The organism is Bradyrhizobium sp. SZCCHNS30572 (assembly GCF_032484415.1).
Taxonomy (GTDB): Bacteria; Pseudomonadota; Alphaproteobacteria; order Rhizobiales; family Xanthobacteraceae; genus Bradyrhizobium.
Genome location: NZ_JAUESY010000001.1, coordinates 798,601 through 850,248 on the forward strand (window position 1 = coordinate 798,601; position 51,648 = coordinate 850,248).

At 61.6% G+C, this 51,648-nt stretch carries 77 protein-coding genes, 1 tRNA gene and 1 pseudogene (2 of these 79 cut by a window edge); 9 read left to right on the plus strand and 70 right to left on the minus strand.

The window, feature by feature from the left end:
• From QX048_RS03600 to QX048_RS03625, 6 genes are all read right to left on the minus strand, one after another.
• Positions 1-54: the start of a protein tyrosine phosphatase gene (locus QX048_RS03600; RefSeq protein WP_315754022.1), read on the minus strand. Its footprint begins 453 nt before the window's first position; the window shows 54 of its 507 coding nt (coding positions 1-54); it begins with the start codon at positions 52-54; the stop codon falls past the left edge of the window.
• 101 nt (positions 55-155) lie between these two features.
• The gene (locus tag QX048_RS03605) at positions 156-380 is read right to left on the minus strand and encodes a hypothetical protein (RefSeq protein ID WP_315717220.1); all 225 of its coding nucleotides are present in this window, start codon (positions 378-380) and stop codon (positions 156-158) included.
• Positions 377-616, minus strand: a complete 240-nt coding sequence (locus QX048_RS03610) for a hypothetical protein (protein WP_315717219.1) — start codon at positions 614-616, stop codon at positions 377-379. Before QX048_RS03610 ends, QX048_RS03605 begins: the two co-directional genes overlap by 4 nt.
• A gap of 1 nt (position 617) precedes the next feature.
• Positions 618-1,235, minus strand: a complete 618-nt coding sequence (locus QX048_RS03615; protein ID WP_315717218.1) for an HD family hydrolase — start codon at positions 1,233-1,235, stop codon at positions 618-620.
• Positions 1,232-1,861: a DNA-3-methyladenine glycosylase I gene (locus QX048_RS03620; RefSeq protein WP_316183776.1), complete on the minus strand. Its 630-nt coding sequence runs from the start codon at positions 1,859-1,861 to the stop codon at positions 1,232-1,234. The genes QX048_RS03615 and QX048_RS03620 overlap by 4 nt, the downstream gene beginning before the upstream one ends.
• A gap of 9 nt (positions 1,862-1,870) precedes the next feature.
• Positions 1,871-2,755, minus strand: coding sequence for a folate-binding protein (locus tag QX048_RS03625; protein ID WP_315826951.1), 885 nt, complete (start codon positions 2,753-2,755; stop codon positions 1,871-1,873).
• A gap of 198 nt (positions 2,756-2,953) precedes the next feature.
• On the opposite strand from QX048_RS03625, the gene QX048_RS03630 reads away from it, so the two are divergent.
• Positions 2,954-4,288 carry a dihydroorotase gene (locus QX048_RS03630; protein WP_316200721.1) on the plus strand — a complete coding sequence of 445 codons (1,335 nt, stop codon included), beginning with the start codon at positions 2,954-2,956 and terminating at the stop codon, positions 4,286-4,288.
• Positions 4,289-4,421: 133 nt separating this feature from the next.
• Here QX048_RS03630 and QX048_RS03635 read toward each other — a convergent pair whose 3' ends face one another.
• Positions 4,422-4,943: a protein phosphatase CheZ gene (locus QX048_RS03635; protein WP_316171375.1), complete on the minus strand. Its 522-nt coding sequence runs from the start codon at positions 4,941-4,943 to the stop codon at positions 4,422-4,424.
• A gap of 737 nt (positions 4,944-5,680) precedes the next feature.
• Here QX048_RS03635 and QX048_RS03640 point away from each other — a divergent pair.
• Positions 5,681-6,124, plus strand: a complete 444-nt coding sequence (locus QX048_RS03640; protein WP_315754033.1) for a CBS domain-containing protein — start codon at positions 5,681-5,683, stop codon at positions 6,122-6,124.
• A 215-nt stretch (positions 6,125-6,339) separates the two neighbouring features.
• A pseudogene (locus tag QX048_RS03645) lies at positions 6,340-6,501 on the plus strand (transporter); the annotation flags it as partial.
• Positions 6,502-6,563: 62 nt separating this feature from the next.
• Here the strand turns inward: QX048_RS03645 and QX048_RS03650 are convergent.
• Positions 6,564-6,749: an Ig-like domain-containing protein gene (locus QX048_RS03650; RefSeq protein WP_315754035.1), complete on the minus strand. Its 186-nt coding sequence runs from the start codon at positions 6,747-6,749 to the stop codon at positions 6,564-6,566.
• Between the two features lie 436 nt (positions 6,750-7,185).
• Positions 7,186-8,445, minus strand: a complete 1,260-nt coding sequence (locus QX048_RS03655; RefSeq protein ID WP_315754037.1) for an HlyD family secretion protein — start codon at positions 8,443-8,445, stop codon at positions 7,186-7,188.
• A gap of 357 nt (positions 8,446-8,802) precedes the next feature.
• Here QX048_RS03655 and QX048_RS03665 point away from each other — a divergent pair, with 357 nt between their 5' ends.
• Complete coding sequence (locus QX048_RS03665; protein WP_315826948.1) at positions 8,803-10,332, plus strand: DUF1254 domain-containing protein; 1,530 nt, start codon at positions 8,803-8,805, stop codon at positions 10,330-10,332.
• Between the two features lie 222 nt (positions 10,333-10,554).
• Positions 10,555-11,883 (plus strand): IS1182 family transposase, encoded by a 1,329-nt coding sequence (locus tag QX048_RS03670; RefSeq protein ID WP_316241290.1) that lies wholly within the window; start codon positions 10,555-10,557, stop codon positions 11,881-11,883.
• Positions 11,884-12,018: 135 nt separating this feature from the next.
• Here the strand turns inward: QX048_RS03670 and QX048_RS03675 are convergent, their stop codons facing one another.
• From QX048_RS03675 to QX048_RS03695, 5 genes are all read right to left on the minus strand, one after another.
• The gene (locus QX048_RS03675; protein ID WP_316171378.1) at positions 12,019-12,282 is read right to left on the minus strand and encodes a hypothetical protein; all 264 of its coding nucleotides are present in this window, start codon (positions 12,280-12,282) and stop codon (positions 12,019-12,021) included.
• 1,402 nt (positions 12,283-13,684) lie between these two features.
• The gene (locus QX048_RS03680; protein WP_315717207.1) at positions 13,685-13,951 is read right to left on the minus strand and encodes a hypothetical protein; all 267 of its coding nucleotides are present in this window, start codon (positions 13,949-13,951) and stop codon (positions 13,685-13,687) included.
• Between the two features lie 168 nt (positions 13,952-14,119).
• On the minus strand, positions 14,120-14,518 hold the full coding sequence (locus QX048_RS03685) for a TIGR02301 family protein (protein WP_315782189.1): 399 nt from the start codon (positions 14,516-14,518) through the stop codon (positions 14,120-14,122).
• 31 nt (positions 14,519-14,549) lie between these two features.
• Positions 14,550-14,969, minus strand: coding sequence for an NUDIX hydrolase (locus QX048_RS03690; protein WP_316171381.1), 420 nt, complete (start codon positions 14,967-14,969; stop codon positions 14,550-14,552).
• Between the two features lie 65 nt (positions 14,970-15,034).
• Entirely contained in the window at positions 15,035-15,556 is a 522-nt protein-coding gene (locus tag QX048_RS03695; RefSeq protein ID WP_315828341.1) for a hypothetical protein, read from the minus strand.
• Positions 15,557-15,642: 86 nt separating this feature from the next.
• Here QX048_RS03695 and QX048_RS03700 point away from each other — a divergent pair, with 86 nt between their 5' ends.
• Positions 15,643-16,413 carry an SOS response-associated peptidase gene (locus QX048_RS03700; RefSeq protein WP_316171382.1) on the plus strand — a complete coding sequence of 257 codons (771 nt, stop codon included), beginning with the start codon at positions 15,643-15,645 and terminating at the stop codon, positions 16,411-16,413.
• Positions 16,414-16,573: 160 nt separating this feature from the next.
• Here the strand turns inward: QX048_RS03700 and QX048_RS03705 are convergent, their stop codons facing one another.
• Genes QX048_RS03705 through QX048_RS03720 form a run of 4 tightly spaced genes read right to left on the minus strand, consistent with a single transcriptional unit; the run spans position 16,574 to position 20,080 of the window.
• Positions 16,574-17,155, minus strand: coding sequence for an NUDIX domain-containing protein (locus QX048_RS03705; RefSeq protein WP_316171383.1), 582 nt, complete (start codon positions 17,153-17,155; stop codon positions 16,574-16,576).
• A gap of 9 nt (positions 17,156-17,164) precedes the next feature.
• Positions 17,165-17,620, minus strand: a complete 456-nt coding sequence (locus QX048_RS03710; protein ID WP_316171384.1) for a GNAT family acetyltransferase — start codon at positions 17,618-17,620, stop codon at positions 17,165-17,167.
• A 15-nt stretch (positions 17,621-17,635) separates the two neighbouring features.
• Positions 17,636-19,063: an FAD-binding oxidoreductase gene (locus tag QX048_RS03715; RefSeq protein WP_316201036.1), complete on the minus strand. Its 1,428-nt coding sequence runs from the start codon at positions 19,061-19,063 to the stop codon at positions 17,636-17,638.
• Between the two features lie 18 nt (positions 19,064-19,081).
• Positions 19,082-20,080, minus strand: a complete 999-nt coding sequence (locus QX048_RS03720; protein ID WP_316201035.1) for an L-threonylcarbamoyladenylate synthase — start codon at positions 20,078-20,080, stop codon at positions 19,082-19,084.
• A 229-nt stretch (positions 20,081-20,309) separates the two neighbouring features.
• Here QX048_RS03720 and QX048_RS03725 point away from each other — a divergent pair.
• A tRNA-Pro gene (locus QX048_RS03725) sits at positions 20,310-20,386 on the plus strand.
• A 30-nt stretch (positions 20,387-20,416) separates the two neighbouring features.
• Here QX048_RS03725 and QX048_RS03730 read toward each other — a convergent pair.
• From QX048_RS03730 to QX048_RS03905, 36 genes are all read right to left on the minus strand, one after another.
• Complete coding sequence (locus QX048_RS03730) at positions 20,417-21,628, minus strand: site-specific integrase (protein WP_316201034.1); 1,212 nt, start codon at positions 21,626-21,628, stop codon at positions 20,417-20,419.
• 214 nt (positions 21,629-21,842) lie between these two features.
• Entirely contained in the window at positions 21,843-22,154 is a 312-nt protein-coding gene (locus tag QX048_RS03735; protein WP_316201033.1) for a hypothetical protein, read from the minus strand.
• Positions 22,151-22,993, minus strand: coding sequence for a thymidylate synthase (locus tag QX048_RS03740; protein ID WP_316201032.1), 843 nt, complete (start codon positions 22,991-22,993; stop codon positions 22,151-22,153). The genes QX048_RS03735 and QX048_RS03740 overlap by 4 nt, the downstream gene beginning before the upstream one ends.
• 22 nt (positions 22,994-23,015) lie before the next feature.
• Complete coding sequence (locus QX048_RS03745; protein ID WP_316201031.1) at positions 23,016-23,228, minus strand: hypothetical protein; 213 nt, start codon at positions 23,226-23,228, stop codon at positions 23,016-23,018.
• Positions 23,225-23,503 (minus strand): hypothetical protein, encoded by a 279-nt coding sequence (locus QX048_RS03750; RefSeq protein WP_316201030.1) that lies wholly within the window; start codon positions 23,501-23,503, stop codon positions 23,225-23,227. The genes QX048_RS03745 and QX048_RS03750 overlap by 4 nt, the downstream gene beginning before the upstream one ends.
• Positions 23,500-23,988 (minus strand): hypothetical protein, encoded by a 489-nt coding sequence (locus tag QX048_RS03755; protein WP_316201029.1) that lies wholly within the window; start codon positions 23,986-23,988, stop codon positions 23,500-23,502. Before QX048_RS03755 ends, QX048_RS03750 begins: the two co-directional genes overlap by 4 nt.
• A 20-nt stretch (positions 23,989-24,008) precedes the next feature.
• Entirely contained in the window at positions 24,009-24,542 is a 534-nt protein-coding gene (locus tag QX048_RS03760; protein ID WP_316201028.1) for a hypothetical protein, read from the minus strand.
• A gap of 136 nt (positions 24,543-24,678) precedes the next feature.
• Positions 24,679-25,068 carry a hypothetical protein gene (locus QX048_RS03765; protein ID WP_316201027.1) on the minus strand — a complete coding sequence of 130 codons (390 nt, stop codon included), beginning with the start codon at positions 25,066-25,068 and terminating at the stop codon, positions 24,679-24,681.
• 63 nt (positions 25,069-25,131) lie between these two features.
• Positions 25,132-25,638 carry a hypothetical protein gene (locus QX048_RS03770; protein WP_316201026.1) on the minus strand — a complete coding sequence of 169 codons (507 nt, stop codon included), beginning with the start codon at positions 25,636-25,638 and terminating at the stop codon, positions 25,132-25,134.
• Complete coding sequence (locus tag QX048_RS03775; RefSeq protein ID WP_316201025.1) at positions 25,635-25,964, minus strand: hypothetical protein; 330 nt, start codon at positions 25,962-25,964, stop codon at positions 25,635-25,637. Before QX048_RS03775 ends, QX048_RS03770 begins: the two co-directional genes overlap by 4 nt.
• Positions 25,964-26,629 (minus strand): TerC family protein, encoded by a 666-nt coding sequence (locus QX048_RS03780; RefSeq protein WP_316201024.1) that lies wholly within the window; start codon positions 26,627-26,629, stop codon positions 25,964-25,966. Before QX048_RS03780 ends, QX048_RS03775 begins: the two co-directional genes overlap by 1 nt.
• 65 nt (positions 26,630-26,694) lie before the next feature.
• A complete protein-coding gene (locus tag QX048_RS03785; RefSeq protein ID WP_315768578.1) occupies positions 26,695-27,132 on the minus strand; it encodes a Tellurite resistance protein TerB in 438 nt (145 codons plus the stop codon).
• 127 nt (positions 27,133-27,259) lie between these two features.
• Positions 27,260-27,394, minus strand: coding sequence for a hypothetical protein (locus QX048_RS03790; RefSeq protein WP_315768576.1), 135 nt, complete (start codon positions 27,392-27,394; stop codon positions 27,260-27,262).
• Complete coding sequence (locus QX048_RS03795) at positions 27,391-30,786, minus strand: adenosylcobalamin-dependent ribonucleoside-diphosphate reductase (protein ID WP_316201023.1); 3,396 nt, start codon at positions 30,784-30,786, stop codon at positions 27,391-27,393. The genes QX048_RS03790 and QX048_RS03795 overlap by 4 nt, the downstream gene beginning before the upstream one ends.
• Positions 30,783-31,061, minus strand: a complete 279-nt coding sequence (locus QX048_RS03800; protein ID WP_316201022.1) for a hypothetical protein — start codon at positions 31,059-31,061, stop codon at positions 30,783-30,785. The genes QX048_RS03795 and QX048_RS03800 overlap by 4 nt, the downstream gene beginning before the upstream one ends.
• Positions 31,058-31,399, minus strand: a complete 342-nt coding sequence (locus QX048_RS03805) for a hypothetical protein (protein ID WP_316201021.1) — start codon at positions 31,397-31,399, stop codon at positions 31,058-31,060. Before QX048_RS03805 ends, QX048_RS03800 begins: the two co-directional genes overlap by 4 nt.
• A gap of 196 nt (positions 31,400-31,595) precedes the next feature.
• Positions 31,596-32,105, minus strand: a complete 510-nt coding sequence (locus QX048_RS03810) for a hypothetical protein (protein WP_316201020.1) — start codon at positions 32,103-32,105, stop codon at positions 31,596-31,598.
• Positions 32,106-32,148: 43 nt separating this feature from the next.
• Positions 32,149-32,436 (minus strand): hypothetical protein, encoded by a 288-nt coding sequence (locus QX048_RS03815; protein ID WP_316201019.1) that lies wholly within the window; start codon positions 32,434-32,436, stop codon positions 32,149-32,151.
• A 194-nt stretch (positions 32,437-32,630) separates the two neighbouring features.
• Positions 32,631-33,005 carry a hypothetical protein gene (locus tag QX048_RS03820; protein ID WP_316201018.1) on the minus strand — a complete coding sequence of 125 codons (375 nt, stop codon included), beginning with the start codon at positions 33,003-33,005 and terminating at the stop codon, positions 32,631-32,633.
• Positions 33,006-33,070: 65 nt separating this feature from the next.
• Positions 33,071-33,313 (minus strand): hypothetical protein, encoded by a 243-nt coding sequence (locus tag QX048_RS03825; RefSeq protein ID WP_316201017.1) that lies wholly within the window; start codon positions 33,311-33,313, stop codon positions 33,071-33,073.
• The gene (locus QX048_RS03830) at positions 33,310-33,849 is read right to left on the minus strand and encodes a hypothetical protein (protein WP_316201016.1); all 540 of its coding nucleotides are present in this window, start codon (positions 33,847-33,849) and stop codon (positions 33,310-33,312) included. The genes QX048_RS03825 and QX048_RS03830 overlap by 4 nt, the downstream gene beginning before the upstream one ends.
• Positions 33,846-34,112 carry a hypothetical protein gene (locus QX048_RS03835; RefSeq protein WP_316201015.1) on the minus strand — a complete coding sequence of 89 codons (267 nt, stop codon included), beginning with the start codon at positions 34,110-34,112 and terminating at the stop codon, positions 33,846-33,848. The genes QX048_RS03830 and QX048_RS03835 overlap by 4 nt, the downstream gene beginning before the upstream one ends.
• Positions 34,099-34,251 (minus strand): hypothetical protein, encoded by a 153-nt coding sequence (locus QX048_RS03840; protein WP_316201014.1) that lies wholly within the window; start codon positions 34,249-34,251, stop codon positions 34,099-34,101. Before QX048_RS03840 ends, QX048_RS03835 begins: the two co-directional genes overlap by 14 nt.
• A complete protein-coding gene (locus QX048_RS03845; RefSeq protein ID WP_316201013.1) occupies positions 34,248-34,658 on the minus strand; it encodes a hypothetical protein in 411 nt (136 codons plus the stop codon). The genes QX048_RS03840 and QX048_RS03845 overlap by 4 nt, the downstream gene beginning before the upstream one ends.
• On the minus strand, positions 34,658-35,164 hold the full coding sequence (locus QX048_RS03850) for a hypothetical protein (RefSeq protein WP_316201012.1): 507 nt from the start codon (positions 35,162-35,164) through the stop codon (positions 34,658-34,660). The genes QX048_RS03845 and QX048_RS03850 overlap by 1 nt, the downstream gene beginning before the upstream one ends.
• 4 nt (positions 35,165-35,168) lie before the next feature.
• Entirely contained in the window at positions 35,169-35,369 is a 201-nt protein-coding gene (locus tag QX048_RS03855; RefSeq protein WP_316201011.1) for a hypothetical protein, read from the minus strand.
• The gene (locus tag QX048_RS03860) at positions 35,359-36,144 is read right to left on the minus strand and encodes a hypothetical protein (RefSeq protein ID WP_316201010.1); all 786 of its coding nucleotides are present in this window, start codon (positions 36,142-36,144) and stop codon (positions 35,359-35,361) included. Before QX048_RS03860 ends, QX048_RS03855 begins: the two co-directional genes overlap by 11 nt.
• A 37-nt stretch (positions 36,145-36,181) precedes the next feature.
• Positions 36,182-37,138 (minus strand): YqaJ viral recombinase family protein, encoded by a 957-nt coding sequence (locus QX048_RS03865; RefSeq protein WP_316201009.1) that lies wholly within the window; start codon positions 37,136-37,138, stop codon positions 36,182-36,184.
• 19 nt (positions 37,139-37,157) lie between these two features.
• Positions 37,158-37,856, minus strand: coding sequence for a DNA polymerase III subunit epsilon (gene dnaQ / locus QX048_RS03870; protein ID WP_316201008.1), 699 nt, complete (start codon positions 37,854-37,856; stop codon positions 37,158-37,160).
• Between the two features lie 15 nt (positions 37,857-37,871).
• A complete protein-coding gene (locus QX048_RS03875) occupies positions 37,872-38,513 on the minus strand; it encodes a hypothetical protein (protein ID WP_316201007.1) in 642 nt (213 codons plus the stop codon).
• Positions 38,503-39,093 carry a hypothetical protein gene (locus QX048_RS03880; RefSeq protein ID WP_316201006.1) on the minus strand — a complete coding sequence of 197 codons (591 nt, stop codon included), beginning with the start codon at positions 39,091-39,093 and terminating at the stop codon, positions 38,503-38,505. The genes QX048_RS03875 and QX048_RS03880 overlap by 11 nt, the downstream gene beginning before the upstream one ends.
• Positions 39,074-39,430: a hypothetical protein gene (locus QX048_RS03885; protein WP_316201005.1), complete on the minus strand. Its 357-nt coding sequence runs from the start codon at positions 39,428-39,430 to the stop codon at positions 39,074-39,076. The genes QX048_RS03880 and QX048_RS03885 overlap by 20 nt, the downstream gene beginning before the upstream one ends.
• Before the next feature lie 3 nt (positions 39,431-39,433).
• Positions 39,434-39,826: a hypothetical protein gene (locus QX048_RS03890; protein ID WP_316201004.1), complete on the minus strand. Its 393-nt coding sequence runs from the start codon at positions 39,824-39,826 to the stop codon at positions 39,434-39,436.
• Between the two features lie 157 nt (positions 39,827-39,983).
• A complete protein-coding gene (locus QX048_RS03895; RefSeq protein ID WP_316241291.1) occupies positions 39,984-40,598 on the minus strand; it encodes a single-stranded DNA-binding protein in 615 nt (204 codons plus the stop codon).
• 61 nt (positions 40,599-40,659) lie between these two features.
• Complete coding sequence (locus QX048_RS03900; protein ID WP_316201003.1) at positions 40,660-42,207, minus strand: DnaB-like helicase C-terminal domain-containing protein; 1,548 nt, start codon at positions 42,205-42,207, stop codon at positions 40,660-40,662.
• A 234-nt stretch (positions 42,208-42,441) separates the two neighbouring features.
• A complete protein-coding gene (locus QX048_RS03905; protein WP_316201002.1) occupies positions 42,442-43,269 on the minus strand; it encodes a helix-turn-helix domain-containing protein in 828 nt (275 codons plus the stop codon).
• Positions 43,270-43,396: 127 nt separating this feature from the next.
• On the opposite strand from QX048_RS03905, the gene QX048_RS03910 reads away from it, so the two are divergent.
• Together QX048_RS03910 and QX048_RS03915 are read left to right on the plus strand one after the other, a co-directional pair.
• Positions 43,397-44,020 (plus strand): hypothetical protein, encoded by a 624-nt coding sequence (locus QX048_RS03910; RefSeq protein WP_316201001.1) that lies wholly within the window; start codon positions 43,397-43,399, stop codon positions 44,018-44,020.
• Between the two features lie 230 nt (positions 44,021-44,250).
• Positions 44,251-44,973 (plus strand): helix-turn-helix transcriptional regulator, encoded by a 723-nt coding sequence (locus QX048_RS03915; RefSeq protein WP_316201000.1) that lies wholly within the window; start codon positions 44,251-44,253, stop codon positions 44,971-44,973.
• A gap of 1 nt (position 44,974) precedes the next feature.
• On the opposite strand, the gene QX048_RS03920 is transcribed toward QX048_RS03915, so the two are convergent.
• The 16 genes from QX048_RS03920 to QX048_RS03995 form a co-directional block, all read right to left on the minus strand.
• Positions 44,975-45,367 (minus strand): hypothetical protein, encoded by a 393-nt coding sequence (locus tag QX048_RS03920; protein WP_316200999.1) that lies wholly within the window; start codon positions 45,365-45,367, stop codon positions 44,975-44,977.
• The gene (locus QX048_RS03925) at positions 45,364-45,621 is read right to left on the minus strand and encodes a hypothetical protein (RefSeq protein ID WP_316200998.1); all 258 of its coding nucleotides are present in this window, start codon (positions 45,619-45,621) and stop codon (positions 45,364-45,366) included. Before QX048_RS03925 ends, QX048_RS03920 begins: the two co-directional genes overlap by 4 nt.
• A gap of 153 nt (positions 45,622-45,774) precedes the next feature.
• Positions 45,775-45,960: a hypothetical protein gene (locus QX048_RS03930; RefSeq protein ID WP_316200997.1), complete on the minus strand. Its 186-nt coding sequence runs from the start codon at positions 45,958-45,960 to the stop codon at positions 45,775-45,777.
• The gene (locus QX048_RS03935; protein WP_316200996.1) at positions 45,957-46,232 is read right to left on the minus strand and encodes a hypothetical protein; all 276 of its coding nucleotides are present in this window, start codon (positions 46,230-46,232) and stop codon (positions 45,957-45,959) included. The genes QX048_RS03930 and QX048_RS03935 overlap by 4 nt, the downstream gene beginning before the upstream one ends.
• Positions 46,225-46,539: a hypothetical protein gene (locus QX048_RS03940; protein ID WP_316200995.1), complete on the minus strand. Its 315-nt coding sequence runs from the start codon at positions 46,537-46,539 to the stop codon at positions 46,225-46,227. Before QX048_RS03940 ends, QX048_RS03935 begins: the two co-directional genes overlap by 8 nt.
• Positions 46,539-46,727, minus strand: a complete 189-nt coding sequence (locus QX048_RS03945; RefSeq protein WP_316200994.1) for a hypothetical protein — start codon at positions 46,725-46,727, stop codon at positions 46,539-46,541. The genes QX048_RS03940 and QX048_RS03945 overlap by 1 nt, the downstream gene beginning before the upstream one ends.
• Positions 46,728-46,735: 8 nt before the next feature.
• Complete coding sequence (locus QX048_RS03950) at positions 46,736-46,921, minus strand: hypothetical protein (protein ID WP_316200993.1); 186 nt, start codon at positions 46,919-46,921, stop codon at positions 46,736-46,738.
• A complete protein-coding gene (locus QX048_RS03955) occupies positions 46,921-47,679 on the minus strand; it encodes a hypothetical protein (protein ID WP_316200992.1) in 759 nt (252 codons plus the stop codon). The genes QX048_RS03950 and QX048_RS03955 overlap by 1 nt, the downstream gene beginning before the upstream one ends.
• A gap of 20 nt (positions 47,680-47,699) precedes the next feature.
• Positions 47,700-48,068, minus strand: a complete 369-nt coding sequence (locus QX048_RS03960; protein WP_316200991.1) for a hypothetical protein — start codon at positions 48,066-48,068, stop codon at positions 47,700-47,702.
• Complete coding sequence (locus QX048_RS03965; RefSeq protein ID WP_316200990.1) at positions 48,068-49,693, minus strand: ATP-dependent helicase; 1,626 nt, start codon at positions 49,691-49,693, stop codon at positions 48,068-48,070. Before QX048_RS03965 ends, QX048_RS03960 begins: the two co-directional genes overlap by 1 nt.
• Before the next feature lie 68 nt (positions 49,694-49,761).
• Positions 49,762-50,133 (minus strand): hypothetical protein, encoded by a 372-nt coding sequence (locus QX048_RS03970; RefSeq protein ID WP_316200989.1) that lies wholly within the window; start codon positions 50,131-50,133, stop codon positions 49,762-49,764.
• Entirely contained in the window at positions 50,133-50,399 is a 267-nt protein-coding gene (locus QX048_RS03975) for a hypothetical protein (protein WP_316200988.1), read from the minus strand. The genes QX048_RS03970 and QX048_RS03975 overlap by 1 nt, the downstream gene beginning before the upstream one ends.
• Positions 50,400-50,424: 25 nt before the next feature.
• On the minus strand, positions 50,425-50,712 hold the full coding sequence (locus QX048_RS03980; protein WP_316200987.1) for a hypothetical protein: 288 nt from the start codon (positions 50,710-50,712) through the stop codon (positions 50,425-50,427).
• A 1-nt stretch (position 50,713) separates the two neighbouring features.
• Positions 50,714-51,085 (minus strand): hypothetical protein, encoded by a 372-nt coding sequence (locus tag QX048_RS03985; protein WP_316200986.1) that lies wholly within the window; start codon positions 51,083-51,085, stop codon positions 50,714-50,716.
• An 11-nt stretch (positions 51,086-51,096) separates the two neighbouring features.
• Complete coding sequence (locus QX048_RS03990; protein WP_316200985.1) at positions 51,097-51,519, minus strand: hypothetical protein; 423 nt, start codon at positions 51,517-51,519, stop codon at positions 51,097-51,099.
• A 66-nt stretch (positions 51,520-51,585) separates the two neighbouring features.
• A protein-coding gene (locus tag QX048_RS03995; RefSeq protein ID WP_315740045.1) for a hypothetical protein crosses the window boundary here: on the minus strand, positions 51,586-51,648 show its 3' end. Its footprint extends 354 nt past the window's final position; 63 of the gene's 417 nt are visible here — the last part of the coding sequence; the start codon falls outside the window, past its right edge; the stop codon is at positions 51,586-51,588.

The window sequence follows — 51,648 nt, forward strand, 5'->3', positions numbered from 1 at the left end:
GCCGGTCAGGCGCACGGTCTCGGGCAGGGCGGCGAGTGAGCAGACGTGGATCATGGCGAGCCTTTGAACGCCCGATTATACGAATGGGGGCACAAGGGCAAAAGCGCGTTTTGGATGTCAGCCGTCGGGCTGGCGCATGTGTGCGCCGACGGCCCTCAGCGCGTGTTCTTGAGCTGCCGCAACTCCTGGCGGACCAGATGGGCCTTGCCCTCGATCTCCGCGTTGAGCCGCTCGAGATGATCGAGCACCCGCTCACGGTTCTGGGGGGCGATCTCGACCGGTTTCTCGGACCAGGGACGGCGCACGAACAGGGCCACGATGGCGACGGCCAAGGCGGTCAGGAGCGGAAAGCTCAGGGCAACGAACTGGTGCGTGGTCATCGAAGACCTCCCAGGATCCACTGACCGAGCAAATGTATGAGCACTCCGGTGATAATGCAAACGACCCCCGACCCGTAGATCAGGCCCGCGGGGGTGCTGGGCGGCAGCACCCCATAGACGAACTGGGCAAGCGGCACGAACGTCCCGGCAGTGACGATGGCCGTCGCCAGCGTGTTGACCCAGTTGGCGGCCAGCTTCAGCCGTTCGTTGCGGCGCTCGTCCGGCGTCAGCGGCATCTCAGCACGCCCCCAGCACCGCGTTGAAGCGGGTCAGGAACTGCTTCTCGGCCTTGGCCGCACTCCAGGGCGTCAGATAATCCGTCACGGTGGCGTCCGGCAGGCCGGGGTCGCGACCGAACAGCTTCTTCGCCTCGCTCTCCGAGAAGCCGGCCAGCCGGGTCGCCTCCAGAAAAGCGGCGCCGCGGTCGGCCGCCTTGATCTGGCGCTCGATCTCCGGAGCAATCTCCGCCGGCAGCCCGAAGCGGATGTGGATCGCCCCGAGCAGCCGCTTCTCGACTGATTTGTAGCCGTCGCCGAGCACTGCCTTGAACGGCGAGATCATGTCGCCGATGACGTATTCCGGTGCATCGTGCAGCAGCGCGGCGAGCCGCAGCTTCGCATCGATGTTCGGCTTGCGCGCGCGCATCACCGTCTCGACCAGCAGCGTGTGCTGCGCGACCGAGAAGATGTGCGCGCCGGTGGTCTGGCCATTCCAGCGCGCGACACGCGCGAGCCCATGGGCGATGTCGGCGATCTCGACATCGAGCGGCGAGGGATCGATGAGGTTGAGCCGCCGGCCGGACAGCATGCGCTGCCAGACGCGGTCGTGCCCGCTCGGGGCCTTGTCAGTCGTCATTTGGGAGGCTTGAGGCGCGGGGCGCGGCGCTTGCCGCTGCAGGTCTCGTGGCAGAAGCAGGTGACGAGATGGTCGTTGACCATGCCGGTCGCCTGCATGAAGGCGTAGACGATCGTGGGACCGACGAACTTGAAGCCGCGGGAGGCCAGCTCTTTCGAGATCTTGATCGACAGCGGCGTCGAGGCCGGCACGCTCGCGGTGGTCTTGAACTGATTGACCTTGGGCGCGCCGTCCATGAAGTCCCACAGCAGCTTGGAGAAGCCGGGACCCTTGTCCTGGATGTCGAGCCAGGATTTCGCGCTGAGAATCGTCCCTTCGATCTTGGCGCGGTTGCGCACGATGCCGGCATCGTTCATCAGCGCGTGGATCTTCTTGTCGGAATAGCGCGCAACCTTCTCCGGCTGGAAATCATCGAAGGCGCGGCGGAAATTGTCACGCTTGCGCAGGATCGTGATCCACGACAGCCCGGCCTGGAAGCCGTCGAGGATCAGCTTCTCGAACAGCGCGCGGTCGTCATATTCCGGCACGCCCCACTCGGTGTCGTGATAGGCGACATAGAGCGGATCGCTGCCCGGCCAGGGGCAGCGCGTCAGGCCATCGGGATGGACGACAGCAGCGCGACCCATGAGACCGGCTCAGGCGACCGTCTGTTTCGGCGCGCCCTGCAGCGCGTCGGGATCAGCGATGCGCAGAACGAGGCCGCCGGCGGTGAGCGGCGTTCCCGCCTCCAACGCCTCGGCGGCGCGGTCGATGCGCAGCAGCGCCATGCCCTTCTGCGCGGCGGCCGAGCCCATGGTGCCGACCGACTTGTCGCCGGCCAGAATCGGCGTGCCCGGCTCGGGACTCGGCCCGTCGAGCAGCACCTTCGCCGCGCGCGTGCGCGTGGTGCCGCGATGATGCATGCGGCTCACGACCTCCTGGCCGACATAGCAGCCCTTGCCGACGTCGACGCCGTGCAGCCGGTCCATGTTGGTCTCGTGCGGGAAGGCGTCGCCATACATGAAGTCGAGCCCGCCGCGCGGCACGCTGCAGTCGATACGATGCGCCTCATAGGCGTCGGAATCGACGATCTCGGCGCCGAGCCGTGCGGCGATCTCCGCGAGCGCCTCCTGCGGCGCAATGACGCGCGCGCCGAGGCGCTCATGACGCGGATCGACGAAGCTCGGCTCCGGCGTGGCGCCGATGGCGCCATCCCAGACCGCGATCACGCCGAGCTCTCCGGAGCGATTGCTGACCGCGACCTTGGCCCTGAGCTTGTAGAGGTTGAGCTTGTCGGTGAGCGCCTGCGCCAGCGCGCGCGGACAGTCGAGCAGCAAGCGCTCGCCGGCGTCCGTCGCCGGCACCTGCGCCACCAGGAAATCAACGATGATCTTGCCTTGCGGCGTCAGCAGCGCGCCGAACCGGGCCTCGCCAGGCGTGAGCTTGGTGACGTCGGTGGTGAAGAGACCGTTGAGGAACTTGCGTGCATCGTCGCCGCTGACCTGGACCACGCCCCGGTCGTCGAGAAACGTCGCCTTCATCCGAAAAACCTCTTGCGACAGGCCGCACTGAAACGTAAGCCGCCCTGGCATAAACCACAAGGCTGAAACGCCGCCGCGCGGTGGCTTCATTCTAAAGATCGAGACTCGCGTGCCACCGGAGGCCAGCAAATGGGCAGGCGCGCGGCATGATCGATCTGTCTTGGGGCGGTCAGGAGAATGAAATCCTATGAGGGCTTCATGAGCGCGCGCTTCGACGTCATTCTGAAATCCGGCACCGTGGTCAATCAGGACGGCGAGGGCGTCCGCGACATCGGCATGTCAGGCGGACGCATTGTCGAGATCGGCGATCTCGGCGCCGCCTCGGCCGCCGAGATCATCGACTGCAAGGGACTGCACGTGCTGCCCGGCGTGATCGACACCCAGGTGCATTTCCGCGAGCCTGGTCTCACTCACAAGGAGGACCTCGAAACCGGCTCGCGCAGCGCCGTGATAGGCGGCGTCACCGCCGTGTTCGAGATGCCCAACACCAATCCGCTGACGGTGACCGAGGAGGCGTTCACCGCCAAGGTCGCTGCCGGCCGCCATCGCATGCATTGCGACTTCGCCTTCTTCATCGGCGGCACCCGCGAGAACGTCGAGCAGCTCCCAGTGCTGGAGCGCGCCGAAGGCTGCGCCGGCGTGAAGGTGTTCGTCGGCTCCTCCACCGGCTCGCTGCTGGTCGAGGACGACGACAGCCTGCGCCGCATCTTCCAGGTGATCCGCCGCCGTGCCGCGTTCCACGCCGAGGACGAGTACCGCCTCAACGAGCGCAAGGACCTGCGCGTCGAGAACGATCCGCGCTCGCACCCGGTGTGGCGCGACGAGGAGGCGGCGCTGCGCGCCACGCAACGTCTCGTCACCCTCGCGCACGAGACCGGCAAGCGCATCCACGTGCTGCACATCTCCACCAAGGAGGAGATCGTGTATCTGCGCGACCACAAGGACGTCGCCACCGTCGAGGCGACGCCGCATCATCTCACCTTGGCGGCGCCGGAGTGCTACGAGCGGCTCGGCACCTACGCGCAGATGAATCCGCCGGTGCGATCAGTCGATCATCGCGACGTCATCTGGTGGGGCGTCCACCAGGGCATCGTCGACATCTTAGGCTCCGACCACGCGCCGCACACCGCGGAGGAAAAGTCCAAGACCTATCCGGCCTCGCCCTCCGGCATGACCGGCGTGCAGACGCTGGTGCCGATCATGCTCGACCACGTCAATGCCGGCCGGCTGTCGCTGCAACGTTTCGTCGACCTCACCAGCGCTGGCCCCGCCCGCATCTACAACATCGCCCGCAAGGGCCGCATCGCCGCCGGCTACGACGCCGACCTCACCATCGTGGACCTCAAGCGCAGCGAGACCATCACCAACGAATGGGTCGCCTCGAAAGCCGGCTGGACGCCCTATGATGGCCTGCGCGTCACCGGCTGGCCGGTCGGCACGTTCGTCCGCGGCCAGCGCGTGATGTGGCAGGGCGAGCTGCTGACGCCAGCGACCGGCGAGCCGGTGCGGTTCATGGAGACGCTGCGGCCGTAACGGCGCTGCGCGTTGGTTTGCTCCGTCATTGCGAGCGCAGCGACGCAATCCAGAGTCCTTAGCGCGGCCCTGGATTGCTTCGTCGCCCTGCTCCTCGCAATGACGCGGAGCGGGCATCACACCTCGCCGTCGTTCACGCGAACAGCTTGTCGATGTCGTCCTGGGAAATCGCCACGCCGGGCCGCTTCGGGCCCTCCAGCAAGTCTGGGACGCTCGAGGGGGCAGCAAGCTCGGTGGCCAGCCGCGCCAGCTCCTCTTTTCCCCAGATGCGGACGAGCTTGTTGATGTGGTCCTCCATGAACTGCAGCGACTTGACCACGCGCGTGATCCGCTGCCCTGTGAGGTCCTGAAACGCGCACGCCTCGAACACCTTGTTCGTGCTGTCGACGATCTCGTCGCAGACCGCTGCGGCCGTCGGGTCCTTGACTTTCTGCAACTTCGCGACGCTGGCGCAGATCGCCTCCATGCTTTCGAGGATCGCGTTCCCGGCCGTCTCCGTATTCTCGACGATCGCGTCGAGGGTGTCGGTCATCGTCGCGAAACTGCCCTTGCCGTCGCCTTGAAGAGCGGCGAGTTCGCGCCGCATGCTGCTGATCTGGCCGAACATCTCGACCAGGTACGTCTTCAGCAATCTCTCTTCTTCCGGCGCAATCATCAGAAATCCCCGAATTTTCCTTAACGTTTCCTTACCAATTCTTCACGCGGCAGTTGCAAACCCCGGCCTGCTCTTCTGTGAAGGCATTTCGGATTTCGCTTCGGCGGTGACCGGCTCGCGACGCGGCTATCGAGATTTCACGTCAGCTCGAAACGGTACTGTGGTCAGGTAGGTGAAGATCAGCGACCTATTTTTGCCCGTTTTCGTTAAGGGCGCATGTTCATTCACGTCAAAGCCTTCAAATTGCTTCGTGAAGAGTTTCCGAGCCGACGTGGCTGCCGGGGGAGGCCATTGGGCAGAGCTCGGTCTGCTGTCGGTTTCCGCGACGCGGGGACAGCGCTTGGAGCCTGGATGAGCGCGCGGGCGTCACGACAGGAGGCAGGCGGCGTCGGCCGGCCAAAATGAATGCGAATGTCCGCTGCCAGGGACGACGCGGACGTGGGGGAGGAATTCCAGTACGCCGCCTCTTGACCCAGAGCTCTCTACCTGACCGCCATCAGTCGACCGACTTGCGTTTTGCCGAGCAACATTCTTGCCGGCACCCGATGGTTCCGCTCTCGGGGACGACCTGATGTCTGCAATCCCAGGATTCGATAGGCCGCCTGTGACCCCGGTCATCGTTCGGTTCACGGCCAGGCGCACGGCATCGGCGCGCCGCTGACGAAGCCGGATATTTCGACTATCCTGCCATGTGGACCATCAAGGCGGGGCAGAACAGGGTCCAGGAGGGGACATCGATGAGCACAGTAAGAAGCGCGCTGGCGCAGAAGAGTGGCGCCGTGATCCATGTTCGTTCCGACGACATGGTCGTCGAAGCCTTGCGCCAGATGCGCGAGAACCGGGTCCGGTCGGTGCTCGTCATCGACGACGGCGCGCTGGTCGGCATCGTGACGCAGGGGGACTGCGCCATCAAAGTGCTGCTGCCCGGGCTCGACGCCAAGCAGACGCCGGTGGGCCAGGTGATGACGGGCAACCCGGTGACGGTCAAGCCGGACCACCGGCTGGACAGTTGCATGGCCATGATGTCTCAGCGTGGTTTTCGCCATCTGCCGGTGCTGGACGCGGGCAAGGTCGTGGGCGTGATCTCGATCGGAGACGTCGTCAAGAACATCATCCGGGATCTGGAGCACAACGTCGACGACCTGATGGGCTACATCATGAAGGACGGCCCCGGGGGCTGACGGACGAACGTGGTGCCGTCGCCCTCCGCCTATGTCTGCTTTTGTGAAGGGTTTCGGATGCCGGCCGCATGATTGACGGCGCGGCATATTCGGGCGGCCGGCGTCCGAAAGCCTCCAAGAGAGGAAACCGCGCATGGTGGGCAGGACTGGTGCGGCAGGCTCTATGGGGATTTGATGGACGGCAGGTGCGGCAGCACGTCTGCGAGGCTACCGCTACGCAGTACCAGAGCGGCATCGACTTCCATTTCGACTGGGGCGTATCGCAATTCCTGTCGAAGCAGGTCTTTGTCGGCTTCGTCGGCTACGCCTACCAGCAGACTACCGATGATTTCAGTCAGCCCGCCGTGCTCGGCGGTTTCCGTTCGCGCGTGCTCGGCTAAACAAAAGCGGCCCACTCCGGTTGGAAGTGGGCCTTTGTCTATCGGCGAAAAAGGAAGTCCTATTGAACCGTCGCGTTCATGGTGATCACCGACGTTCCGGAGGCAGTCGGTCCCTTGCCAGTTGCCGTCACGGCGAAGCTGTCGGGGCCCTTGTAGCCTGCTTTCGCCGTGTACTGGAATGTCGAAATATTTAGCTTCTTCAGGGTGCCGTGAGCCGGCTTCTGTGAAATGCTCGAGCTTTTCATCACGCCCGCTATCCGAATTGGAAACAGGCAGCTTCCACCAGAAGCGACGTTGAAGTAGCCGGTCGAATTGATACCCCAGTCCGATAAGCTTCCGGAAGCTGGACACTCCGAAGCTGCGCGTGCTGGCGAGAGTGACGCCGAGATGGGCGCGGCGGCAACGAGGGCTAAAAGAACTGCTGTCGAACATCGCATGAAAGCCTCCCTTGTTTTTGAGTAACAATAGGATCGCGCTCCCAGCGTTTCCAATATTGACCAGGATCAACATACACCGCCCACTTGGCTGAAATGCGTGCCAAGGTGTGACCCTTGGCGAAAATTCGCAACTCCTGTGGCACCCAAGACTGCTCAGACAGCTAGATGTCTGCTCCAAAGCGGTCATTAGACCGAGACTTGATTCCTCGTCGGAGCCGTCGGTGTATTTGAGCTACGCAGAGTCTCACAAGTATGCGAGGTACGAACTTATCCAGACGAGAATCGACGTGATCATTCCGATTGGGCCGGCGTTTGCGGCGATGGCCCATGCGCTGCCGGGCATCCCGAGGCGCAGCCGCGTCTTGTCAAAATTATCCGGCAACGAGATCGTCGCCGGGTAGCCCTGAGCGCCACCGATCGAACCGACGCGTGCTAATTGGCCGGAAACGGCGATCTGGCCCTGACCGATGCCGCGAGGGATTTCGAGTATTCGCGCCCCGAATATCTCGCCGGGATTATCGTCGAAGACCAGCTTTACGGTTGCTCCGGGCTTCACTGTTTGGAAGGCGTTCGGCTTGAACGTCGCGAGAATGGTGATGTCGTTGGTGAGGATGAATGACATCTCGGAACGCGTCTGCAATGCCCGAGCGCCAACCGCCAGTGCCAGGCTGCTGACGTAGCCGTCGCCCGTTGCCCGAATGGTGGTCTGATCCAGCTCCCACCGGGCGTTTTCGAGCTGAGCCTGGAGTTGTGCAACGTTGGTATTCTCGCCTCCGATCTCGGATTCCATTGCGAGCCGGGCGTTCTCTACTGCGGCTTCCGCTGCGAGCAATTGGTATTGCACGGTGTCGTACTGCACCTGCGTGTCCTGCAGACGAAACTCAGCCTGAGAGCCGGTTGCGACGAGCTTCCGAATGTCGGCCAACCTTTGGGTCTGGTAGACGAGCTGTTGCTTCAAGGCATCGGCGTTCGCCTTGGCTTGATCATAGCTGGCCTTGAGTTGTTTGACTTGCTGCTGCGCCTGAGCGAGCGAGGCCTCCAATTGGCTGACCTTGTATTTGTAAGGTGCCGGATCGATCTGGAACAAGATGGCGCCGGCCTTCACCGGGGCGTTGACTTGGACGGGGATGCTTACGACCTGGCCCGAGACGTTGGGTGTGACCTCGACCACCCTAGAGATCACGACAAAGCGGCCGGCGGGCGTGAGCGAGTTGAACAGGCCAAGGAAGACCATCAAGATGAAAGCGCCGATGACAACGGTGATGGTGCCGGCCCCCCATCCCCACTTCACAAGCTTCAGCTTCGAGAACAGGAGCCAGACCATGACGATGTAGAGTACCATCACGAGGACCATGGCGCTTCGCTCCTTCGTATGCCGCGAGACAGCCGAAAATTGAGCCGGCCGCATTACGGCGGTTTGCCAAGGACGATTCGGCTTCTCGCAAACAGCATCTGCAACATTCTCATCCAAATTATTCTGAGTTGGCCTGTTGATCTGGATCAACGCGAAGATCGTTTCTAATGAAACTATTCGTCTTTGGCGGAGGAGGCGAAAATGAAGCTCTCAATCGCAATAGCGACTACGCTGCTGATAACCGGGTTCGTAGCCGCGAGCACTGAGAAAGCCAGCGCTGTGGTGTACTGCACATACGTTGGCTATCCAGCCAATTGCGTCGTACGGCCGGGCGTAGTTCTGAGGCCGCGACCCGTTGCACGACAGGCGGTGGTGGGTGCTGGGACGGTAAATCGCGGTGGCCCGGTCAATCGCGCTGGCAGACGTTGATTGGTCATTCTGCGAGCTGCGAGATTTGTAGCCCTGCACGAAGTCCCGATAATCATGGGACTTACGAAGAGATGCTTTATGAATTCAACATCTGACAAGAAGGGCCGTATCATGAAATTAGCGGCATCAGTAGTTTCTGCGTTGTCTCTTGTGGCGCTCTCGGCAATTCCGCTCAACGCTCAGCAATACAAAATGCAAACGCCGATACCGCCGGGCGTTGCAATCCCGGACAAGGTGGAGACCCGCCTTGGGACGCTGAACTTCTTCGACGGTTTTCCCGACGATGCGACCGTGGAAAAGCTCTACGACAATCTGGATTTCCAACACGCCGTCCAGGCCTACATGTTGGCGCTGGCTCCAGTGAACCAGTTGGCAAATCGGAAGGGCATCGCGGAACTGGGTCCGTTCAATCTAACGGTGCCGATCTTCGAGGATAGGATGGACTCGAAGTCGCTTTTTCTCACGCCGAACAACAACACGCCGTACACTTGGTTTTGGCTCGACCTGCGTGACGGGCCTCTGGTGCTCGAAGTGCCACCCAATGTGCTCGGCCTCATCAACGACATGTGGTATAATTTTGTCACTGATGTTGGACTCGTCGGTCCGGACAAGGGTCAGGGCGGCAAGTACCTGATCTTGCCGCCCGGCTACAACGGCGAGGTGCCGACCGGCTTCTTTGTCGTGAAGCCGGCGACGTTCAGCGTCTGGGTTCCGTGGCGCTCGTTCTTGGTCAATGGCGATCCGAAGCCCGGCGTCGACGCGGTCGAAGAGCACACGAAAATCTATCACCTGAAAGATGCTGCGAATCCGCCGAAACTCAATTTCGTGCATGTTTCCGGCAAAGCATTTAGCACGCTGGCTCCGGGAGATTATCCCTTCTGGGAGTATCTGAATCAGGTTGTGCAGGAGGAGCCGACCGATACAGTCGACCCGGTCACACTCGGCCTCTACGCATCGGTCGGCATCCGCAAGGGTAAGCCCTTCGCGCCCGATACACGGATGAAAAAAATTCTGACCGAAGCCGCCTTGGTAGGTGACGCCACCGCGCGTGCAATCAATGGCCGGTTGCGGATCAAGGAGAGCTACTATTATCCCAACAGCGCATGGCGCACGGGTTTCTTCGGCGGCTACAAGTTCGAGGAAAACGGCGCGCGCATCCTCGATGCCTACTCCGCATTCTTCTTCTACGCGACCGGCGTGACGCCGGCGATGGATTCCAAGTCGGTTGGCGAGGGATCGCAGTACATGGCCGCGTTCGTCGACAGCCAAAACAAGCCATTCGACGGCGGAAAGAACTACAAGCTGCACTTGCCGCCCAATATTCCAGTCAAGCAGTTCTGGTCGGTCATCCTCTACGACAATCAGACCCGCTCCATGCTGCAGACCGACCAGCGTTGGCCAGCCGCAACCAGCCAGAACCCGAAACTCATGGTCAACGCGGACGGGTCAGTGGACGTCTATTTCGGGCCCAAGGCTCCGGCTGGGAAGGAGAACAACTGGGTGCAGACCATCCCCGGCAAAGGATGGAACACGCTCCTGCGCCTCTACGGCCCGCTTCAGCCGTGGTTCGACAAAACTTGGCGTCCCGGCGAGATTGAGCCGATATAGCAAGAAGGAGGTCCGAGCTTCGACGCGCCTCTTCATTTCCGCTCCTGGCCCCATCTCGGACCTTCCGATCGGCCCTGGCCGACGTCGGCTGCTGGGGCTCAACCGGAAGTAAGCACTCGCGGGAGCGGAGGGCTGCTTTTGATCGATTTCGTTGAAAAAGTCAGCAGTTGCGACGCAGAGATATCGGTGATTCAGTCTGTCTAGTGGGCAGGACTGAAGGTCATGATGGGGCATCGGCAAGTCGAACAGGCTGCGTTGTTCTATGAGTTCTCGCTGGAAAGGCACATCCCAGCCGACCACCTCGTGCGGTCGATCGATAGGTTCGTCGACCTTGAGGACTTACGGCGGGAGCTGGCGCCGTTCTACAGCAACATCGGGCGGCCCTCGATCGATCCGGAGCTGATGATCAGGATGCTCTTGATCGGCTATTGCTTCGGCATCCGATCGGAACGGCGCCTCTGCGATGAAGTCCATCTCAATCTGGCATACCGCTGGTTTTGCCGGCTGGGTCTAGATGGAGGCGTCCCCGATCACTCGACGTTCTCGAAGAACAGGCACGGCCGCTTCCGTGAGAGCGATCTCTTCCGTCGCGTGTTCGAGACCGTCTTGCGCCGCTGCATCCGGGAGCGCCTGATCGGCGGCGAAGGGTTCGCAGTCGACGCGAGCCTGATCAAGGCGGATGCCAATCGGCAGAAGGGAATCGAAGGCGATAAGAGGCTTCCGCCGGAGGCTGCGGGTCGAGCGATCGACGAGTATCTTGCCGTTCTTGATGATGCCGCGTTCGGTGCCGCGACGGAGGTCACGCCCAAGTTTGTATCGCCCTCCGACCCGGCGGCGCGCTGGACGGGAGCGCACGGCGGCCAAGCCTTCTTCGCCTACTCGACGAACTATCTGGTCGACGTCGAGAATGCGATCATCGTCGATGTCGAAGAAGTATTGGCCGCCAAGCGCATGATTGAGCGTTCAATCGAAAGGTTCGATCTTTATCCAAGCCGGCTTCTCGGCGACAGCGCCTATGGCTCCGCTGAGATGCTCGGGTGGCTGGTCTACGAGCACGGGATCGAGCCGCACGTGACCGTCTTCGACAAGTCGGCCCGCACCGACGGGACCTTCTCGCGTGAGGCCTTCACCTACGACCATACCAGGGACGTCTATCGCTGTCCCGCTGGCAAACCCCTCACCACTACAGGGACGCTGGTGAACAACGACACGACGGTCCTCTACCGTGCGAGCAAGCGCGATTGTCAAGCATGCTCTCTAAGAAGCAGGTGTTGCCCCAACACCCCGGCTCGAAAAGTGCCGCGCTCGATCTACGAGGGCGCTCGCGACATGGCACGCGAGATCGCAAGCTCATGGGAAGGCCGCACTTCACGCCGGCTCCGCAAGAAGATTGAGATGCTGTTCGCGCATCTCAAGCGCATCCTCAAGCTAGATCGGCTGCGACTAAGAGGGCCGAACGGCGCACGCGACGAGTTCACCCTCGCTGCAGCCGCTCAGAACCTTCGTAAGATGGCCAAGCTGATCCCGATGCCCGCGCTGACGCCCGCGTGAACCACAACGCGCCAATTCGTCCTCGAAACAGATGGCGTTCACGACGAAACTACTGCCGACTTTTTCAACGGAATCGATCCCTAGCGGAAGTCAGCCTCATGTTGAGCCATTTCCTGCAGTCGTCGCCAGCCGGCTTCAGGTCGCGCAACAGCGCGGCAAATCCTGCAAAAATTGCAACCTTGTGACTCGCTGCTCGCCCGCCTCAGATGGGTCCAAGACGTCCACGATCAGAACCGAATCTCCATCTGGCTCGACGAAAACCTCGAAGCGGTTGAACTCGAAGCGCAATTGAGATGCCGAGGGTTCGGCCATTGCGCTCGTCAAAAGCGCCTTCACGCTAGGCGTGCATTCATAGGCCAGAAACTGTTCAAGGAGACTAGGCCACGTTTCATCGTGCATAGCGCGGTCCATCAGTTAAGACCCGTTCACATAACACTCCGCACTTTCGATGTCTCCTGCTGGGCCCATAACGGATCTGGTCGCCGGCTCGCGTGAGGGTCTGCTTCTGATGCTCAACCGGAAGCAGGGGCCCGGGAACAGCGCTCCGACTCGGCTGTATTTTGCTGTCTTCTTAGGGTTGAGGAAACCGGTTCGCGCTATTCGCCTGTGACCTTCAAGACGGTAAGGTTGGCCCCAAGGATAATGTCCGGCGTACTTCATCGCGTTTATGATCGTGGTCGTCTTGACTGCCGTGGTGTCGCTTCGCCGATCCATGACTCTATCACGGAACGCTCGGGGGGCTGGCCCGGCCCAGCGGCTGGCAGCGCGGCGGCGGGCGCTTTGGCCTGTATTCTGCGCGGCAATTTTTGAGCTTGGGTTGATTGGACTCAGTCATGTTCAAGACAACCAGGAACTTGGTCCCTCCGCGACGATCCATCTCATGGCGCTTCCGGCCGCTTTTATCGGCGGCTGGTTTCTTGGCGTCATCGGCGGAATGGATTGGGACTGAAGCGCCGCAAGAAATGCAAAGCAAAAAGCCCGTCGGGCGAATCAGTCGCGCGATCTTGTCTGCAACGCCGTCGTTCGCGCTCGCCGCAACTACACGAAACACCTGTGCCGAAACGGCAATTTCGCGTATTGTCTCAACGTGATCGCGCCCGTAGCCTCTTCCGGGCAAAAGATTTCACTTTCGTTTTTCCAGAATATGTGTCTATCCTCCACCCATCCCGCCTCAAGGAGAGGGGCGTACGCGCGGTCGTCACGAGACGCGAGGCGGGAAGGCGGTGGACGCGTCGGGTTGCAGCGTGGCTTTGGCTGCGCGGACGAACAATCCCGATGCGGACGTGAAGTCGCGTGGTCCTGGCCTCCCGATGCCGAGGTCAAGCCTGAGCGTGATGCGAGAGCATCGGCGCAGGCGATGGGGGCAATCAAGCCGGTCCCCAGGGAGAGCGCGAAAGAAGCGTTAAAACCATCGCGCAGGGAAGGCTGGGCTCATCCGGCTGCACCTGTGGTTCCTGCCCCGTGCACTTTTGTTCGCACGGGGGCCATGGGCGTCAGCCGACGCCCAGCCTTCCCTGCGCCCTCGATTGAATGAGGGCCGAACGTCGGTCATCGCTCGGACGCATCGCGCCGCGAGGACGATGAGGCGTGTCTCGATGCTGTTTGAGATGTGAAGACGGATCTCGGCCCCGATGGGCGCTCTTCGTTTTGGCTCCGTCATTGCGCTCGCAATGACGCGGAGCTTGTCGACGTAGTTGTCGTAGCCTGGATGAGCGCAGCGATTTCCGGGGGCAACGAGGCTGCGGATGAGACCCCGGATGTCGCTGCGCGCATCCGGGCTACGCGCGAGGAGCGGGAGAACCTACTGCGTCGCGCGCGACAGCGAGAACTCGCCGTTGCGGACGCGCTCCGGCAGGCCTTCGACGAAGGTCGCCACCGCGTCCTCGCCATAGGTGGTGACGAGTTCGGCCAGCGCCGCGAACAGGCTGGCCTGCGCCAGGCAGTCGCCGTCGACGCCGTCATGGCGCGCTTCCGCCCAGGCTTCGTTGAGGTAGCTGAGCGCGGCCTGCTTCTGCTCGTGGTCGGGCAGGACGGCGGGGAGGGCGCTGAAAGTGACGGGAAAGCTCATTGAATTCAGTCTGGCGGGGCCGCGAGGCGCGTTGAATTCCGAACGCGGACGCGCCGGACCAGTGAGGTTTACCACGCAGGCGGCGGACGCCTAGGCCAGTTCTTTAGGAAAGGTTAACAAGGTTAACGCAAACGTGGATAACGCCCGCGCGCCGTCAACCATGGGCCATCAGTTGGCGTAGCGCGCCGTGAGGTCGCGCGAGATCTTCGAGCCCTCGTCGATGTAGCGGCGGATCGCCACCATCGCCGCCGGCGTGCAGGTCCGGTAGGTCTGCTGAAAGCCGTTATAGCCGCGGTTGAAGCCGGCGATCATCCGGGCGCGGCGTTCGCCCGACGGCGTCTCGGCATCGATCAGAGCCTGCATCTGGTTGCGCCATTTGGCGCCTTCATTGCTGCCGCAGATGCCGCGGAGGTAATGCAGGGTTCCAAGGATCTCGGCCAGCCGCTGCAGATCGCCATCGAACGGCGCGGCCGCATCCTGCGCGCGCGCGGGCACAATGGCGCAGGCGGCAACGAGCATGAGGGCGGCCAGGAGGCGCTTGGGGATCATGGGGAACACCGACGTCATATGCCTTTGCCCCGTGGCGGACGCAAGGCGCCTACACCAGGGTCCGTGCGGCGGCGATGATCTCCGGCAGCCCATCGGTCAGCGTCAGGCCCTCCAGCGCATCGGGGCGGCGCCACTGAAAATCGTCCAGTTCCGGGTCGAGCCGGGGCTCTCCGGCCCGCCAGCGCGCCGCAAAGGGAAGGATCACGTAGTGGCCGCCGCCGCCCTGGGCCGGCAGCACCTCGCGCCAGCCGGCCAGCCCGACAATTGTGATCGAGAGCGCCGTTTCCTCCATGACCTCGCGCGCGAGAGCCTCGTGCAGGGTCTCGCCGAGCTCCACCCGGCCGCCGGGCAGCGTGTAGACGCCCTTGGCAGGGGAACGCGCCCGGCGCACCAGCAGGAGCTTGCCGTCGCGGAAGATGGCGGCGCTGACGGCGAGTTGGGGGTGGCGGGGCGGCGTCGAGGCGGTCATGCCAATGGCTCCAGGCGTGGTCTGCGCCGTAGCGTGAAGACGACCGGGCCGGTAGCCCGTGCTGCTCAGAAGCTTGCCATGATGGCATCGACGGTGTCGACTTCGTCGACCGGGTCAGGGTCGACCTCGATGTCGCCATTGATGATGCCGCCGGCCTGCGTCACCAGCGGCTTGACCCACGCCGCAGCCTGCTCGGCGAGCTTGGCCTTGGTGGCGTCCTGCTTGGCAGCGCGCATCGCGCTGCCGACCGCGAGCAGGATGTCGGTCATGGTCTTCGTGAGATGATCGAACTTGTCGCGAATCGCCGGGTCGGCCTGCTCATAGGCCTCGATGACGAGATCGCGGGCCTTGAAATTGGTGTGCGTGAAATGTTCTGGATAGGTCAGCGGCGACCACGCCAGAAAATCCTCGGCGCATTCCGGAATATCGGGAATCATTTCGAGCAGCATCACGGCTTCGTTGAAATGATTCAGATAGTCGGTGGCGAGCCCGGTGCGCGGATTGATGTTGGCGGCGCGCAGCATCGCGGCCCGCGCCGGGTCAATGGCGCTGCCCGCCGGTCGTTGGGTCGTGCGATCGGTAGGCACGGAATGGGTCGCCGCTGCGGTCATCCGCTGCAGTGTTGGCAACCCAAGTTAAAAGGTGCTGAACACACGACGATTTGAGTGAGATTATGTGTGGACGCTTCGTGATCACTTCACCACCCGCGGCTCTCCGGCAGATTTTCGGCTACGAGGAACAGCCGAACTTTCCGCCGCGGCACAATATTGCTCCGACCCAGCCGATTCCCGTAGTTCTTCTGGATCAGGACATCAGGCATTTTCGGCTCATGCGCTGGGGATTCATTCCGGCCTGGGTCAAGGATCCCCGTAATTTCACGCTGCTGATCAATGCGCGTTCGGAGACCGTACGCGAGAAGCCGGCGTTCAAGAATGCGATCCGGCGGCGCCGCGTGCTGGTGCCCGCTGATGGATATTACGAGTGGCAGGTGATCGATGGTCGCAAGCGGCCGTTCTTCATCCACCGCAGTGACGGCGCGCCGCTCGGCTTCGCGGCCCTCGCCGAGACCTGGTGCGGGCCGAACGGCGAGGAGGTCGATACGGTGGCGATCGTCACCGCAGCTGCGAGCCGCGATCTCGCCACGCTGCATCATCGTGTTCCCGTGACGATCAGGCCGGATGATTTCGCGCTGTGGCTCGATTGCCGTTCCGATGATCCTGAGGAGGCCATGAGGCTGCTGGTCGCGCCTCGCGAGGGCGAGTTCGCGTGGTACGAGGTGTCCACGCGCGTCAACACGGTGGCCAACGACGACGAGCAGCTGCTGCTGCCGATGACCGCGGAGCTGCGCGCCGCCGAGGACGCGCAGCGCAAGCCGGCGAAGAAGGTTGCATCCCGCAAAGTTTCGCCCGCGCCTGCGGATGACGGGCAGGGGAGTTTGTTCTGAGGCGGGATATCTCGACAGAGAAGATCGTCATCCCCCGCGAAAGCGGGATCCAGTGCGCCGGGGCCTCTCGTGCCGAAACGGCTGCTGGTGGAATACTGGGTCCCCCGCCTTCGCGAAGGACGACAGAGGAGCAAGACCCGCGACCGAGCGTTGGCCGCGCTCAGGCAAAGATCCTCAGCGCGGCGTGCTGCAGCAGCATGATGGTCTTGGCGTCCTGGATGCGGCCGTCGGCGATCATCGCGAGCGCGTCGTCGATCGAGAGTTCCAGCACCTCGATCTCCTCGCCCTCATGTGCGAGCCCGCCGCCGGCGCCGACGCGCATGTGAGGCTCGTATTCGGCGGCGAAGAAATGGATCTTCTCGGTGACGACGCCCGGGCTCATGAACGCCTCGAACACGAACTTGACGTCGTGCAGCCGGAACCCGGTCTCCTCCTCGGCTTCGAGCCGGATGCGCTCCTCCGGCGAGGCGTCGTCGAGCAGGCCGGCCGCCGCCTCGATCAGCAGATCGTCATGGCCGTTGACGAACGCGGGATAGCGGAACTGCTTGACCAGGATGACGCTGCGCTGGGCGAGGTTGTAGGGCAGGATCGCCGCCGCGTTGCCGCGGTCGAACACGTCGCGGCTCTGCATCTGCCACGTGCCGTCGTCGCGCCGCCACTCGAACTTCGTCGAGGTCAGCGTCCCGTAATGGTCGGAGAGCACGCGCGTCTCGTGGACGCGGATGCGGTCGGAGATGCTCATCGCTCGCCTCTATTTCATGCCGGGCGTCGGCGGGCGCCCGTCGAGCCATTTCGAGAACACGACGCTGTCCTGCACGGCATAGTCGAGCGCCTGGTAGAATTCCTGCACCTTGGTGTTGTCGCCGCGCACCATCAGCATCAGCTTGGCGATGCCGCGCGCCCGCAGCCAGTCTTCGGCGGCGGCCATGATGCCGCGGCCATGGTCGCGGCCGCGATGCTCGGGATCGACGCTGACATAGTAGACCCAGCCGCGATGGCCGTCATGGCCGACCATCGCCGACGCCGCGATCGCGGCGCCGCTGCGGCCGACCAGCACGGTGGAGCTGTCGCCACGGCGGGCGAGCGCGATGTCGGCGGCCGGATCGTTCCAGGGCCGCGTCAGGCCGCAGCGCTGCCACAGCGCGATGATGGCGGGCACGTCGGCGTCGGTGATGTCGGAGATGGCGAGAGCAGGGGCACTGTCCATGGGAGCGTCGAAAGCCTAGAGCACCTTGCCGGGATTCATGATCCCGAGCGGATCGAATTGCGCCTTGATCGCGCGCATCAGCGCGATGGCGGTCTTGTCCTTCACGTCGGGCAGCTCGTCGCGCTTGAGCACGCCGATGCCGTGCTCGGCCGAGATCGACCCGCCCATGCGCAGCACGATCTCGAACACGACCGCGTTGACCTCGTGCCAGCGCGCGAGATAGTCGGCGGTGTTGGCGCCGATCGGCTGGCTGACGTTGTAGTGGATGTTGCCGTCGCCGAGATGGCCGAACGGCACCGGACGCGCGCCGGGCATCAGCTTCACCACGGCGGCATTGGCCTCGGCAATGAAGGCGGGCACTGCGGCGACCGGCACCGAGATGTCGTGCTTGATCGAGCCGCCCTCCGGCTTCTGCGCCGCAGAGATGTCCTCGCGCAGTTTCCAGAACGCCATGCGCTGGGCGAGGCTGTCGGCGATCGTGGCGTCGTCGACGATGCCGTCTTCGAGGCCCTGCTCCAGGATGGTCTCGAGCGTGGCGCGGGCATCGTCGCGCGACGACGACAGCTCCATCAGCACGAACCAGGGATGCTGGCCCGCGAGCGGCGCGCGGTTGCCGGCGGCGTGGCGGATCGAGAAATCGAGCGCGATCGCGGCGATCAGCTCGAAGCTCGTGAGATTGCCGGCCGCCTCGCGCTGCGCGATCGCCAGCAGCTTGAGCGCGTCCTCCGGCGACTTGAGGCCGACGAAGGCGGTCTCGATCGCGCGCGGTTTCGGGAACAGCTTCAGGCTCGCCGCGGTGATGATGCCGAGCGTGCCCTCGGCGCCGATGAACAGGTTGCGCAGGTCGTAGCCGGTGTTGTCTTTCTTGAGCTTGGACAGCGCATTGAGCACCCGCCCGTCGGCCAGCACCACCTCGACCCCCAACGCCATCTCACGCGCCACGCCATAGGCGAGCGCGGCGGTGCCGCCGGCGTTGGTCGAGAGATTGCCGCCGATGGTGCAAGTGCCCTCGGCGCCGAGCGACAGCGGAAACAGGCGGTCGACCTCGGCGGCCTTCTGCTGCGCCACCTGCAGCACGACGCCGGCCTCGGCGATCATCGTGTTGGAAGCGGTGTCGACGTCGCGGATCTTGTCCATGCGCCTGAGCGACACCACCACCTCGCCATTGTGCGGCGTCTGGCCGCCGACGAGGCCGGTGTTGCCGCCCTGCGGCACCAGCGCGATGCGATGCTGGCTGGCAAGCTTGCAGATTGCGGCGACCTCGGCCGTCGAGCCTGGGCGCAGCACCAGCGGCGAGCGGCCGTGGAACAGGTTGCGCTCCTCGGTGACGTAAGGCGCGACGTCGGTCTCCGCGGTCAGCGCCTGGCGCTCGCCGACGATGGCGGCGAATTGCGCGATCAAATCGGGCGGCAGCGGCGGCAGGGCAGGCGGGCTAATGTTCATCGTTGGTCGCTTCCAGTGTTATCTCGGCGCGGCGGCGCGGCGCAGCCGGTCGTTGATGGCCTCGCCCAGTCCGTCGTTCGGGATTGGCATCACCGCGATGCTGTGCGCTCCCTTGGCATCGAGGCTGCGAAGATAGCCGAAAAGATGCGTCGCCGCCTCTGCCGGATCGCCAGAGGGCGACAGGTTCAGGATCGCGGCGGCCTCGTGGGCTCCGGGCAAGGTGGTGGGTCCGAAGGCGAGCAGCGCCTCGCCGGGCGCGACCTTGCTGGCGTCGAGGCGCACGCGGGCGCGCGGGGCATAGTGGGAGGCCAGCATGCCCGGTGCCAGAGGCTGCTCGGACGTCCCGGTCTCTGCGGCGGGCCGCGCCAGCACATGGCCGAGCACGGCCTCGATCGCCTCGCTCGGAACTCCGCCCGGGCGCAGCAGCGTCGGCGCATCGAAGCAGCCGACGATGGTCGATTCGACGCCGACCTCGACCGGCCCGCCGTCCAGGATGAGGTCGATTCGCCCGGTGAGATCGGCCGCGACATGCGCCGCCGTGGTCGGCGACACGTGGCCGGAGATGTTGGCGGAGGGCGCCACGACGGCGCCGCCGAACGCCATGAGCAGAGCTTGTGCGGTCGGATGCGCCGGCACGCGGATCGCCACCGTATCGAGGCCGGCGGTGGCGAGGTCGGCGACGGGACAGCCGTCGCTCTGCGGCACCACGAGGGTCAGCGGTCCCGGCCAGAACGCAGCGGCCAGACGCTCGGCGGTGGCATTGAAGCGGCCGATACGCTGCGCCGCTGCGATATCGGCGACATGGGCGATCAACGGATTGAAGGCGGGCCGGCCCTTGGCCTGATAGAGGCGTGCGATGGCCGCGGCATTGGCCGCATCGGCGCCGAGGCCGTAGACGGTCTCGGTCGGGAACGCGACCAGTCCGCCGCGCGCGAACGTCGCCGCGGCTTGCGCGATTCCAGCTGCGTCGGCGGGCAGGATCCTGGTCTCGATCGCTTGCATGTCTGGGGCGGGCATCGATGGTACGGGACGGCGGTGGCTTCCGCGCTCGGCTATAGCGGGCGCGGACGTCCGAATGAAGCGCGCAAATCGCCTGTCGCCTTGCGCTCGCGCCATGGCCGCCGGACAAAGCCCCACGGCCTCAAGCGGTTAACCGCTCCGCCGACGATCGACGATTTCGATGCGATTTCCTGCCTTGTGTCCTTGCGAAGACGGAAACCCGACGCTATAAGCCGGCTTCCCAAGTCGGAGCGTGGCTCAGCCCGGTAGAGCACTGCGTTCGGGACGCAGGGGTCGCAGGTTCGAATCCTGCCGCTCCGACCAAAAATCCCCTGCAATTACGGCATCTTCTGATCATCCCGTCTTCCTCGATTTCTTCTGGGGTACAGATTGGGGTACAGATTGAGCCTGTTTCGGGGCCTTCGCCTTCTTTGCCGTGATGCCCGCAATCGCACCCTTCATGTGGTCCGGATGATGATGTCCGTAGACCTCACGCAGCACTTCAACTGACATTCCGAGATAGCCGGCCGCCTGCCACTCATCGACGCCCGCCTGCATCAGCCAGGTCGCCGCGGTGTGGCGCAGGGTGTGCGGCGTGACCTTGATGTCGACCTTGGCCAGGCGCACGGCACTGGCGAAGCCCTTCTTCACCCGCTTCACCGGAAGCCCGCGATACTCGACGAAGTTCTCGGACACGGTCCCCTTGGCGACCCAGCGCCGCATGTGAGCGAGCAGGCGCGGCGGCAGCGGCACGGTCGGCTGCTGCTTCTTGGTCTTACGCTTGCCGATCGCCAACCGGTGAAACAGGCCGGCCTCCAGATCGACGAACGACTTGCCGGCCTCCTTCCGGATCGAGGCAGAGGCGATGGCGCCGGCTCGAGTTCCAGTGTAGCAGCCGATCAGAAGGAAACGGGCGACGTGGCGCAGCGGTCGCTTGTCGGTGACCACCACCTCGCCCTTCCGCTCGCCGCGGTGGATCGTCTGCGTCTCCCGGTAGCGCCAGGCAGCCCAGATAATGGCGGCGGCCTGGTCGCGTGTAATCCACTCCTGCCGCGCCTCGCCCTTAGGCGGTAGGGTGACGTTGACCTCACCGAAGTGGAGGTTCTGGGCGGAGTGGTTGTTGATGGCGGCGCGCAGCACTTCGAGATCTCGGCGAGCGCCACCAAGGCCTGGACGGCTGGCGACGTAGTCGCGGCACGTCTTCGGATTGACCTGGAGCAGGGTCTTGTCGCCCCAGAACTCGTTGAGGCGATTGACGTGGCCGAGCAGGTTCGGATCGGGGCAATCCTTGCCGCCCTTGTCGTGATAATAGATCGCCAGCACGTCGCCGATCAGGATGACAGCGATGTCCTTGGCGCGGCGCGTCGGGTCGAATTTCTCAGCTATGTACGTGCCGAGGAATTGTTCCGCTTCGATTGGCGGTGTAGTTTCAGCTGCGCCCGCAGCAACTCCTGTGGAGACGACTTTTTGCTTGTCTCGGACGACCCACATGGCCGGCTTGAGTTTGCCTCCCTCGCGTCGGGCAGGTCGCTTGTAGAGGTAGGGGCCTTTGCTGTTACGCGACATAGTTCTCTCATGTCCTCGATGGCAGCGAGCGTGGTGTAGTGCTTGCCCGCGATCACTTCATAGGTGAGCCGGCCTCGGCCGATCTCTCGGCGCAGTCCTGCCAGTTTCATGGAACCGTCTGGGAAAGCCAGACGAGCTGCCACTTCGAGTCTGAGTGGAGTCTGAGGACCGATGAGATCGACATTATCGATGCCGTCGATTTTTGGTAGGGCCTTCATTTCTTCCCAAAAACCGACTCTGCAGTCGGCTCTCCCTTCCTTTCGGGTGCATGGTAGGTCTTGATCGTCTGCTTCCTGCCCTTGGTCAGGAAGGATTGGATGTCGCGCGCCTTGTTGAGCTTCGCTGCCATCACCCGAAAGCCGGCCAGCTCAGCGGCCTCGGCAGATCGAAACAGCTTCGGCTTCCCATCGTCTCCAGTGACCCATTGGGCTGGGTCACCGGGAATCGCGAATGATGAGAGATAGACGCCGTCGATCTCGTGGTGGCCAACGGCGGCCGAATAGAACGATTGCGAGACCTTCGTCATACAGAAACCTCTGCTTTGATCGCCGGGTGCGGATCGTACCCGAGGAGCACGATGTCCTTGTAGGTGAAGTCGAAGATGCTCTTGATCGCTGGATCGAGGCCAACCTTCGGCAATGGCCGTAGCTCGCGCGTCAGCAGCAACTTCGCCTGATCCAGGTGATTCAGGTAGAGGTGCGTGTCGCCGAACGAATGCACAAATTCACCCGGCTCCAGACCGGTGACCTGGGCCATCATCAGAGTCAGTAGCGCATAGGAGGCGATGTTGAATGGCACGCCGAGGAAGACGTCCGCCGAGCGCTGGTAGAGCTGGCAAGACAGCTTGCCGTTTGCCACGTAGAATTGGAATAGGCAGTGGCATGGTGGCAGCGCCATCTCGTCAACTTCTGCCGGATTCCAAGCCGTGACCATCAGCCGTCGCGAGTTGGGGTTCTTCTTGATCTGCTCGATGACATTGGCGATCTGGTCGATTGCCTGGTACCTGACCGATGACGGAAATCCCGTCTGCCGGTCGATATCGGCATACTCCAACTTCCCTGGCCAGCTGCGCCACTGCTTGCCATAGACCGGGCCGAGATCGCCGTTCTCGTCTGCCCATTCGTCCCAGATCGTCACGCCATGATCATGCAGGAATTTGATGTTGGTGTCTCCGCGCAAAAACCACAGCAACTCCACAGCGATGGCCTTGAACGGCAGCCGCTTTGTGGTCAGCAATGGGAAGCCGGCGCTCAAGTCGAAGCGCATCTGGTGTCCAAAAATCGAAATGGTTCCAGTCCCGGTTCGATCGCCCTTTTGCACTCCTTCGTGCAAAATGCGTTCGAGCAAAAGTTTGTATTCGAGCATATGCTTTCCTGCTAGTGTGTTTTTATTGCGCGAAGTTTGGAGCAACTTGCTCCTGGCATGAGAGCCCGGGTCCTGCGAGGCGGACAGCTTCTTCCTCCGTGTCATAGGGACCGGAGGCATCGAAGCATCCGGCCTCGGTGCCGTCCTCGTTCATATCCAGGTTGAGGATCCACCACCCGGACTGATCCTCGCCGACCTCCTCTGGCGGCAAGAACTTGACGATCGTCTTGCTCATGCCGCCTCCCGCAGTTCGCGCGTCGCGAAGAAGCCATCGTGATCGGGGTTGAGATCCATCCACATGCGAGCGTAGTAGGCGCTGTAGTGGTCGTTGATCTTGAACTTGTCGCCGTGCGTCTCGACGTTGGTCTCCCAGCGGATACGGTGCAGGATGGCGTCAGACGAGAACCGCGTGTGGCCCCTGCTGATCACCTGCTTGGTGAACCGGTCGAAGAGCTGGTAGACCTTCGGGTTGGACTCGTGGAATGCCCAAAACCTCTCCTCGATGCTCATGGCTGGACTCCTGGGATCTGGTTCAGTAGCCACATGATCTGAGCCTTCTGGTTCTCGATGATGGCTCGCTGCGCCCGGTTCTCCATCAGCTGCTTCGTATTGTGATCGAGCAACTCTCTCACACGGGTGGAGAAGAGGCTCTTCAGCGCGATCAGCTCTTCGACGGAGTTCAACAGCGCCGGCATCGACGCGAGGAACCCGTTCAGAGCTTTGGCGCGATCAGCTGAGAGTGGGGCATTGCCAGTGAAGGCGTAGAGGAGTGCATCGCTGGTCATGACCGCGTTCATCGCGGTACGCTCGGGCAGATCTGGAAAAGCCTCGCGCGTCTTCGCTAGGACATTTCTGTAGTCCTCGATGTGCTCTTCGTCGGTCAGCTCTTTCGTCGCCCCCCAGACATGACCGGGAAACATCTCCAGAAAACGTCTGGCGTCCGCCACGAACTCGAGCTTCTTCTGGTCGCTCACTGGCTCAACTGCCTTGTTCAAGTTGCTCTCCATGATGAAAATCAGCACCAGACCACGTCGAACAGCGGGTCTGTGATCTGCGATCGAATCCACTTCCGCATGCGGATGAAGCGCTCGTCCGGACTCTCGGGGCGCCAGCGCTTCTCGTTTTCGATCCACTCGCCGGTCATGCCGCTTTCGTCGTTCATCCAGACGATCTCGCGAGCGAGACAATCGGCGATGTCGAATTTTCCGGCGACCATGTCCGCGTCCTCGGGATCAATGTTGGACATGTCGACACCGCGGACCTTCCCGGCGGCGCCGATCGCGCAGACCGCTCCTTCCTGCTCCAACTCATCAGCGATCAGGCGCTTGCAGATCATCCCGTTCATGCCGATCAGGATGTCTCGGAAAAGGGACTGACCGCGCTTGCCGCGCGTGGCGCTGGCAACCATGCCGCGGTACCGGATGAAGCCCCACTGATCATCGTCGCAGTCCTCGCTGTATCCCGACCTGCTCATGGCTCGCTCCGCGCTCTGAAAATGGACAAAATGAAAGAGGACAGCCGCCCGTAGACGGCCGTCGATTGCATTCAAGCAAACGCCTGGGCGTCAAAAGAACCAGCGGCTGATCGGATAGCCCTTGGTGATCTTGACGGCGCTTGCGATGATCGTGAGCAGACCGATCGCATCGAGAATGTGATTGGCGAGAAAGACACCAAATACCGGCATGTCAGGCCTCGATTTTTGCCGGCAAGCCGGTTTCCGCGTTGTAGGGTTGGTCGGGCCGGGGGGAGATCCGGGTTGGATCTTCGCCGTTCATCAGCAGACGCTTGGTCTCTTGAATGAGGAAGGCAACACCGACGATGATGTTCGGAATGTCACCGCCGTAGCTGCGGAATCCGCTCCATCCTTCGGGATAGATCTGCGGCGGTTCATCGAAGGCGGCCTCGTCGCCGTTGCGGCGATCGAACACAGCATCGAGCTGACCGACGCCGGCTTCGAATAGCTCGCCGTTACCCACATCCCGGCGAGCATCGATCGGACCCCACATCTCGTTCTGGCGGCTGATCTCGGCGAAGATCAGCTCGTAGGCCTTGGCCTCTGCCTGTTTCGCGTCCAAAGTTCTCTCTCCTGTTTGCATGCTACCTCATTTGCATTCAAGCAAACGCTTCGTCAAGCGAAATCAGTATTTCTTGCCGCCCTTCTGGGTCCGGTTCTCGAACTTGTGGTCCGGGCGAACCAAGTTGAAGGAACTCTTCTCCGCTACAGCGCCAGCGAGGTCGAGGCCCAGCGCTCCGCTGAGATCTGCCGTCGATCGCAGCGCGAGTGCGAGGGCGATCTCTTTCCGGTCGAAGCCGGCGATGGCAACGATGGCTTCGGCGAGGCGATACTTCATGCCGCCTGACAGATCTCCCTCGCGGATAACGACGTCGGCCAGTTCGGTTTCGATAGCGCTTCGGTGGGGCAGCTTGTCATCCATCAGGTCCTTGCGGTCACCTTCCATAGCTTCGGACAGCTCGCTGTGGATCAGTGCGATCTTGGTGGGGACGATCAGAGGGTTGTCGCGCAGATCGGCGCCGGTCTTGGGGTCGATCCACCAATGGGCATTCATCTTGTGGCAGATATCGACGATTGACTGGACCGATCTCTTCAGCTCGTCCAGGTCGGCCTGGGTGAAATTGTCGTTCATGATGTCTCCTTGAATCTAAGTTCGTCCGCCAGGTCTTCGAACATCCGGACCACCTCCTTCTGGATGCGGCCTCGCTGGTCATTCCAGTCGAATGGTTGCTTGCCAACCTGGCTCTTGATGAGGGGCACGAAGCGCGCATACGCGCCTCGGTCTTCGATGCCAGCGGCTCTTCTGATGCAGCCCTCGATGTCAAAGGACCGCGCCATCTCGCTGAATACCGGAACCGGATTTCCGTTGCGGTCCCTCGCAAGCGTCTTCTGCGTCCAGCGCCCAGGCTTGGAGAACATCAGCAGACAGCGCTCGACGATCTCCAGCTCGGTGAACATCAGGCTGTCGGCACTTCCTTGGCCTTGTCGATCTGACGGTACAGATGGACGATCCATCCTGCGGTGACGACGATCATCAGGCCGGTGAAGGCATTCGGACCCCAGGGCCACGGGTACCACGGATCAGATCCGATGATGCCGCCAGCGACCCATCCCAGCAGGGCTGCGCCTGCCCACTTCAGGGCAGGGAAGCGTTCGATCATCATCGAGATGATAGCGCTGCCGGCGATCACGAGCGGGATCGACAGGAGGACACCGATCGCCATCAACCCCACATGGCCATGTGCGAGTGCCGCGATCGCCATGACGTTGTCGGTGCTCATCGTTGCATCGGCGATGGCGATGGTCGTGATCGCTGACCAGAGGGTTGTGACCGATTTCTCGCTGACATCGTCATCGTTGATGATGATCAGCTTGATGGCGACCCAGAGCAGATAGGTGCCTCCGAGGATGCCGAGTGCAGGAACGTCGAGCAGGCTGTTGGCGATTGTGGCCATCACGACGCGGAGCAGGATAGCCACTGCCGTGCCGCCGATGATTCCCCACTTCTGCTGGTCCTTCGGCAGCTGCCGGCTGACCATGGCGATGACGAGGGCGTTGTCGCCAGAGAGCAAGAGGTCGACCCAGACGATACCGAGAAGCGCGACCCAGAACAGGTGGTCCATGAAAATCTCCAGTTCAAGAAAAAGGGCGGCCCCGAAGGACCGCCCCGTTCAGATGAAGCGCCAGATCAGGCAGCGAGCAGCTTGTTGTCGTCGACGTTCAGCGCCTTGCCGATATCGGCGAGCACGACGCGCTCCTGGTCACCGATGCCGTCCTGGTCGGCCACGTCGGCGGCGATCAGGAACACGTCCTGGCGAGCGGAGATGTCGCGGGTCATCAGTGCCTCGATGGCGCGCTTGTTCTCCATGCGGCCGGCGCGGCTCTTGGCGCGGGCGAGGGCGGCATTGAGAGCCTCCTCGATCTGCGAGGCGGAGTAGGAAGCAGACACGATCGGGTTCGCCAGCATGCCGGAGATCGCAGCGTTGATCTCGGCGTCGTCGATCGAGCCGTCCGCCGCGGTGACGTTGGCAGCCGCTGCAGCGACGCCGGCCAGGAAAGCCTTGTCGCCCGTGTAGCTGTTGATCGCCTTGTCGGCCTGCTTCAGGAGATTGGAGAGGAAGCCCATGTTTCAGTCCTTTGGTTCGATTGCAGGCTGACCGCCTGCGTGGGTTTGCATTACTGCAAGATTTGCATTCAAGCAAGCAAAAAAGCGAACGGGCCCGTAGATCCGTTCCGTTCTTGTCGCCTACGGCTCACATGTCGTGAATGCCGAAGCCAGTCTCCCCGCAGCGCGGGCACTTCCAGCCGTAGCTTCCGTAAGCCCCTTCGTCGTCAGCTTCCCGCCTGTGATCGATGAACAGGCAGAGCAGTCGCTTCAGCCAGGTCATGAGCACCCCGTGGTCTCGCCGCACGTGTCACACTTGAGACAGGTGCCGTTGCGGACCATGGTGACGTTCCCGCACGATCCGCAGGTGTCCCCGGTGTATCCGCTCAGTTTTGCGACTGAGCGTTTGTCGAGCGGCTTTGCGCTGTACCGCGGTGCTTCCACCAATGCACCGACGATCATGACGCCTTCGACGGGGGGAGCAGACTCCGACACTCGGCCAACACCATCTCCGATTGCGGTGTGGCCGCTCTCCTCGGGGGTGACGTGCGCCAGATCATCACGATCGAGGTAGTTGATCGCGATGTCCCGGAACACGAAGTCGATGATCGAGGTGGCGTTCTTGATGCGATCGTGCTCCTGGACGAACCCGGAGGGCTCGAACCGGAAGAACGTGAAGGCATCCACGAACTCCTCCAAGGGCACGCCGTACTGCAGGCCGAGACTCACAGCGATGGCGAAGGCGTTCATCACCGACCGGAAAGCAGCGCCTTCCTTGTGCATGTCGATGAAGATCTCGCCCAGCCGCCCGTCCGGATACTCACCGGTCCGGAGGTAGAGCTTGTGCCCACCGACGATCGAACGCTGAGTGTAGCCTGACCGCTTGTGCGGCAGCTTCTCACGCTTCCGGACGATCTTCTCGATCACCTGGATGACCGTCTTCGGAGCTTCCTCCTCGATCGATTCGTCCTCGATCAGGGCCGACGACAGAGGCTGGGACAGCTTCGAGCCATCGCGATAGATTGCGTTGGCCTTCAGACCCAGCTTCCAGGACAGCATGTAGGCCGCCTTCACGTCCACGATCGTCGCCGTCGCAGGCATGTTGATGGTCTTGCTGATCGCACCGGAGATGAACGGCTGCACTGCCGCCATCATGCGGATGTGGCCCTCGGTGGAGATCGACCGCGTTCCCAGCTTGCCACACGGGGTAGCGCAGTCGAAGATCGCGTAATGCTCCTCCTTCAGGTGCGGGGCGCCCTCCAGAGTCATCGTGCCGCAGACCTGCTGGTCGACAAAGTCGATCAAGGCCTCTTCGATGCCGAGCGCCTTCCAATCCGCCAGAAAGCGGATGGTGAAAGCGGACTTCACCTGCTCGTTGAGGATCTTCACCCCGGCCGCCTCGGCGACGTCGACGAAGTCCTGCGGCAGATAGCCCGTTCCGGTGGCGTACTCGATGATCTCCCTGATCTGCTTCGTCGTGTAGCCGAGCTGCTGCAACGCCGGCTTTACGGCCTGGTTGATGATCTTGAAGTAGCCGCCGCCGGCCAGCTTCTTGAACTTCACCAGAGCGAAGTCGGGCTCTACACCCGTGGTGTCGCAGTCCATCACCAGGCCGATCGTGCCCGTGGGCGCGATGACCGTGGTCTGGGCGTTGCGGAAGCCGTAAGCCTCGCCCATCTCGACTGCCTCAGCCCAGATGGCAGAAGCCCGCGCCGGCAGATCGGTTTGGGGACAGTTGTCCCAATCCAGCGGCACCGGTTTGATCGTCAACCCCTCGAACTCCGCATCGCCATTCTCCGCCGCCGCATAGTGGTTGCGGATCACGCGCAGCATGGAATGCCGGTTCTCCTCGAACTTGACGAACGGACCCCGTTCCCGCGCCATCTCGGCGGAGGTCAGGTAGGCGGTCCCTGTCATGATCGCGGCGACAGCTCCAGCCAGAGCCCGAGCCTCGTCGGAGTCGTAGGGGAGACCCATGGTCATCAGCATGCCGCCGATGTTGGCGTAGCCGAGGCCGGTGGTGCGGTACTCGTACGAGAGCTTGGCAATCTCCTTTGACGGAAACTGAGCCATGTAGACCGAGATCTCGAGTACGATCTGGATCAGACGGCATGCGTGGATGAAACTCTCCGTCTCGAACACGATCGGACCATCGCCATGGCTCGACGTGAACTTGAGCAGGTTCGCCGACGCCAGGTTGCAGGCGGTGTCGTCGAGGAACATGTATTCCGAACAAGGGTTCGACGCCCGGATGTCGCCGCCGGCCGGGCACGTATGCCACTCGTTCATCGTGGTGTTGAAGTGCAGGCCGGGATCGGCCGACTCCCATGCCGCGCGAGCGATGGCGTCCCAGAGGTAAGATGCATCGAGGGTCTTGACCGTCTTGCCAGTGGTCCGGGCCGTGAGGTTCCACTTGCCGTCCTGCTGAACGGCATTGAGGAACTCATTCGTCACCGACACCGTGTTGTTGGCGTTCTGGCCGGACACGGTCTCGTAGGCCTTCGATTGCCAGTCGACGTCGAACTCCTCGGCGTAGAAGTTCTCACCCTGCTCGGCGAGCTGGATCACCCGGTTGATGTAGGTGTCCGGGATAAACGCCATCCGGGCTGCCCTGACAGCCGCTTTCATCGACGGGGTATCACGGCTCTCGCCATCGCCCCAGGCTTCCCAGACGGCCTGCAGCAGCCGCTTGGAGGCCTTCGAGCCGGCCACCAGCGCCGCGACCTTCTGCTCCTCCTCGACCTTCCAGGAGATGAACTCCTCGATGTCCGGATGATCCACATCGACCACGACCATCTTGGCTGCGCGCCGCGTTGTTCCTCCCGACTTGATCGCGCCGGCCGACCGATCGCCGATCTTGAGGAACGACATCATGCCCGACGACTTTCCGCCGCCCGACAGACGCTCGCCGGAACCGCGGAGGTTCGAGAAGTTGGAACCGGTGCCCGAGCCATACTTGAACAGGCGAGCCTCGCGCAGCCACAGGTCCATGATGCCGCCATCCTGGATCAGGTTGTCGCTGACACCCTGGATGAAGCAGGCATGCGGCTGCGGACGCTCGTAAGCGGACTGCGAGTCCAGGATATCGCCTTCTTCCTCGTCGAAGTAGCTGTGGCCCTGGGCCGGACCGTCGATGCCGTAAGCCCAGTGCAGGCCGGTGTTGAACCACTGCGGCGAGTTGGGTGCGAACATCTGGGTGGCGAGCATGAAGCGCAGCTCGTCGAAGAACGCGCGGGCATTCTCTTCCCTTGCCGCCTCATAGTCCGCGGGCGACACGAACTGGCTCATGGTGCCGGGCGAGAAGTAACCGCCCTTCCAGCCCCAATAGGTCCAGCAGCCGGCGAGGCGGTCGAACACCTGCTTGGCCGAAGACTCCTCGGTCAGCCAGTTGGTCGCGTCGCTCTCGAAGTACGGCACGGAGACGCGGCGTTGGAGCCATTCCGGCATACCGTCCTCTTCGACGCGCATGAGCTGCTTCGGCACACCGGCACGGCGGAAGTACTTCTGTGCCAGCACGTCGGTTGCGACCTGCGACCAGGCAGCCGGGATCTCGATACCCTCCTGACGGAAGACCACGGAGCCATCCAGATTGCGGATCTCGCTGGTTGCCTTGCGCCATTCGATCCGGCCATAGGGATCATGGCCGGCAGTCGTGTATCGTCGTTCAATTCTCATTCGGCACTCGCGCAGTACGGCCAATCGGCCGGGAGGGGGTCATACTCGTTGGTGGGTTTTGACGGCGCCGACCAGGTTTCAACCTGGTAGACATTGCCCGTTGCAGTCCGGAAGACGTTCGGCTCGATCTCCGCCACCACCTTCGCGGTGTAGAAGAACCAGCCATCGCGATAGCGGCCCTTGGTGTCGCCGTAGATCACGCCACGCAGGTTGAATCCGCCTGCGTCGATCGCGACACGCTGTGCCTTCCGGATGCTTGCAGTGATCGCGGTCATCCGCCGCGCTTCGTCGACCGGTAGGGATAGATCTTCGAATAGTCGATCCTCATCTCGCGCTTGACCGGGAAGAAGGTGACCGGCAGCTGCGACAGCTGCTGCATGATCTCCTTGATCTGATCCTGCTGCGTCTTCGGATCGAGAGGAGCGAGCTGCTGGACCAGTTCCGTGACGTGGCTGCGCTCGAAACGTGTCAGACACCGCGTGGCGCGGGTGGTGGAGCCGGCCGAGGCGTACTGAAACTTCGGCTTGATCTTCCGTCTCTGCTGCTGCGTCGTGATGAAGTGGAGCGCCTTCATCAGCCCCATCGACGTGTCTTCAACTCGTAAAGCGTCCATGTCTTCCTCTCTTTGGTGAACTCAAAGCGTCTCCAGGCGCCGGATCTGGCGTCTGATCTGCTGACGAACGAAATTGTTGGCGTAGGGCGTGCGAGGCGTTGACGGGAAAACGGTCGAGTACCAGGCACCACGAAATTGGAAGTTGACCGTCCGGTGCTTAGCGCTGTGACCAAGCCTGAAGTCCTCAATCTCTCCGTTATCCTTCAGGATCTGGACTGCCTGCTGGACCTCTCTCACCTCGCGCTTCATGCTTCTTGCCCCGCTTCGGAAAAGGCCGCTTCGGCCACGCTTTCTTGGGGCGCCGCGGCGGTGCATCGACCTCCGCATCAGGGTCGACCTTCGCCAGCATTCGACGCCTGAAATCCTCGGTCTCTTTCGCGATCCGCTTGGTGCGGGCGATCTCCGTGACATCTCCGCGCGCCAGCTCGCCGTGCGAGCCGAACGTCTTCTTCGCGTGACAGTCTTTGTGCTTGCCCTCGATGAACGCCGGATCGTTCGCTCGCGGCGTCGTGTCCTTGGCCTCAGTGTCCCAGCACCGCAGCTGCAGGGCAGGGACGTGGTCGAACTCGCAGTCCTCGATCTTGCCCAGGCGTTCACCGCACTTCGTGCAGGCAGCATCCTGCCGCAGGATCACCTGCACCTTCACTCTGTCCGGAATGGCCTTCCGGAAGCCCTTCGGGGGAGCAAGATCGAGGACGCTTTGCATTCGCTCTTCATATTTGCATTCAAGCAAACGGTCAAGCAAATCCTTACCAGACGTCTTCCGAGAAGAGCTGCGGGTGTTGACGGATGAACGGCACGCCATCTTCGCCGTATGTCGGGATGAGCTGGTTGGCAGCTTCGGCGATCTTGCGCGCCTCCTCACGGCCGACGAAGCGTCCGGTGGACGTCACAAAGCCCTGCTGTCCGCGGATCGATACCAGCCAGGGGCGCTCCGGGGCGATGTAGGCGATCACGTCGTGATGCCGTCCAGGCCGTGCGACGGTCCAGGTGACATGGTCACAAAAGATAGCAGCTCGCTCAATGGTCTCTTGCATGATCATCTCCTGGCAGGTCAGGGAAGGGCAGCGGGACACGTGCGAGGCATCCATCGGGTGTCGGCAGTCCAGGCCTCCAGCCGTGATCCCTGGCGCAGCCAAAGGTCTTCGGGCAGCCTTCGGGAGGGCAGAACTTCGTCTCCCCTGGCTTCTCGTGCCCGCATCTCCAGCTCGCCCAGTCGTCGAGTTCACCTTCAGCCATCTTCGCGCCCCATGTCCTTGTAGAGCCGGTACTCGGTGCCCTCGCGATGCCACTGACCATCGCAGATGGCGATGACCTTATGTGCCGCCAGAAAGTCCTCGTCGGTCTCAGCCTCATCCTCGTACAGCTCGCGCAGCTCGGCTGCCGTGGCCAGCTCATTGGTCCAGACCAGCTCGCCGTTCCCGACCCTGATCCGGGCGTGATCCGTGATGGCGTTCTCGACCCGGGAGATGGCATCCCGCAGATCAGCGAGTTCCGAAAGCAACAGGGCCGCATTGTTCGGCCCTCCATTCGGATGCACGCTTTCGATGCCAAAGCGGCCGATCTTGCCATTGATGCGCAAGCATCTTCCGATCGCCTCGATCACCTCGCCGGATTCCTCGGTGATGCGATCGACCTTGCCGTGAAGTGTGGTCGGTAGGTATTTCGGGTTCATAGCGTCGCCCCTGGAAGCGGAATCCGCTGGGTCATGGAGCGATCCCAGTCGGTGAGTTTTCGGCTGTAGTATTTGCCGTTCAAGATGTTGCGGTGGACGATCGTCGTTGGATATCGATCCGGCCGGGTGCTATCGACGTTTGTGAACAACACGACCTCATAGAGGTTGCCGTTGTAGTGGCTCCAGATGCTACCGATCTGAGGCCATGTGCTTTGATCATCGAGCCTGACCGGTGTCATGCACGAGCCACCTTCAGTGCTGCCTGGACGCGATCCTCGACCATCTTTTCGATATCGGCATCGAAGAGCGCGCGGACCTTCCGGGTGACCAGCTTGTCGATCTCGTCCTCGGCGAGTTGCTTGAGGCGCTCGACCGACTTATCGGCCAACTCGTTCACCAGCTGAGAACCACGCAGCTTGGCGTCAGAGAGGATCATCTCGGATTGGGTTTTGATGACCTGCTTGACCTGCTCCGCCATCTCGGGAGTCAGGTCTATGGTCTTGCCCCGCCAGCTGGACTTGATGCTGGCGATCTCCTTCTGGAACAGTTCGTCGAACTTCTTCTGGAACGCAGCATCCTCCTTGACGACCTCGACCAGGCTGGTTCGCTGCACCTTGAAGATGGCGTCGATGACGTTGCGGATGTCGCTCGGCAGGTACTTTGCGAACATCCGCCGACACATCTCGGCAATGACGGCCTGCTGCAGCTCCAGCTTAGCGTTAGGATCCTTGAACAGCGCTTCCATGGCGCTGGCATCCAGCTTGATTGCGATCATTTGAGTGCCTTCATCTCGATCTTGATGGTGGTGAGGTTGTTGCCGATCAGGTAGGCGAGGAGACGTACCGCGGAAATGCGGTAGACCCGATCACCCGTGTTGGGATTGACGGTCGTAAGCTGCCTCCGGGGAAATTTTGGTGGAGCCATCCACCCCTTCGGAGTCGTGATCATGATCCCGGCTTCCTCAGCTGGAAGTCCGCTCGTCGTGTGGAAATTGATGTTCTCCACGCATCGCAGCGCCAGTTGGTCAGCGTTGTTCATGCGGTGTCCACTTCACCTTGCCGTACGCGATCCTGCGCCTCAGCATCCGAAAGGCATCGCGCTCCGAAGGGGCGAGGAACACCCATTCCCCGCCCCAGAAACCAGTCAGTAGGCTGATGATCGGCCGATAGGCCTTCATGCCTCCTCCGGCAGCGTCGCCAGCTCGGCCTTCACGCGCTCGATCACGCGGTCCGAGAAGTTGTCCGGATGACGCGGATCGGTCACGACGCCGAAATCATCGGTCTCCAGATGCTCGTGGAGATCAAAAGCTGTATTCGGGTTGCTGGCGTGCCAGAGTCCATAGAAGTTCCTGATCGCCCTGCCGGCGTGCCAAAGGCATCCCGCGTGATCTGGCTGCTTCTTCAGTGCGGCCAGGTGCGGGCTCATGATCGGCGGACTCCAGCTGACCGGATCAAGCCAGCGCTGCAGCGCGACCGGATCGGCCTTCACTTTCGCGACGATATCGGCGACCATTCCGTCTTCGTCCAGATAAGAGCCATGCCATTCCTGGCTGTTGCGCGGCTCGCCTTCAGCTACGTTTGCCATCACGCTACATCCTCATCCTTGCGGCGTTCCTCGTTGTCATTCGCCGGTTCCTTGTAATTTGCCTGCTGCCTTGCCTCTTTCAGCAGCTCATCTACGTCGATACCAGGAAGGATATTGGTCTCGATGATACTCATGGCTTTGTCGAAGAACGGCTTGAATGTCTCCTCGGTCATCGCGTCGTAGGCCGTCGACGACGGGACCATGATGATCTCGCCGGCGACTGTCATGACGGGCTCGACCACGCCGCAGCCGACTAGCAGGGTCTTGTGCAGACTGTCCTCCGACACAAACAGATCGGTGTTCTGGACGACCAGGCGCAGGATTACCCGATACAGCCGGTGCCGCGGTGCATTACGCTGCTGGACGATGTTGACGCGCAGAAGCTTGTTGACCGGCAGTTCGTCGAACTTATCGCGATCATAGTTGGCATAGGGCACAAGGTGCCCGTCCTCGTTCTTGACGGCATAGATCCAGGGGTTGCTCGACTTGCTCGATGTCTTGCTCATCTGCTCATTCCCGTAGCTCTCCACCGAGGCGAAGGACCTGCTCCTTGCACGCCTCCTTGAGCCGCTCGATCTGATCGTCCGTCAGGCCGTAGTCGTAGCGGTGATCTCTCTCGGCCGCCCACCAGGCCCGCAGATCATCCGTGCTCTTGGCGAGCTGGATGACCTGCAAGGCGAGTTGGACGTATGCGCGTGACTTAGCCCGCATTCGCTTTGGTCTTGGCCGACTTCAGCTCCTGCGAGCGGTCGCTGGCCTTCTTGCGGATGAGAGCCTCGTCGTCCTCGTGGAGCTTCGCGAGGTCGTCGGCGAACGCCTTCTCGGCGATGATCTCCATGATCTCCTTGACGGAGCCGGCCTGGGCGATCTGATCCTCCCAGTGGTCGAGGATGGAGTCCTGCTCCTTCTCGTCGACCGACGGTCCACGCTTGGACTTTCCGCCCTTCGAGGATCCGCCCTTGTCAGACGACTTGCTGCCGCGATCCTGATTGTCGTTGGCGCTGTCGAACTCGTCGGAGCCGCGGAAATCCTGCTTCAGATCGCTGACGTAGCGGTTGTCGTCATACATGCCGAGGTGGATGTCGGCAGCAAAGCCGAGCGTGCTGAGCGCCTTCGACAGTGCGTCCGTGAGGGATTTCTTCGGAGCCTCCTCGTCAGTGTACCAGCCGTTCTTGTTCTTGCCGACGAAGGTGGTCTGACCGAAATGCTCGATCTCGCCCTTCTTGTCGCCCCAGATGTACCAGAGCTTCAGACGCAGGATGTGGACCACATCCTTGTCCTGGCCGGGCTGGAATTTGTCCTCGACGATGGTCCAGCCCCAGCCGATGCCGATCGGGCCGAACATCTTCGTGGCCTTCTTGATCAGGTACGTGGCGTTGGTTGCCGTTCCCTTGAAGCCGCCGCCGCGATTGAACGACTTGGTGAAGTTGGGGTCGGTCTGCTCGACCTCGTTCCAGATCGCGAGGTTTTCGGATGGATTGCTCATGGTCTTCCTCTTAGTGAAAAGGGGAGGGCAGGGGCGGTTAGGCCGCCTCTGCTTCCTCGGTGTTGTCGTTGTCGGCCTTCTTCTTCGGGGTGCGCTTCTTCTTCGTCTCAGGCGGGAACCAGGCCTGCTCGGTATCGATCTTGGCGACTTCGTCCTTGTCGCAATCGATCAGGAGCTTGCCGTCCTTCGACAGCTTGATGGTCACGCCCTTGCCGGCTGCCTGCAGCGCATCCTCCGGCATCAGCTTCTTGATCGCCTTCTTCGCCGCCTCGTGCTTCTTGGCGGCAGTGAGCGTTCGCTTCAGATCGTGAGCCAGAGATGCCCACTCGTTGCTCTCGCTCATGTCGACGATCTTGATGCGATCCTTGATCTCGACCTCGATCAACGGATTGCCAGGGATGCGGCCGGTCTGGACGCAATCCCAGAAGTCCTTCTCGGCCTTCAGCAGCTCGACCTGGTAGAAGATGTCGGCCTCGATCTCGACCTTGTACCACTGTGCCGCACCAGTCAGGATTGACAGGTAGGAGACCGGCATGCCGGTCACCATCATGTTGTGCTGGCACTGCGGGAAGTACTTCTTGATCGCCGCATCGAGTGAGAAGCCGAACGGGAACATGAACTTGAACTCGACCATCGCGATCGCCGGACCGGTCTCGGTCTCGCGGACCAGTCCGTCGAGTGTGGCGTGGGCGTTCTCCCAGTCCTCGTAGAAAACCTTCTTCTGCTCGTCGGTCACCCACAGCCCGGTGTCCTTCTCGAACAGGTCGGCGTTCAGCGGCTCGGTCAGGTTGCCGAGATTGATCAAGATCACCTCGCTGAGGTCGTCAGGCGCCATCTCGCCGCGCTTCTCGGCCCAGAGACGCTCGATCGCGTTCTGGTCGCCGGACATGATAATCTTGGCATCGGATCCGCCGATCGACGTCTTGCGGGCGGCGCGGGCTTCGGCGCTCATGCCAAGGTGGCCAGTGCGCCTGTAAAGGGCTGGTGCGCTCATCGTTCTCTCCTGGTTGGCTTTAGGCTGCGTTCTCGAGTTTTGGGGCGCGATACTCGCCCCAGATCGCGTCCTTCATCTCGCTGATGAACTGCGCGTGCAGGGCGCGGTCCTCGTCGGTGACTCTCGGTGCAAGCGGCGTCGGCCGCGGTCTGATGGTGGGTTGGGCGACATCCGAGGACTCTGCGAATAGGTCCAGTGACATCCCCATCTGCCGGCCGCCGCGCAGCTCGCAGTAAACTTCCGCAAGCAGCTGGGCATCGAGTAGCGCGCCGTGCTTGTCACGCTTGGTCAGGTTGATGCCGAACGTCTTGCACAGCGAGTCGAGCGTGTGCCTGGCTCCAGGCCGCTTCTCGCGGGCAAGAGCTAGGCTGTCGACGATCTCATTCTGCAGCGGTGGCAGATCGAGACGATCCAGCTCGGCATTGATCATTCCGACGTCGAAGCCGGCATTGTGGGCGACCAGCGTCGCACCTTCGATGAAGGTAAGGAACTGGTTGACCTGCCGGCGGAACGTCGGGAATTTCTTCAGGAACTCGTTGCTGAGCCCGTGGACCTTGAACGCTTCCTTGTGAACAGGATGCGTCGGGTTGATGTATTTGTGGAAGGTCTTGCCGGTCGGCATCAGGTCGATCGCCTCGACACAGCCGATCTCGACGATCCGATCGGTCTTGCGATCGAGTCCCGTGGTCTCCGTATCGAGGATGATCTCACGCTTCAAGGCAATCTCCGTTGACTACGCGACGTTGCGAGCGCCGATCGAGCTGAACACCAGTCCAGTGCGCTCCTCGAACTTGCGGAGCCGGCTGATGACCTCATCGGCAGTGAACTTGGTGTAGAGGCCGTCCAGAGACGGCGCATTGTTCTCGCAATAGGTCCACGTCGGCTTGTCGAGCGGCACGATGTCCTCGAACTGCACCAGCATCAGCAGCGTCTCGTTCTGGACGATACGGATCGTGTGCAGATCCTCGGCATGCATGAAGTAGGAATCGCCTGCCCCGAACCGGCCCCGTTTCGCCTCGAACAGCTCTTCTTCACCAGCAAAGGTGAAGCCGTTTCCGCCGTTGAGTGGGGTGCGATACTCGAACCAGTTGAAGATCTTGCCCTGATGCTCAGGGCGGATCGCCGATCGCGTGAACCAGACGTTCTCGCTGAGGCCGGCCGCGACGTAGGTCTCGAAGTCGTAGCGGTGATTGTGTGGAGCAATGACCTCCGGCAGCTTGGAGATATCGCCGTCGAAGAAGTACAGCTTCACCGTCTCCTCCGGCGAGCGCTGCAGGCAGAGATAGTCGAAGCCCTTGACGTGGTAGTCCTTGAACGAATGCTCGACGATCTGATCGACGTCGATTCTCTTCGGCAGTGGCAGATCATGCAGCATGGTTCAGCTCCTGGAATGAGAGGCCATGACCCGGCACGATGCCGAGATCGTTCTTGAGTCCGGTCAGAATGAAGCCGACCGTGCGTTGTCTGATTTCGTAGGAGGCCTGCCGGTTGCGAGACTTCCGCGTCGGGCAGTAAAGTCGATGCACAATCTCGGCTTCCCCGCCGCGTGCCAGAGCGACAGCTGCCTTAACAAGTCGATCTGCCAGCCTTGCGGCGTTACACCACCGCATCCACGACAGAACGCCAAGAGATCGTTCAACATCGTCTCTCTGGGGGGCGAACTTGGCTTGTCCGTCATATGGCTTCATCGCACTGAGGAGGCGGATACGCTCGATCACGAGCAGCTCGGCACGCGACATGCCGACCATGTTCCAACCGCCTGAGCGATTGCCAGAAGTCAGCCAACGACGTTCCTGGTCGGGCGTCTTGTCGATCACTTCGATCGCCTCGACCAGGAGCTGCCAGATGACGTCACTGTGCTTTGCTTGATCGCCCCTCAGCTCGAAAGCCAGCTGGGCACCGTGCGCCAGCCAGCTCAGAGCATTCGTGCGATCCTCATGCGAGGACGAGGTCATGCGGAGTGAATTTCATCCCTGGAGAGGCAGAACCCCAGACGAGCTGGCGGCGGCGAGTTGCTCGGTATTCGAAGATGTTCGTGCCGACCCGCTTCTGCGTGAGCAGGAGGTCGCCGCTCTTGGCGTCTTCCAGGATGCGGTCAGCGAGAACGTTGAGGGTTGCGAGACGGAGCCGCTCGTTTCCGCGCAGCACGTCGGTCTCGGGGATCACGACCTGGCGGTCGTACTGGAGGTCGCCGCTCCAGTAGACCAGGACATCGCCAGCAGGCGCGGCCTTGAGCCAGTCGTAATAGTCCGAGAGGGCGCCGGGAGAGACGTCCAGGACTGTGCGAGCCATTGCTCAGTCCTCGTCCTGGCTGCGGTCCTCATGGACCATGGTGGCATAGAGGCCAGCGAGCGAGGTCACATCCTCGACGATGGAGCCGAGCTGGTCGAGCTGTTGGGCTCGCGAGGCGGGCTCATCGCTCAGATCGAACTCCGGCTCGAAGATCACGTCGAAATCGAGATCGTCCGCATCCTCGTCGTCGAGATCGTCCTCGGCGAGGATCGTCATGAGGTCACCGAGAACCTCTTCGAGAGGGGGGAAGCCTGACATGCCGGGTTCGGCAGGCGTGGCACCATCGAGGCAGATGCCGGGTGGGCAGGAGCACTCGCCGTGCTCGGCTGCTTCCTTGGCATGATGTGCGTCGAACAGCGAAGCCATGCCATCCGGCGAAACCTGGAAGATTCTCATTTGCTTTTAGTGCTCCAGTTGGCATTCATGCAAATCGAAAGACAGAGGGGCGCCCCCTGCACGCCAACCAAGTAGGAGGCGCCCCCCGCATTTTCCCCGCTCAACGGGGAAGCTCTATAGAAACCCAGTCCGCATCAGGGTGAGAATGTCCCCCTGATCAAAAGGGGATGTCGTCGTCCATGTCGTTGTTGCGCGACGAGGAGCGGCTCGACGAGCGAGAAGAACCCCTGTCGTCATCCCGACCACGATCGTCTCGCGACGAACTGCGGCTCGCCGAACGACCGCCACCGCGATCGTCACCACCGCGGTCATCTTCGCGGGATCGGCTGCGGCTTCGGCCGCCCTCGTCACCACCGCGCGAGCGGCCACCGCCATCATCGTCGCGGCTGCGAGAGCGACCGCCGCGGTCGTCGTCGTCACGTCCGCCGCCGTTGCCCTTCGTGGACAGCATGGTCAGCTTGTCGACCACGATCTCGGTCGAGTAGCGATCCTTGCCGTCCTGATCTTCCCATTTGCGGGTCTGGATCTTGCCGACGACGTGGACCTTGTCGCCCTTCGACAGGTACTGCTCGACGACCTTGATCAGACCTTCCTGCCAGACCTGACAGTTGTGCCACTCGGTCTTCTCCTGGCGTTCGCCGTCCCGATCCTTCCAGGTCTCGGAAGTGGCAATCGAGAAGTTGCACACCGACTTGCCGTTGCTGAGATTCCTCACCTCAGGATCCTTGCCGAGATTGCCGGCGAGGATCACCATGTTCACTGAACCTGACATCTATGGTCTCTCCTTTTCCAGTTTGCACTACCATAGCGTTTGCATTCATGCAAACGCTTTTTCAAAAATCGAACTTGCGAAACAGGCTCGCTCGATCGTCGAAGGTCAGATCCACGGTGCCGGTCATACCGGCGATCCGCTTCAGCCTCACCTTTGGGATGATGATCTGACGTTCGTTCGGCGCCTCTGCCGCGCGCTCGGGATCAGCGTTGACGACGATGCCCAGGTCCGCCTTGTTGGCCCAGTGCGCCGAGTCTGAGATGTTGTAGAGGCCTGGCGTGACCTTCGGATCCAGCTTCGTCGGGTGAGCCACGACGATGACGCAGACACCGAACTGCTTTGCGAAACGCTTCATCTGCTTGATAGCCTTTCCAACGTATTCAGTCAGCGACACGCTGGCCGGTCTGGTGTGTTCCAGCTCGTTCCAGGGATCGATGATCAGAAGCTTGACGCCGTCCCGGAACACAGCGGCAGCCGCCGTATCCAGCACGAACTTCAGGTCGATATCGCCTTCCATCGAGTCATCGTAATCGATGAACTGGAAGTAGCGCTGGACGAATGCAGTCGCACGCAGCTTCTCCTCCATCGACCAGTCCTCGCGAGCCTTGTCGAGGAAGGCAGTCATCAGCTCGTGTGCCAGGAACGGTTTGACGTCCTTCTCGCCTGAGAAGATTGCGACCGGCCATTTGTGCCGCTTGGCGAGCAGCACGGCGCACTGGTTGATGAAGGTTGATTTGCCGACGTTCGGGATGCCGGTGGCAACGACGAACTGGCCGGGGTAGAACTTCATGTGCTTGTCGAGGATGTCCGAGATCCCAACCTCAGCCATCGGCGGGATCTCAACCTCGGGATAGTCGCTCAGCCGGAACAGGCCCTTGACCGGCCACGGCTTGGCGTTGTCGATCAGCTCCCGGACCTTCTCGGGTCCGAAGTACAGCTTGACCTCGTTCATATCCTTGCAGGCGCGCTTCTTGCCTCTGCGCTTCTTGTCCGGGACCACCTCGTCCTTCGGGTACTCGACCCAAAAGCACTTGGCCGCGCCGAGGCGCCGCACCAGCTCCTTGGCAAGTCGGCCGCCAGGCTCGTCGCCATCCACGGCGATGATGTGGTGCTTGACCCGCTGTAGCGCGTCCATCAGCCGGCCCATGAACGAGAACTTGTCGTCATCCTCGGGATCGATGTCCCGATCGTTGTCCGGCACGTGGATCAGCTTGCCGTTCTTGTCGCGAGCCGGCGGCGCTCCGTCCGGCACGGAGACGCAGGTGTTGCGGTCGGAGAGAATGACGGCGTGGCAGTCAGGCTCGCCCTCTGTCCAGATGAGCGAATCCGATCCGGCTTCGAGCCGGCTCATGATCGCTTCGTCCCAGAAGATCTTGGCGTTGTAGAGGGTCTTGGCCGCATTCCGCTTCTGCATGAAGCGACGCTCGCCGTCCTGAGCCCAGCGGTACTTGCAGTTGACCTCGTGATCGCTCTCTTCGAAGTAGGGCCAGCAGAGGACCTTACCGTCCGGGTCCGGAACGACGATGACCTGGTCCTGCCCATCGCGCGAGAGACTCCCGCTGTAGAGCCCCATATCCACCGCCAGTTCGGGGCACAGGCCTCTGTCCACCAGTCCTCTCGCGTGCTTCTCGCTTAGCATTCTCTCCGTCACTCCATGTGCAATGGTGGCAGTTCCAGACGACGCCTCGGTTATCGATCTTGACGCTGAGGCATCGGATCTTCTTGTGAGCCCCCTTCCTCGTGTGCGAGCACATCGGGCAGAGCGTGTATTGGTTGCCGAACTTCAGGGACTTGAGCTTGATGCCGTGCTCGGCCAGCACCTTTCCGACATCGACGCTGGCCATCAGATCGCCACCGTGCGTCGTGCCAGCACCCGGCGATGACGATCATCGGAAGACTCCGGCGGCATACCGTCTTCGTCCGACCACCGGCCCTGGTTGAGCCAGGTGACCGGATGGACGATGAACCGGCGACGCTCAGGATCGCGGAGATCCTTTTTGACGTCCGGGCTGGCTGCGTACCGGCGCATTCCTTCGAGGATGGTCACGAACTCCACCTCATCGTCTCGCTCGATGCGCTTGAGCTTCGCCATTGTCGCTGCCTTGCCGACCTTCTTCGGGCAGACGGCCCAGAACTGATCCTCATAATCGGCCGGCCACGGCGCCGTACGGCGCGGCTTGCGACGTGGTTCTGGTTTCGGTTCTGAGTCTGGTTCTAGTACACGGTTATTGTTGTCGGCCTCGCCGACACCCCTTGTCGGCGTATTTGACAGGGCTCGTCGGGGAGGCGGACACCCCCTGTCATCGTCGCTGACACCCGGTGTCCGTGAATTTGACACCCCCGGTGTCGGCGGATTTGACAGGTGGTCATCATCATTGATGCTCTCCTCCAGTGCCGCCGGCACGTTCAGCCGGTAGACCTTCGAGCGGAATCCGCCGTTGTCGTAGTAGCGCTGGGTGGAGGTGATGAGGTTGAGATCTTCAAGCTTGGTCAGTGCCGAGCAGACCGTCTGCCGGGTCAAGCAGGACTTGACGGCGATGGTGCTCTGCTTCGGATAGGTCTCGAATTTTTCATTGGCGTAGTTCGCCAGCGTGATGAGGACCAGCTTGAGGGTGGGTGTGAGATCAGCGTCGACCAGGTCGAACGCCCAGGTGAGTGCTCTGAGGCTCATGCGATGATTTCTGTTGGCTGTCGCCAGCTTGACGGCCGGCGAGGGGTGATGTATTTGCCTGAATGCAAATGCAAATGCAAGCCACGAGATGTGGTGATGCGGCAACACCGACACCCACTAGGGACCGATGAACCCCATCCTCGTAGCCGGCCTCGATCCGGCCTTTGCCAATTTCGGGATTGTCCGAATGTGGCTCGACCTTGAAACGCTCAAACTGACTTTCGACCGGTTCCGGACGATTTCGACCGAGAAGCTCGCCGGTAAGAAGAAGGTCATCCGGCAAAATTCAGATGATCTGCGCAGAGCGAGAGAGCTGCATGCCGGGCTCCATGAGGAGCTGGCCGGCTGCACGGTCGCCTTTGCTGAGATTCCCTCGGGCGCCCAGGCTGCACGGGCTTCCTACGGGTTTGGAGCCGCGGTTGGCGTCCTCGCATCGATCGAGATCCCGCTCTTCCAGGTGATGCCACTTGAGACGAAGAGGGGGAGCGTAGGCAATCCACAGGCAGAGAAGCCGGAGATCATCTCCTGGGCTGCCAAGCTCTATCCTGAGGCTCCCTGGAAGCTCTACGACCGCGATACGACGGGGAAGGGCGGTAAGATTTTGAACCGGAAGGGCGATCTACATCTGGACAATGAGCATGTTGCAGACGCGATCGCCATCGCACATGCGGGACTGCATTTGCAGGAGTTCAAGCAGTTGTTAGCAATGCTCAAAATTGCCGCGCCTGCGAAGCAAACGCCAATCGCCTGAAATTACTGGCGATTCTGCCGTTTTTAAGAACGAAACATGAACAAAGATTTCGTTGCATTCGCTTGAAACCTAGACTAGGGGAGGGATGTTAGCATCCGAACAAATGGATGGAGCGGGCATGCAAACGGAATTTTCGACCAGAAGATCGCAGCTTCAAAACGATTCTGGGAGGAAATCCCGATCAACCCTAGTTTCATTTTTCAAAGACTGATAGAAAAAGGCGCATTGCAATGACCGTGGCGCTCGAAGTGGCAGCGAAACCAAAAGCACAAACTCCGAAGCAGGTTGTGATCGAGTGGATCGACTACATCCTCGATCGCAAGCGGTGGAATGCGACTGAGCTTGCAAGGAAGGCGGAACTCGCTCCGTCGACTCTGCTACGCCTGCTCAACAACCCCGAGCATCCCTTCCTTCCGACTCAAAAGACTCTTGCGAAGATCGCTGACGCCTCGGGCATCCCGATCACGAAGAAGGTCTTGGAGGCGCTCGGGGCGGAGACGGATGAGAACGGCACCGAAGTCCCGGAAGGGATGTCGAAGCGCGCTGGTCTGAGGCCTATGGCCTCCAGGACGGCGACTGTCGAGTTCAAGCACGTGTCGGCTCTGCCGGCATCGCTGCAGGCCGCGGCTTCCAGCCGACGTGATGGCTACGTCCCGGCTCCGCCACAGCTGGACGGAGACGAGACTGCCTTTGCCTTCCATATTCCGGATGATTCGTTCGGTCTGTGGCTGAAGGCGGGATCGCTCTGCTACGGCACGAAGCGCCGTGATCCAGTCGCTGGTGACATGATACTGGTGACCGGCAAGGACGGGAAGTCGAAGGTTCGACTGTTGATCGGTATCGATGAGCAGGGCCTCGTCATGACGAAGACCATGCCGGCCGGAGATGAGGAGCGAATGGCATTTGACGATGTCGCTGAGATCGCCATCGTCGCCGTGATCGTGCGCTTGTAAGTCAGCACTGACTTACGTCGATAGCTCCAAACAGCGTCTCGACCCTGACGACCATTGACCTGATGTAGCCTGAAGGGGCTGTCATCAGGTCGATGTCGAAGTCCTTCCGAAGCTGACGAAGCTTTGCGAGCCACTCCCTCGCATCATCCAGCTGGGCTCGATCGACTCGATCTTGCCACTCCGTCTTCGAGATCTCGAGACTGACCTTCTCGATCTCGAAGTCGAGATACTCTGCGAACTCCCTCAGAAAGACTTCGAGCTTCTTGATCTCTGGCTCGATCCTGACCAGGCAGTCGCATGCCCGTCCAATGATGACGGGCAGCCGGCTCTTGAAGCGCGGGTTGATCTCCCTACGAACCGGGTTAGGGGGATCCTCGATGATGAAAGACGTCATTCCCGTTTTCCCTTCTTCTCGGCGGCGTCATAGTCCTCCTGGGACGGACGAAACGGCGGTAGACCGCGGTCGAGCGCCGCCAACGCCAATGCCACAATCTTCGAGACGCCGCGTCGCTCTTGCTTACTGACAGCCTGCGGGGTGATGCCCAGCCACTGGGCAACTTCAGCCTGGTTCAGTCCGCGAGAAATACGCCACAGCTTGGTCTCCTCTCCGGTCAGAAACTTCTCGTTGTCGGGTGCCTGCGATGGCATTTCCCACCTCGTTGCTGTGGTCCCGATTGTGTCACGGCGGAGGCCAACAGGCCTATACACCACGAACAAAGGAATGTTCCTATCGCCATGTAAACACCGGTCCTGGTTTTTTTAGACATATGCACTTGCATTGGTGCAAATCTGAGCCCACGATTATGCCGCTTTCTTGACCGAATCAGCGTCCCTGATGCGGGCGATGTTACCTTCCTTCCACGCCGACGCGACGAGACGAACGGCCGCCATCCTGAGTACAGGCTCGCTCGCCATCAGGACCCATTTTCCGTCCTTCCATTGCGCGACATAAAACAATGGCGGTGATCGGAAAGTACGCTTCGTCATAGTGCCTCCAGGAAATTGGTGATCGGTCCATCGCTCTCGTCGAAGACGTTGACGATGCAGCGTTCGTTGGTCTCATCGACCGGGATCACGACATGGAATGCCGTGCCTTGCTTCGGAATGAACTCGATGTGGTCGATCCATCCGATCGAGCCCGCCGGCATCGTATGCTCGATGCCCTCGTGGTCGTCGCCCATAGTCTCTTCGAGGACTCGAACCTTCTGGCCCTTTTTCAGTCCAAACGCCTCGGCCATATCCTCGCGGTACCTATCCATGTTCTTCCTCCAGCTCTTCGGAGAGCTTCTCGGCGCCGGCCAGAACCGTTGCGAGGTTGATCGTGTAGTCGCTGATCAGGTGGTAGCCGTTGCCGTAAATAAACCACACCCAGCCGCGCTTGCCGTCCTTGGTCAGGTACAGCCGATCCTCTTCGGTCGAGAACATCGCCTTGAGGATCGCTTCGCGGTCGGTGCTCTGCTTCAGGGGAAATTCTTCTCCGTCGAACACATCGATCGTGTATCCGGCGGCAAGAGCGTCATCGATCACCTTCTCGGCGATCTGGCGCTCGATCTTTTCGTTGTCCATCAGTCCTCCACTTTTTCTGCCCTGATCTCATCGACCTCAGGGCTTTCGCATTCTTGGCTGCATTGGTGGCAGAGGGAGCAGTGAGCTTCCCCCTCAGCCATCTTGATCGCGGCTTCCTTGGTGGGGGCATCGTATGTCCCAAGATACTTGGTGCCGGTGACGACGCCGTAGACGCTGAATTTCGGCATGGATGCTCCTATGCGAAGTCCATCTCGTCGTAGCCGTCTTCCGACTCGTAGCGCCGGCTGCGATCGGTGCTGCGTGGGGTCGAGCGGCTGCTGCCGCGGGTGGTTCTGATGAGGCTCGCGATGTCCTCGTCGCCGTCGAGCGATTCGAGCAGGCCAACGGAGCCGCGGCCGAAATATTCAGCGTTCTTTGCCATTACGCAGCCTCCAGCACTGGTTGGAAGTTGTTGCGGCCAGGACCGTGGACCTGGATGGTGATGTCAGCTTTGGCTTTGGACTTGTGGCCGCCGCAGAGCAGGCACTGGGCGCACTGCGTGGCCTTGCCCATCTCCTTGGACGCGGGGCAGTGGCCCTCACCAGCGAGCTTCGGAGCGCCCTCAGGACGCACCCTGTAGGTCCGGAAGCCGAGCGCCTTGGCGAGCACGCGGTCGATCTCGGTGTCGCAGGAGGCCATGCAGAAGGCCGCCAGCTCGGGCTTCTCGCGCCACATGTGCGTGAAGCCCGTCACGTCCTGGACCTTGCCCAGGATCGTTTCCCAGACGGCCATCGGGATCGCACCAGGATCGCCATAGGCGCCGGCACGGACGCGCTTGCCGGCGAGCAGCTTACGGGCCTTGGCGAGCGTGACCTCGTGATAGACACCACGCTGGTAGGCGTCGAAGACGACGTGCGGACCGCGCCACAGCATCACGTAGCAGGAGCGGCCCTCGTTTCGGCGAAGACCTGTCTTGGGGTCGGTGACCACCTTGCCCATGTGAATGCAGCTGCCGCAGATCGCCTTGTCGTCGCCGGTCTGGCTCGCCTTCAGCGGGTTCATGTCCTGGCGCAGGATGTAGAGCTGCGCCATCGCACCGGTCTTGGAGTTGCTGCCGCCATCCTCAAGGCCGGTAGCGATCAGCATAATGGGGCTGCCGTCCACCTCGGACGGACCCTTCCATACGATACATCCGTTCATGGGAACTCCTTTGTTTGCATTCAAGCAAGTCTGAGGACGTGCATATGGGGAAAAGCGAGCGCCAGGTCCTGCTCCGCGCGATGGAGCTTGTGGCTCAGGATGCTGATCTGCTTTCGCTTCCTTGCGATGAAGGATTCGAGGGCCTCTTCCTCGGTTGGACAGGCCCATCGCTTAGTTGCTGTCAACAGGACGAAGCGTCCGCTGATCCAGGCCCCTTTCGGGGTTCGACTGATGATGCGATGCCAGCGCATTTCCAGCTGCGGATCCGTGACGCCGTAGCGATCGGCGTCAGGATCGATGCACACGGAATATCGCTGGGCTTCGCACCGCCAGAGGACTGAACTCCCTTCAGGAGGCCGGCCGTAGGGGTAGACGAGCTTCGGCAGCATCAAGCCACCTTCTGTGTCAGCGGCAGCTGGCCCTGGGCAGGCTGCTGGTTGTCGTTCACAGGTTTGACCTTGGGCAGCGGCGGCATCAGGTCGATCAGCTCTTCCATGGCGCGCGTGGCGGCCACGTATTGCAGATTGACCTCCTGCTCCTTCTCCCAGGGCATCGAGGCGTATTTGGACGGACAGGTGCCAAACCGATCCAGCCAGTAGACCCGCTTCCATTCCCGGCCCTTGGACCGGTGGATCGTTGCGAGCGTCAGGATGCCCTCGACGTTGTCGGCGAAGATGTTGTCGATGTAGGCCACGACCGCGGAGATGCTGTCGTGCTTGTCGTCACGGCATGCATCCATGATGACCTTGAGGGTCTCGAACTTGTCCTCGGCCTCCTGGACTTTTGACATCTTCTTCTTCGGCAGCCAGCGCTCCTTCTCTTTCTCCAGCCAGTCCTCCAGCTTGTCCTCCAACTCCGGGATGGTGTTGATGGACTTCCAGCGGGTGGCCAGCTTCTTGAGCTGCTCGCCGATGTCGCGGCCCTCGATGCGGCACGGCACCTTCTCCCGGATCAGGGCGAAGGCGGCGTTCACGAGCGGCCTGGTGTTGCGGCACAGGATCGCCGAGTCGCCGTTCAGGCGGTCGCGCTGCTGGATCATCTGCTCGAATGTCTCAAGGCTAATCTTGCCTTCGGGAGCAGAGGGGTGGGCCTGGATGTGATTGACCCAGGTCTGGGCGAACTTGACCACGTTCTTCGGGCACCGGTAGGTGACCGTGAGCGGCATCTCCTTGGCGCCAAACTCCTGCTTGATGATGTCCAGGCTGTCATTGTCGGCCCCGGTGAAACCGAAGATGGCCTGGTGGGGGTCGCCGACCGCGAACAGCCGGCCGGTGTTGGGCTTCATCAGCGCCCGTGCCAGCAGCCGGCGCACCGTGTTGGTGTCCTGCGCCTCGTCGATGATGACCGTGTCGTACTGCCACATCTTCACCCGATAGAGCAGGGCGAGATAGATCATGTCGTTGAAGTCGATGACCTGCGGGTTGCTGTTCGACTCGTTCAGCACCTCGATCGCCAGATCGATCAGGTCGTCCGCCTTCTTCTCCAGGGCTTCTTCATCGAAGAGGTCGAAGTGCTCTGCGAGATCCTCCCAGACCGAGGTGTCCTCGATATCGCCGCAGCCAGGGATGCCAATGCCTGCTTGCTTGGCAAGGCCCACGAGCTGAACCACGACGCCAACATGAGGAGCGAGCGAGGCATCGATCCGGTTGGTATCGATCCAGCCGGCCGTGATCCGGCCAACCTTCTCCTCGTCGATCCTCACGCCGGAGAAGCGCCGGTCCTTCCGGAGGTTCCGGAGTGCGATCGCATGACAGGTCGAGGCCTCGGCCTTCTTCCAGTCGATGCCCAGCTTCTGGAGCTTGTCCTTCAGCTCGACGGCGATCTTCTTGCCGAAGGCCAGGATTACGCTGCTGCCGCGCATACGGCTGACCGTGTGAACGATGGTGGTGGACTTGCCGGCGCCGGCCACAGCGATCAGCACGATCGAGCTGGTCCCGTTCCAGGCCTCTTTCTGGAAGTCGGCCTGCTGCGGCGACGGAACGTAGATGGCGGGCGCTGCCGCGGTGCTAGACATATGTTCCTCGTCTGGTTGGGTGCGGACACGTTAGCATCGATTAGCATTCACGCAAATGAAAAAACAAATCAAGCGGCGGCTTTCTGCTCAAGGCGCTCCTGCTGGCGAAGCACCTTCAGCGCGGTGACGATGCGCTTGGCGTTCTCCTCGCTGCGCGGCTTCGCAATCACCTTGCGATCCTCGAAGATGATCCAGTAATTGTCGTAGATGTCCTGGATTGCGAACACGTCGCCATGCTCGGTAAAGAAGGCGGCCTTGCCCTCCGGCGTCACGTGTTGAGTCTGGATCATCCCGTAGGCGTGTTGATCGAGGAAGCCCTTCTCGATCAGGCTGCGCGTAGCCGGGAAGTGTCCTTTGCGCAGGTAGATGGTCTCGCTGACGCTCTGCGAAATGGCTCGTGCCATGATGCGGCGTTGCAGATCAGTGAACATCTTGGACATCAATAGCTCCTATGCCATCGCTCGGCGACCTCGGCGATCCATTCCGCCTGCAGCAAAGCGATCGCTCCGAGAACATCTCGGGTCGAGCACTCGACGCTGTAGGCGTAGTCGCCGTACATGTTCAACAGGTGCCATCCCGGGTATCCCGGCAAGGCCTTGGTATTGATGGACAGGTGACTGACCCGGCCATGCGGCCCGATCGGCGCGGAATAGTGGTATGACGTCGCTTGACGGGTATCGAACCGGTTATCCGTGTAGTAGGTCATCAGAGAAACCCTTTGAAGAGAGGTGTCATCCCCGGATGCAGTCTGGCGTGAACACGTCGACGACTTCGAAACCCTCTTCGTCAGGTTGGCAGACCTTGACGTGGGTGACGGGAAGCATGAGTGCTTCGGCATATCCCCGGGTCGCATTATCATCGACGCTGATCAGTTCCGACACGATGCGATCGCAGGTGCTCCTATTCTCGGAAAGCCAGGCCGTTCCAACCTTTTCAGCTGCCACCGCGTCGACGGCGTCAACTTCGATCTCGATACCGATCGCGGCGGATGCTTCCAGGGCAACTCGAAACTTTGGCATGTCACATAACCCTTCCAAAGAATGGACGACGGCTCTCGGGGTCTTCGATTCCGCCGAAGGTGGTGAAGGTCATCAGGACACCGAGTCGGCGCAGTCGCAGGCAGAACTCGAAGTCGCAGGCCTCGGGATAGAGGCGCTTATTCGGCACCAGGTTTTCGGCCGGAAGCTCCGAGCCGTGTCCGTGGAACACCGGAGGCGAGAAATCGTCGCGATAGATCAGCAGATGCAGTTCGCCGTCCTTCTGATAGACGTGCCAACTCTCGCGATCCTTGTTGTAGCCATAGAGCAGGGTTCGGGCCTCGAAGCCGATCGGTGTGACCATCTTGGGAGAGGCGCCATCTAGGTACAGAGCCTTGAGTTCATCTTCAGTCATCTCGAGTTCCTTCAGCGGAGATAGGCTGGGCCATACTGGGTGATTTTCCCGAGGCCGTTCTGGGCATCGAAGATGTTGCCGCGGGCGTGCTTTGCCGGCTTGTCGTAGGAAGCTGGCTTCAGGACGTCTCCGGTTGCCTTGTCGACGAAGCAGAACACGCCAGTGTCCTGGATGATGCGCCAGCGCTTGCGTAACTCCTGGATGTGCCATCGGTAGGGGCCGAGCGAAGAGAATTGCGCCATACGCTGGCCGTCAGCGATCTTCTTGCAACCCTCATAGAAGCTGTCGAGCGCCTCGCGGAACGTCGGGCGCGTCAGGTTGCCATGGCCGTCGCATCGCCAGTCCAGCACATGGCCATCGGCGACCATGCAACCGTGATAAAAGCCTGGCACCTCCACCTCAGCGCAAAGGGTGCATTTTGCCGTCTCTGGCATCGGATCCTCTGTTTGTTTGCATTCAAGCAAGGGGCCGGGCAGCACGAAGCCACCCGGCCGATCGCATCACAGTTCCGCAGCGAGCTTGCGGAGGTCGTCGAGCGACTTGCCGCCCAGCTCCTCGGTCTC

Coding starts and splice junctions, on each gene's coding strand:
- QX048_RS03605 (WP_315717220.1), bottom strand. CDS start 380: ATGACCACGCACCAGTTCGTTGCCCTGAGCTTTCCGCTCCTGACCGCC.
- QX048_RS03610 (WP_315717219.1), bottom strand. CDS start 616: ATGCCGCTGACGCCGGACGAGCGCCGCAACGAACGGCTGAAGCTGGCC.
- QX048_RS03615 (WP_315717218.1), bottom strand. CDS start 1,235: ATGACGACTGACAAGGCCCCGAGCGGGCACGACCGCGTCTGGCAGCGC.
- QX048_RS03620 (WP_316183776.1), bottom strand. CDS start 1,861: ATGGGTCGCGCTGCTGTCGTCCATCCCGATGGCCTGACGCGCTGCCCC.
- QX048_RS03625 (WP_315826951.1), bottom strand. CDS start 2,755: ATGAAGGCGACGTTTCTCGACGACCGGGGCGTGGTCCAGGTCAGCGGC.
- QX048_RS03630 (WP_316200721.1), top strand. CDS start 2,954: ATGAGCGCGCGCTTCGACGTCATTCTGAAATCCGGCACCGTGGTCAAT.
- QX048_RS03635 (WP_316171375.1), bottom strand. CDS start 4,943: ATGATTGCGCCGGAAGAAGAGAGATTGCTGAAGACGTACCTGGTCGAG.
- QX048_RS03640 (WP_315754033.1), top strand. CDS start 5,681: ATGAGCACAGTAAGAAGCGCGCTGGCGCAGAAGAGTGGCGCCGTGATC.
- QX048_RS03650 (WP_315754035.1), bottom strand. CDS start 6,749: ATGAAAAGCTCGAGCATTTCACAGAAGCCGGCTCACGGCACCCTGAAG.
- QX048_RS03665 (WP_315826948.1), top strand. CDS start 8,803: ATGAATTCAACATCTGACAAGAAGGGCCGTATCATGAAATTAGCGGCA.
- QX048_RS03670 (WP_316241290.1), top strand. CDS start 10,555: ATGATGGGGCATCGGCAAGTCGAACAGGCTGCGTTGTTCTATGAGTTC.
- QX048_RS03675 (WP_316171378.1), bottom strand. CDS start 12,282: ATGCACGATGAAACGTGGCCTAGTCTCCTTGAACAGTTTCTGGCCTAT.
- QX048_RS03680 (WP_315717207.1), bottom strand. CDS start 13,951: ATGAGCTTTCCCGTCACTTTCAGCGCCCTCCCCGCCGTCCTGCCCGAC.
- QX048_RS03685 (WP_315782189.1), bottom strand. CDS start 14,518: ATGACGTCGGTGTTCCCCATGATCCCCAAGCGCCTCCTGGCCGCCCTC.
- QX048_RS03690 (WP_316171381.1), bottom strand. CDS start 14,969: ATGACCGCCTCGACGCCGCCCCGCCACCCCCAACTCGCCGTCAGCGCC.
- QX048_RS03700 (WP_316171382.1), top strand. CDS start 15,643: ATGTGTGGACGCTTCGTGATCACTTCACCACCCGCGGCTCTCCGGCAG.
- QX048_RS03705 (WP_316171383.1), bottom strand. CDS start 17,155: ATGAGCATCTCCGACCGCATCCGCGTCCACGAGACGCGCGTGCTCTCC.
- QX048_RS03710 (WP_316171384.1), bottom strand. CDS start 17,620: ATGGACAGTGCCCCTGCTCTCGCCATCTCCGACATCACCGACGCCGAC.
- QX048_RS03715 (WP_316201036.1), bottom strand. CDS start 19,063: ATGAACATTAGCCCGCCTGCCCTGCCGCCGCTGCCGCCCGATTTGATC.
- QX048_RS03720 (WP_316201035.1), bottom strand. CDS start 20,080: ATGCCCGCCCCAGACATGCAAGCGATCGAGACCAGGATCCTGCCCGCC.
- QX048_RS03730 (WP_316201034.1), bottom strand. CDS start 21,628: ATGTCGCGTAACAGCAAAGGCCCCTACCTCTACAAGCGACCTGCCCGA.
- QX048_RS03735 (WP_316201033.1), bottom strand. CDS start 22,154: ATGACGAAGGTCTCGCAATCGTTCTATTCGGCCGCCGTTGGCCACCAC.
- QX048_RS03740 (WP_316201032.1), bottom strand. CDS start 22,993: ATGCTCGAATACAAACTTTTGCTCGAACGCATTTTGCACGAAGGAGTG.
- QX048_RS03745 (WP_316201031.1), bottom strand. CDS start 23,228: ATGAGCAAGACGATCGTCAAGTTCTTGCCGCCAGAGGAGGTCGGCGAG.
- QX048_RS03750 (WP_316201030.1), bottom strand. CDS start 23,503: ATGAGCATCGAGGAGAGGTTTTGGGCATTCCACGAGTCCAACCCGAAG.
- QX048_RS03770 (WP_316201026.1), bottom strand. CDS start 25,638: ATGAACGACAATTTCACCCAGGCCGACCTGGACGAGCTGAAGAGATCG.
- QX048_RS03775 (WP_316201025.1), bottom strand. CDS start 25,964: ATGTTCACCGAGCTGGAGATCGTCGAGCGCTGTCTGCTGATGTTCTCC.
- QX048_RS03780 (WP_316201024.1), bottom strand. CDS start 26,629: ATGGACCACCTGTTCTGGGTCGCGCTTCTCGGTATCGTCTGGGTCGAC.
- QX048_RS03785 (WP_315768578.1), bottom strand. CDS start 27,132: ATGGGCTTCCTCTCCAATCTCCTGAAGCAGGCCGACAAGGCGATCAAC.
- QX048_RS03790 (WP_315768576.1), bottom strand. CDS start 27,394: ATGACCTGGCTGAAGCGACTGCTCTGCCTGTTCATCGATCACAGGCGG.
- QX048_RS03795 (WP_316201023.1), bottom strand. CDS start 30,786: ATGAGAATTGAACGACGATACACGACTGCCGGCCATGATCCCTATGGC.
- QX048_RS03800 (WP_316201022.1), bottom strand. CDS start 31,061: ATGACCGCGATCACTGCAAGCATCCGGAAGGCACAGCGTGTCGCGATC.
- QX048_RS03805 (WP_316201021.1), bottom strand. CDS start 31,399: ATGGACGCTTTACGAGTTGAAGACACGTCGATGGGGCTGATGAAGGCG.
- QX048_RS03810 (WP_316201020.1), bottom strand. CDS start 32,105: ATGCAAAGCGTCCTCGATCTTGCTCCCCCGAAGGGCTTCCGGAAGGCC.
- QX048_RS03815 (WP_316201019.1), bottom strand. CDS start 32,436: ATGCAAGAGACCATTGAGCGAGCTGCTATCTTTTGTGACCATGTCACC.
- QX048_RS03825 (WP_316201017.1), bottom strand. CDS start 33,313: ATGACACCGGTCAGGCTCGATGATCAAAGCACATGGCCTCAGATCGGT.
- QX048_RS03830 (WP_316201016.1), bottom strand. CDS start 33,849: ATGATCGCAATCAAGCTGGATGCCAGCGCCATGGAAGCGCTGTTCAAG.
- QX048_RS03835 (WP_316201015.1), bottom strand. CDS start 34,112: ATGAACAACGCTGACCAACTGGCGCTGCGATGCGTGGAGAACATCAAT.
- QX048_RS03840 (WP_316201014.1), bottom strand. CDS start 34,251: ATGAAGGCCTATCGGCCGATCATCAGCCTACTGACTGGTTTCTGGGGC.
- QX048_RS03845 (WP_316201013.1), bottom strand. CDS start 34,658: ATGGCAAACGTAGCTGAAGGCGAGCCGCGCAACAGCCAGGAATGGCAT.
- QX048_RS03850 (WP_316201012.1), bottom strand. CDS start 35,164: ATGAGCAAGACATCGAGCAAGTCGAGCAACCCCTGGATCTATGCCGTC.
- QX048_RS03855 (WP_316201011.1), bottom strand. CDS start 35,369: ATGCGGGCTAAGTCACGCGCATACGTCCAACTCGCCTTGCAGGTCATC.
- QX048_RS03860 (WP_316201010.1), bottom strand. CDS start 36,144: ATGAGCAATCCATCCGAAAACCTCGCGATCTGGAACGAGGTCGAGCAG.
- QX048_RS03865 (WP_316201009.1), bottom strand. CDS start 37,138: ATGAGCGCACCAGCCCTTTACAGGCGCACTGGCCACCTTGGCATGAGC.
- QX048_RS03875 (WP_316201007.1), bottom strand. CDS start 38,513: ATGCTGCATGATCTGCCACTGCCGAAGAGAATCGACGTCGATCAGATC.
- QX048_RS03880 (WP_316201006.1), bottom strand. CDS start 39,093: ATGACCTCGTCCTCGCATGAGGATCGCACGAATGCTCTGAGCTGGCTG.
- QX048_RS03885 (WP_316201005.1), bottom strand. CDS start 39,430: ATGGCTCGCACAGTCCTGGACGTCTCTCCCGGCGCCCTCTCGGACTAT.
- QX048_RS03890 (WP_316201004.1), bottom strand. CDS start 39,826: ATGAGAATCTTCCAGGTTTCGCCGGATGGCATGGCTTCGCTGTTCGAC.
- QX048_RS03895 (WP_316241291.1), bottom strand. CDS start 40,598: ATGTCAGGTTCAGTGAACATGGTGATCCTCGCCGGCAATCTCGGCAAG.
- QX048_RS03905 (WP_316201002.1), bottom strand. CDS start 43,269: ATGAGCCTCAGAGCACTCACCTGGGCGTTCGACCTGGTCGACGCTGAT.
- QX048_RS03910 (WP_316201001.1), top strand. CDS start 43,397: ATGAACCCCATCCTCGTAGCCGGCCTCGATCCGGCCTTTGCCAATTTC.
- QX048_RS03915 (WP_316201000.1), top strand. CDS start 44,251: ATGACCGTGGCGCTCGAAGTGGCAGCGAAACCAAAAGCACAAACTCCG.
- QX048_RS03920 (WP_316200999.1), bottom strand. CDS start 45,367: ATGACGTCTTTCATCATCGAGGATCCCCCTAACCCGGTTCGTAGGGAG.
- QX048_RS03925 (WP_316200998.1), bottom strand. CDS start 45,621: ATGCCATCGCAGGCACCCGACAACGAGAAGTTTCTGACCGGAGAGGAG.
- QX048_RS03930 (WP_316200997.1), bottom strand. CDS start 45,960: ATGACGAAGCGTACTTTCCGATCACCGCCATTGTTTTATGTCGCGCAA.
- QX048_RS03935 (WP_316200996.1), bottom strand. CDS start 46,232: ATGGATAGGTACCGCGAGGATATGGCCGAGGCGTTTGGACTGAAAAAG.
- QX048_RS03940 (WP_316200995.1), bottom strand. CDS start 46,539: ATGGACAACGAAAAGATCGAGCGCCAGATCGCCGAGAAGGTGATCGAT.
- QX048_RS03945 (WP_316200994.1), bottom strand. CDS start 46,727: ATGCCGAAATTCAGCGTCTACGGCGTCGTCACCGGCACCAAGTATCTT.
- QX048_RS03950 (WP_316200993.1), bottom strand. CDS start 46,921: ATGGCAAAGAACGCTGAATATTTCGGCCGCGGCTCCGTTGGCCTGCTC.
- QX048_RS03955 (WP_316200992.1), bottom strand. CDS start 47,679: ATGAACGGATGTATCGTATGGAAGGGTCCGTCCGAGGTGGACGGCAGC.
- QX048_RS03960 (WP_316200991.1), bottom strand. CDS start 48,068: ATGCTGCCGAAGCTCGTCTACCCCTACGGCCGGCCTCCTGAAGGGAGT.
- QX048_RS03965 (WP_316200990.1), bottom strand. CDS start 49,693: ATGTCTAGCACCGCGGCAGCGCCCGCCATCTACGTTCCGTCGCCGCAG.
- QX048_RS03970 (WP_316200989.1), bottom strand. CDS start 50,133: ATGTCCAAGATGTTCACTGATCTGCAACGCCGCATCATGGCACGAGCC.
- QX048_RS03975 (WP_316200988.1), bottom strand. CDS start 50,399: ATGACCTACTACACGGATAACCGGTTCGATACCCGTCAAGCGACGTCA.
- QX048_RS03980 (WP_316200987.1), bottom strand. CDS start 50,712: ATGCCAAAGTTTCGAGTTGCCCTGGAAGCATCCGCCGCGATCGGTATC.
- QX048_RS03985 (WP_316200986.1), bottom strand. CDS start 51,085: ATGACTGAAGATGAACTCAAGGCTCTGTACCTAGATGGCGCCTCTCCC.
- QX048_RS03990 (WP_316200985.1), bottom strand. CDS start 51,519: ATGCCAGAGACGGCAAAATGCACCCTTTGCGCTGAGGTGGAGGTGCCA.